The sequence below is a fragment of the Nocardia xishanensis NBRC 101358 genome (genome assembly GCF_001613365.1).
GTDB classification, from domain to species: domain Bacteria; phylum Actinomycetota; class Actinomycetes; order Mycobacteriales; family Mycobacteriaceae; genus Nocardia; species Nocardia xishanensis.
Map to the genome: position 1 here is coordinate 1 of NZ_BDCF01000053.1, position 55447 is coordinate 55447.

Here is a 55447-nt window from a genome sequence, read left to right on the forward strand (position 1 = left end):
CCCGCCGCGCCCCTCGGACCTGCCTGCGGACCTGTCGTCCCACGCTCGCTCGCGGCCCGCACCGCTCTTGCCGGTTTGCGCCGATCGGTCGGCGCGGCCGTAGCCGGTTCGCCCAGCCTCGGAACGCCCCGCGCCGTAACCGGTCTCGCGTCCCGCCCGGCCGCCCGCGGGCTTGCCGCCGCCCGGCTTCTCGGCCCCACGCGTCGATTTCCCCTCGAAACGCCGGTCGTCTCGATTCCGGTAGCTGTCCTTATCGGACCGGAGCGGCTTCCGTGGCGAATCCGACTTCCGTTGCGCGCCACGACTTCCCGCGTACGACTCCGACTCGCGAGCCGGCTTGCCCGACGCGGCGTCGCGGCGGGCCTCCTGCTTGCGGGCCGCGCGTTTGGCCCATCCGCCGTCGACGTCGTCGGACTTGCGGGGGCGATCCGCGGGGCTCATTCGACCACCGCGCCGGGCTGCAGGCGCGCGCCGCGCGCCCAGTCGAGCGCGGCCATCATCCGCTTGCCCTGCGGCTGTACCTGATCCAGGCGCACGGCGGTGGTCGCGGTGCCGACGAAGACGCCGGACTTGCGCACCTCGATGACGCGTTCGGGCAGCGCCTCCTCCACCATCTCGACCGGTCCGAGCTTGAGCCGGGTGCCGTTCACCTCCGTCCACGCACCGGGTGCCGGCGTGACGGCGCGAATGCGCCTGCTGATGGCGAGCGCGGGCAGATCCCAGCGAATGTGGCCGTCCTCCGCGGCCACCTTCGGCGCGTAGGAGACGCCGTCCGTCGGCTGCGGCACGGCGTGCAGGGTGCCGTCCTCGACGCCGTCCAGGGTGGTTTCGAGCAGATGCGCGCCGGTTTCCGCGAGCTTGCCCAGCAGGCTGCCCGCGGTGTCGGTCACCGCGATCTTCTCGGTGATCACGCCGAAGACGGGTCCGGTGTCCAAGCCCGCCTCGATCAGGAAGGTAGACGCGCCGGTGATCTCGTCACCGGCGTCGATGGCCGCCTGCACCGGCGCCGCGCCGCGCCACGCGGGCAGCAGCGAGAAGTGCAGGTTGATCCAGCCGAAGCGCGGAATGTCGAGCACCCGCTGCGGCAGCAGGGCGCCGTAGGCCACCACCGGGCAGCAGTCCGGGGCCAATTCGGTGAGCTGCTCGATGAATTCGGGCTCGCTGGGACGGCGCGGCGTGAGCACCGGGATGCCGTGCTCGTCGGCCAGCGCGCCGATCGGCGACCGCGTCACCTTGCGGCCGCGGCCCGCGACGGCGTCGGGCCGGGTCACCACGGCGACCACGTCGTGGCGCTCGGACTCGATGAGCCTGCGCAGCGAGGGGACGGCGGGTTCGGGGGTGCCCGCGAAGACGACGCGCATCAGCGGCTCCGTCCGAACGGTCCGGCCTGACCCGCACCGCGCGAGTCGCGCACCGTGATGCCCGAGACGAACCAATCGGATTCCCGGATGGTGCGCATCGCCTCCTTACGGGAGGCCGGATCGAGCCGGTCGATGAACAGCACGCCGTCGAGGTGGTCGGTCTCGTGCTGCACGCAGCGCGCCAGCAGTTTCTCCGCGGCGAACTCGACGGGCTTGCCGTGCATGTCGAAGCCGGATGCCCGCACTCGCAGCGCGCGGCGCGTGTCGTACCGCAGGCCGGGAATGGACAGGCAGCCCTCCGGTCCGACCTGCTCCTCCTCGCCGACCACCGTGTAGGTCGGATTCACCAGGTGTCCCGCGGCGTCGCCGGTGTCGTAGACGAACACCCGCAGCCCGACGCCGATCTGCGGCGCGGCCATCCCGACGCCGCCGTCGTCCGCCATGGTGTCGGTCAGGTCGGCGACCAGCTGGCGCAGCTCACGATCGAATTCGGTGACCTCCGCCGCACGGGCGCGCAGAATCGGATCGCCGAACAGGCGAACGGGCTGAATGGTCACGGCGGCTCCCGGAGGCGGACGAACACGGTCGTCTCATTCTAGAGAGCGACGGCGATCACCCGAATCTCCCCAACGCGAGCCCTTGACCTGGTAGAACTCGATTGCGGACCGGGCGGGGTGTCAAGGCCCCCGCCCGGCCGTCGGAAAAGCTCCGATCCGCGACCCGGTCTCGCGGCAGATCCGCTGCTCACCTGCCGTTTCGCGACGCGTCGTTGCTTTTCGCGAGATAGCGGTTTGCTGGTGACGACGTCGACATCGCAGGTCAGCGACGTCTCGGTCGCCCTTTCCGGTGACGCCGTCACCACTGACTGGTGACGGCGTCACCACCCGGCATCGCACTCGAGTGCGGATACGAATGGCACGAGCTACCTGTCGTTCGCATGTAGGGGTGTCGCCGAGGCGGCGAACTCACCAGGAAGGACGAACGTGATGGGCGTGGTCCAACTGCCGGAAGCGACGGGCTGACGAGATCTCCTGTGGCTCAGTCCGGTATGTGCAGGAGGGCGGGCCCGGCGGCAGCGGCGGTAGGAGCTATCGCGGTGGAGTTCTGGAGCGACATGGAGCCCTGACAAGACAGTAAAACAACGGTGTTTCTCATTAACGGGGTCCCGGATAGTGTCGGTCGACACATCTACCGGAGGTCATACTTATGAGCCGAATGCTCACCAAAGCCCTTGCCGCAGTCGCCCTCTCCGCTGGTCTCAGCGGGTTGGGTCTGTGCCCCGCACAGGCCGCCTTGGCCACCGCCGAGCCCGCCGCCGCGGACACCCAGACCGGATCGGCATCGGGATCGGCCCTGCTGGCCTGGCCGATCGGCTTCCTGGGCTTCGCCGCCTGCTTCGCCGATGGCGACAGCCAGACGCACAATCCCCTCTGCCAGACGTTCCTTGCCCTCTACTCCGGCAGCACCGGCTCTCCCACCTGATCAGCTCTCAGCGCTTCGCGCTACTCGGGCGAGCGAGCGCCGAGCAACTGCCCCGCCTGACCGCACGGCCCCGGACGCACCGCTCGCCGGGCGCGGCGGGCGCACCGGCCGTCACCTCTGATTGGGAAATCGAAAGCTGAGGCGTCCCGGCAGAAGCTCGGTCGTGGGCATCGGCGCGCCACAGTGCCCTTGTGCGAGCTCATCACTCTTGCCATGAATGCATCTCTGATGAAACTATCGAATACGATACGATCGTTTTTATGGCAACAAACTACGCCGGTCCGCCAAGTGGCGACAACCTCCCTTCCGCCCACCACCCGCGGCGGTGGGCCAGGCGGGCGCTCGTCGCCGTGGGCTGCGTGGTCGCGCTGGTCGCGGCAACGGGTGGCTGGGTCATGGTCGCCAACGACTTCGCGATCCGGAAGGAACGGTTGACCATCCCCGGCTCGGCGCAACCGCTGCAGGCGACTCTCGCGTTGCCGAAGGAAGGAAAGGGACCGTTCGGCCTGGTCGTCTTCGTGCACGGCGACGGTGCGGCGAACGCGACCCGGGACGGCTTCTACGAACCGATCTGGGAGTCGTTCGCGAAGGCGGGATATGCGTCGCTGTCGTGGGACAAGCCGGGAACCAGTGGGGCTCAGGGGAATTGGCTGGATCAGAGCATGCACGATCGGGCCGCCGAGGCGGAGGCGGCGATCGACTGGGCGCGACAGCGCGCCGACATCGATCCGCGACGGATCGGCATGTGGGGTATCAGCCAGGCGGGGTGGGTGGTACCGGAGGTCGCCGCGCACCGGCCGGAGCTACAGTTCGTGATTCTCGTCGGCGCGGCGGTGAACTGGCTGCGGCAAGGAGAGTACAACCTGCTCGCCGAGTTGCGGCACCGCGATGCCTCCGAATCGGAGATCACCGCGGCGCTGAACCGGCGCAACGCCAGACTGCGATCTCTGCGCGACAACGCGACCTACGAGCAGTACCTCGCCGCCCACGACGATTCGGATCCCATGTCCGCCGACCGGTGGAATTTCGTGCTGAAGAACTACCGATCCGATGTCACGGAGTTCCTGCCACAGATCACCGTGCCGGTTCTCCTCGTTCTGGGCGACGACGATCTGAACGTCGACGTCGACGAGACCGAGCAGGTCTACCGCCGCGTCCTGCCGCCACCGCGGTTGACGGTGCGGCGATACCCGAACGCCTCGCACAACATCGTGCGGGCGGGTCTCGACAACGATCAGAGCTGGCGGTCGATGGTCGTCGCGGTCTTCGCTCCTCGTTCGCTGTACGCACCCGGGTATCTGGACGATCTGCGGACGTACGTCGCACAACAGCCGGTGCGCTGAACGTGCGACAGGATCGATCCGATGACGCGATGCCCTCGGGTGCGCCGACCGAACAGCCTACGGCCCGCGGCGATTGGCCTGCTGCGACGCCGCGAGCGCGGTCGCATCGAATCGCTCGCGCCCCAGCAGGCGATCCTTCCGTTGCGCGGCAAGACCATCAATGTCGAGAAGGCGCGCATCGACCAGGTCTCCGGCTCCGTGCCCGCGGTCAGATGATCTCCTCGATCGCTTGGGAGTACCAGCGGAACAAGCGAATCGGCTGTTCGTGTTCGGTTCTCGACAGTTCCGACCAGCAGGCGGCAACGGCCGCGCGGGCGGCAGCGCCGACCCACGGCTGTGGGAGCAGTTGCGGTGGCAGTAGCGGGTCGGATTCCACCGCCCGGGTGAACTCGGCGGCCAGGGAGATGGAGAGAGTGAGGCGTTCGGTTCGTGACGCGGTGCGTAGCGCCGGAAGTACTTCCTCGGCCACGGCCAGCAGACGCCGGTGACCTTCGGCTACGCGATCGATCGGCCAGAGTCGCTCGGCCAGTTCCCGTGCACCGGTCACGGCACCGATCGAGAGGTCGGTCGTGGTGAGAGTCGTGACATGGTCGGTCACGCCGAGATCCGCCGCGGCTGCGCGTATCCGGTCTTCCCAGGCATTGGCGCTGACATAAAGGCCCCCTTGAATCGGGGCGCCGCCCAGTCGGAGGATGGCGTCCCGCATCGCGTCGCGGGCCTGCCGAGCCGATTCGGGCACCGCGAACGCCACGAGATGCCAGCAACCGTCGAAGGGGGCCAGGCCGCGATCCTGCTCGTACATGTAGCGCACGAAGTCCAGATCCGGTTCGAGCGCGCTTGTCGTCGTCGCCCGGGTGGCGCGCAGGATCGCCTTTCGGCCTCGCCCTTCTTGCGTGAAACGGCCCTCTGCGACAAGGCGTTTGATGCACAGCCGGACTTGCTGGTCACCCATGCCGAGTGCATTGGCGACGTCGTAGAGTTCGCCGGCGTCGATGGTCGCGTCCACACGGATCATGCTCTCGACGACGGTGCGGGTGGAGACATCGGAGTCCAGGTCGTGGCGGATTTCCAAACGTTCACCTCACGAGTCGGCCATGGGGCAGTGCGATCGACCATCCTACGTTCGGTTGGTCGCCGATAGAATCAGGCTGGCGATTCCTGCTCGACCAGATACAGCGGAGTGCCGTCGTCGCTGCCGAGTACCGCGCCGAGGTCGGCGAAGAACCGTCCGGGCTCGATGACGGCCTCGGGAGGGTGCACGCCGGGGCGGGACGCCGTGCCGTCGATCACCTGCGCCATGCCCAATGCCAGCGGTATCCCGGTGATACGGGCCATGTCGCGGAGCGCACTCCGCACCGGCTCCGATTTCGGACCGGCCAGATTCAGGTGCGCGAGCACCACGCGCGGATCGCCCTGCTTGTCGCCGGTGGCCACGGCGAAGAACGGCGGTAGCGTGCCGGGTCCGCGCGAGCGCAGCGCCGAGGGTATCGAGCGCAGGATCCGCCGCAGCCCGGGTCGGGCGAACGCCGTCGCGGCCTGCTGCTCGGTCAGCTTGTCGGCGTCGAGATCACGGCGCAACGTATCGAGATAGGCCACCGTCCCCGGCTTGACGACCATCAGATTCAGCGCGTCGCCGCTCGGTTTCAGGGTGCGCTGCAACGTGATCGGCTCCGGATGACCGATCGAGTAGGCGGTGCCGCGCCGTCCGCCGGGCAGCGACAGCGCGATCGGGCTCAACGGACGCTGCTCGGCGAGCCGGCCGGCCCGTACTGCGGTGATGGTGCCGCTGGCCTGTTGCATCCAATGGATCGCCGCGGCGGTCGGGCGATCGCCGGGGCCGAGCAACTGGGCTTGCTCCTTGGTATCGCCGTCGTCGCCGACATCCACCGGCCACGCCGTGTATACATCTCGGATCGAGTCGAGTTCCGCGGCGGCGACAGCGGCGAGCAGGTTGCTGATCCCGGGGCTCGCGCCCATACCGATCACCGCGCAGACGCCGTGCGCCCGTGCCATTTCGTCGAGGTCGAGCATCCGCAGGGTCGGTTCCCAGTCGTCGCAGATATCGAGGTAGTGGGTCTGCGTCTCGATCGCAGTGCGCAGCACGGCCACACCGAAGCGGTAATACGGCCCAACGATGTTGAGCACCAGATCCGCGGGTTCGAGCGCCGCACGTAGCCGGGCCTTGTCGGTGATATCGACCTCGAGCGCTCGAATCGGGACGCGAGCCGCGGCGAAGCGGCGCGCCACCGCGTCGGCCGCGCCGAGATCGCGATCGGCGACGACGATCTCCTCCACTCCGGACACATCGAGTGCAGTGCGGACGGCGACGGCACCCATGGCGCCCGCACCGCCCAAAGCCAAGACCTTCATCGATTCTCCTCGTTCCGATTTCTATCGAATCGCATACGTTCGTTGTATATATGATAGATGACGTCGACCTCTGAACGGAGAAGCCCATGGCGACAACAGCCGACAACCGGACGAACACCCGATTCCGCGCACTCCTCACAGCCGGACTGGCCATCGCTGCGATCACCCTCGGAACCACCGCCGCCCCCGCCTCGGCCCGGCCCGCCTTCACCATCAAAGGCGCCAGAGATCGCACGATCACCGCCCGCGCTACGGGGCTGGACCACCCATCGGTGTGCACTCTGAAGGACATCTCCACGGGGAGGTCGGTATCCGAGCCGGTCCGAGCCGACGGCACCGTCGAACTCGTCCTGACACAGGTCCGCCGCGGGCCGCACGCCGTCACCCTCCGCTGCGCACGCCACGACGGCAGCACACTCGTGCTGGCGGACCATTGGGCCGCGCCGGTCGCCGGATGATCCGACGCCGTAGCGCCCCGGCGGCGCCGGTCGGTGGGCTACCACCTTGGGCGCGCCTGGACGGACCGCTCATGTCCCGAAGTGAATGGGTTTCCGTCCCGTCAGGATAAGCAATCGAGAGTGATCCGGCTTACTGTGGGTTCCATCACAGCGACGGTGAACCGCGGTGAAACAACTCGCCCCCAACATCGTTCAATTTCTGATCGGAGCACTTTCATGCATTTCCACGATGATTCGCTGTTCCCGGAGAACCAGGAGAAGCTGGTCATCACGGCGGCCCCGTACGGTCCGGAGTGGGAGCTCGACGACTTCCGGGAGGACCTGCCGCTGACCATGGACGAACACGTCCAGGCCGCGGTGGACTGCTACAACGCGGGCGCCACTGTGCTGCACATCCACGTACGCGAACTCGACGGCAAGGGCTCCAAGCGGCTGTCGAAGTTCAACGAACTGCTCGGCCGCCTGCGCGAGGCGGTGCCCGATATGATCCTGCAGGTCGGCGGCTCCATCTCCTTCGCGCCCGAAGGCGAAGGGGCGGACGCGAAATGGCTGTCCGACGACACCCGGCACATGCTCGCCGAACTCGATCCGAAACCGGACCAGGTCACGATCGCCATCAACACCAATCAGATGAACATCGTCGAGCTGATGACCGACGACGACATCGCAGGCACCTCGTTCACCCGACCCGAGGTGTACGAGGCATACCGGGAGATGGTCGTTCCGGCCGGACCCGCGTGGGTGGAAGAGCATCTGAAGCGGTTGCAGGCGGCCGGCATTCAGCCGCACTTCCAGCTGGCGAACATCGCCCAGCTGGAGACGGTGGAGCGGCTGATCCGTCGCGGCGTCTACACCGGCCCGCTCATGGTCACCTGGGTCGGCATCGGCGGCGGCTTCGACGGCCCCAATCCCTACAACATGATGGAGTTCATCCGCCGCGTCCCCGACGGCGCCGTGTTGACCCTCGAGACGCTCATGCGGAGCTGTCTGCCGATCAACACCATGGCCATCGCCATGGGCTTGCACGCCCGCTGCGGCAACGAGGACACCCTGTGGGGCCGCGTCGGACACAAGATGACCTCGGTTCAGCAGGTGGAGCAGCTGGTTCGCATCGCGGGTGAGCTGGGACGCGAGGTCGCGACGGGCAAGGAGGCCCGTGAGATCTACCGGCTCGACGAGCGCTACGCCGATGCCGACGAGACGCTGGCCAAGATCGGTTTCGCGCCCAACCGCAAGCCCGGCCAGGTCGGATTCACCCACCACGCCTGAGTCTCCGGCATCGGGCGGGGACTGCGCTCCCCGCCCGGATCCGGCGCACGCCGCAACCGGCCCCACCCATATTTTTCTCAGCTCCGGTGCGTCGCACACCGTCTCGGTGCACCGGATTCGTAGGAGCACCAATGGAGTTGCACACTACCGCCGCCGGGGCGGACGACCATGTGGTCGCCGCCCCGGTCACGGCGGCCGCTAGCGCACCCCGACCTCGGCGACGCTATCCGTGGCTGGTCTTCGCGCTGGCGTTCGGCCTGCTGCTGGCGGACTACATGTCCCGGCAAGTCCTCAGCGCGGTCTTCCCATTCCTGAAATCCGAATGGGCGCTGTCGGATTCGCAGCTGGCGTCGCTGACCAGCGTCGTCGCGCTCATGGTCGGGATACTCACGCTGCCGCTGTCGGTGCTGGCCGATCGTTGGGGACGGGTACGCAGCCTGGTGCTGATGGCCGTGCTCTGGAGTGCCGCGACACTGCTGTGCGCGCTCGCCGCCGGCTACCACCAGATGCTGGCCGCCCGCTTCTTGGTCGGCGTCGGCGAGGCCGCCTACGGCAGCGTCGGCATCGCCGTGGTGGTCGGCGTGTTCGCCCCACGCGTGCACGCCGCGCTCAGTGGCGCGTTCATGGCCGGCGGGTCGTTCGGATCGGTGCTGGGGGTCGGACTCGGCGGCGTCATCGCCGTACACCTCGGATGGCGCTGGTCCTTTGCCACCATGGCGATCTTCGGCCTGCTCCTGGCGCTGCTGTTCCGCGCCGTCGTGAGCGAGGCGAAACTCGCACGACACGCCACCGCCGCCGACGCGTGGCATACGCAGCGCGGCAAAGATTTTCGCGCTCCCGTGTCGACGTTGTTCACCAACCCCGCTGTGCTGTGCGCATACGTCGGCAGCGCGCTCCAGATCTTCACGGCCGCGGTGCTGCTGTCGTGGATGCCGAGCTACTTCAACCGCGAGTACGACCTGGCCCCGGACAGGGCGGGCGCGGTCGCCTCGGTGTTCGTGCTGCTCATCGGCGCCGGGATGGTGTGCTGCGGCATGATCACCGACCGGGTCGGCCAGGCGGACATGTCCCGTAAATGGACCGCCGCCATCGTGTTCTGCACCATCTCACTGCTGTGCCTCGCGGTCGGTTTCCGGCTCGGGACCGGCCCGCTGCAACTGCTGCTCGTCGGCGTCGGCGCGTTCTTCTCCGGCGGCTCGTCCGGGCCCGCCGCGGCCATGGTCGCCAATCTGACTCATCCCTCGGTCCGGGCGTCGGCCTTCGGCACCCTCACGCTCGCCAACAGCCTGCTCGGGCTCGCCCTCGGACCGTTCGTCGTCGGCGTCCTCGCCGATCACGTCGGGTTGGCGACCGCGCTGGGACTGGCGCCGCTGGCCTACCTGGTCGCCATCGCCGCCCTGCTGCTCGGCAAGCGTGTCTACCCGGCGGGGCTGCGCAAACTCGGGGCCGTCGAGCCCGCGCCCTCGCTCTGATCTCGAAAGGACTTGTCGCCCACTATGAACGACACTGCCGAACCCACCGTCGTGATCGTGCCGGGACTGCGCGACCACGTGCCCGAACACTGGCAGACCCTGCTCGCCGCACGGCTCGACAACGTCCGGACGGTCCCGCCGCTCGAGCGTGACGGGCTCTCCCGTGCCGCCCGGGTCGCCGCACTCGACGCCGTCCTCACCGATATCGAGGGTCCGGTGGTGTTGGTGGCGCACAGCGCGGGCGTCATGATCACCGTGCACTGGGCGCAGCAGCCAACCCGGCCCGTGCGAGGGGCGCTGCTTGCCACGCCGCCGGACCTCGAAACTCCTCTGCCGCAGGGATATCCGACACCGGAGGAGTTGGCGGCGGGTGACTGGAACCCGATCCCATGGCGGCGGCTGCCGTTCCCGAGCATCGTGGCCGCCTCCAGCACCGATCCGCTCGCCTCGTATCGGCGCGTGGCCGGCATGGCCGAGGCCTGGGGCAGCCGCTTGGCCGACCTCGGCGACGTCGGCCACCTCAACCCGGCCTCCGGCTACGGCTACTGGCCGCGCGCGGAGGAACTGCTGCGCGAGCTGATCGATGCCACCGCCGCCACGGCGGCCGTCCGGTGAGCAAGATCGTCGCCTCGGCCGGGGAGGCGGTCGCCGACATCACCTCCGGATGTCGTTTGGCAGTAGGAGGATTCGGCCTGTGCGGCATCCCCGACACCCTCATCGCGGCGCTGGCCGCGAGTGATGTCACCGACCTCGAAGTCATTTCCAACAACTGCGGCACCGACCAGCACGGCCTCGGAATACTCTTGGCGAGCAGGAGAATTCGCCGTATCACCGCCTCGTACGTCGGCGAGAACAGCGAGTTCGCCCGCCAGTACCTTTCCGGTGAGCTCGAAGTCGAGCTGACCCCGCAGGGCACGCTCGCCGAGAAACTGCGCGCCGGTGGGGCGGGTATCCCGGCGTTCTTCACCCCCGCGGGCGTGGGCACCCCCGTCTCGGAGGGCGGTCTGCCCTGGCGATACGCGCCCGACGGCTCGGTCGCCGTGGCCTCGCCGCCCAAGGAGGTCCGCGCCTTCGGCGGCAGGCGGTACGTGCTCGAGGAAGCGCTGACCGCCGACTTCGCGCTGGTCCACGCCCTCGTCGGCGACACCGACGGCAACCTGGTGTTCGACAAGTCGGCGCGCAACTTCAACCCGCTCGCGGCCACGGCCGGACGAGTCTGCATCGCCCAGGTCGAAAACCTCGTTCCAGCAGGCGAACTCGACCCCGCGCACATCCACGTGCCCGGCATCTTCGTCGACCGCATCGTGCACACCGGACGACAAACCAAACGCATCGAGAAACGCACCATTGCCCAGGAGCGCTGACATGTCCACTGCTACAACGGTTCTCGGCTGGTCGCGCACCGCGATGGCGGCCCGCGCCGCGCGGGAATTGCGGGCCGAGGAATACGTCAACCTCGGCATCGGATTGCCGACGCTGATCCCCAACCACCTGCCCGACGATGTCCGCGTCACCCTCCACTCCGAGAACGGCATCCTCGGCACCGGACCGTACCCGGACGCGGCCGACGTCGACGCCGACCTGATCAACGCGGGCAAGGAAACCGTGACCGTGCTGGCGGGCGCCTCGTTCTTCGACTCCGCGACCAGCTTCGGCATGATCCGCGGCGGCCACATCGACACCGCCGTTCTCGGCGGCATGCAGGTATCGGCCACCGGAGATCTGGCGAACTGGATGGTGCCCGGCCACATGGTCAAGGGCATGGGCGGCGCGATGGACCTGGTACACGGCGCCCGGCGCGTCATCGTCCTCATGGAGCACACCGACAAGACCGGCGCACCCAAGATCGTCCCCCGCTGCACGCTTCCGCTCACCGGCGAACGGGTGGTGCACCGCATCATCACGAATCTCGCTGTCATCGACGTCACCCCCACCGGGTTGGCATTGCGCGAATGCGCGCCTGGCGTCACCGAATTCGACGTCGCCGCGGCTACCGGCGCACCGCTGGCGACCACCTCGCAGTAGTGCCGGATTTCATCAACGAAGATGAGGAAATTGTCATGAAGACGATGAACAAGGCCGTGACGGCGGCACTCGCCGCCGCGGCCATGCTCACCACCACCGCCACCGCCCACGCGGCGCCCGCGGCGGACGATCCCGCGGGCGCGGTGCGGTACGAAGTCGCCCGCTCCGGCGACTCGGCCGTCCTCACCATCACGAACGGCGCGCTGCGTCAGGTCGACCAGCAGCTCGTTCTCCTCGATCGCGACGATCGGCCCGTCGTCGCGATCCCGCTGACCTACCAGATCGACGACACCGCCTACCCGATCGCCACGCGCATCGACGGCGCCACCGCGACCCTGACTCCCTCGAAGGACAATCCCCAACACGTCACCCCGGTGGCCGCGAAAGACATCGTGACCGTCGACCAAGCCGCGACGCAGGTCGCGGAGTCCTTCACTCCACGCGATGCCCAAGCACTCGGCGTTTTCGCCCAACGCGCCGCCATCGGCGCCGCTGTCAGCGCCGTGCTCGGCGCGGTCCTCGGCGCCGGAGTGGGCTGCCTGGTCGGAGCGGCGGCCGGAGCAACCATCAGCAGCCCGCTGATCGCGCTGCTGGTGCCCGTCGTCGGCGCGACCATCGCCGGATGCGTCCTCGGCATGGCCACCGTCGGCGCGGTCGGCTCGATGGCCGGGATCGTGCTGGCGGGCGGACCCATCACCCTGTTCTCCGCCATCCAGTACTTCTCCACCATCCTCGGCCCGTGCCCGCCCGAACTCCCCTACTGCAAAGACCCGGCGCAGCAGCCAGCCAAATAGCTTGCGCCACAGCTACATCCGGCTTCGGCCGGGTGTAGCTGCCCGGTTCGTGGCCACCGCCGCGGACACCGCGACCGCCGCATCGACACCCCGATTGGAGGGCCATGGCTCACCACACGTCCGCGCCACCGCATCCCCACGTCCAGCCCGGCCCATCGGGCGTGCCAGCCGACCGCGGCCGCGCCGTCGGCTGGCTCCGCACGCACTGGGCCGGCATCGCGCTCGCCGCCTTGGCCGTCGTCGCGGTCGAGATGGTGGCGCGGTGGGTCAGCGGAGCGAGCCCGCTGCTGATCGCGATCATTGCCGGAGCCGTCACCGCCAACATCGTTTCCCTGCCGCAGCGCATTCAGCCCGGATTGCAGTTCTGCGCCAAACGACTGCTCCGTGTCGGCGTGGCGCTACTCGGTCTCCAGGTGACCTTCACCGAAATTCTCGGTCTCGGGCCCGCCACCCTCGCCGTCGTCGTCGCGGTCGTGGTCCTGGGAATCGGCCTGACCATGCTGCTCGGCCGCCTACTCGGCGTGAGCTGGACCCAACGGCTGCTGATCGCGTGCGGATTCTCCATCTGCGGCGCCGCCGCGGTGGCCGCCGTCGACGGCGTGGTCGAAGCGAAAGAAGAAGAACTCATCACGGCGCTGGCGCTGGTCGTCGTCTTCGGAACGCTTCTCATCGCGATCCTGCCGCCCGCGGCGCGGGCACTCGGGATGAACGAACACGCAGGCGGCGTCTGGGCGGGCGCCGCGATCCACGAAGTAGCGCAGGTCGTCGCAGCGGGCGGAGCCATCGGCGGCACCGCGCTCACCACCGCCGTCGTGGTCAAACTCGCCCGCGTCGCGCTGCTCGCACCCGTCCTGGCGGCCGTCGGCTGGCATCTGCGCCGCCGCAGCACCCCGCAAGAACCGGGCCGGTCCGTGCCGTTGGTTCCGCTGTTCGTGCTCGGTTTCCTCGCCTGCGCGGGACTCCGCACCACCGGCATGATTCCCGACGTCGTTCTGGACGCGGCGGGCTTCACGCAGACCACCCTGCTCACCGCCGCGATGTTCGCCCTCGGCACCGGAGTGCGGCTCGACACCCTCGCGCGAGTCGGCATCCGCCCCCTCGTACTCGCCACCGCCTCGACCGCCTGCATCACGTCGATCGCTCTCGTCGGCGCCCTGCTCGCGGCGTGAGCACCCGGCCCGAGCGGCAGCCGTTCGGGCCCGAGGCACTCGATCACGGGCGTTGGAAGTGCCACTCCTGGGTATGGCTGCCGGGCGCGTACTGTGTCAGCTCGATCTGCTCGGCGCCGACGCCACACTCCTGACCGGGTACGCCGAGGACCAGACCTCCCGCCGCCCAGACGCCGATGCGATAGCGGTCGGTGTGAGCTTCGGCGGTCGCGATCTGCCAGCCGAGCGGCGTCCCGCTGCACTCGACATGGGCTCCCTCGGTGACCAGACCATCGCCGAGGCCGAGTCTGCTGCCGGTGCGGCCGCTGGCGATGAACCAGATTCCTTCGCCGAATTCCGGCGCGGCCGACAACAGCCAGTGCTGCCAGCCGTTCTCGACGCCCGGCTCACCCACCACCCGAACTTGATCGGCACTGTCGAGCGCAAGCACACAACCGGTGCCGACATTGACGATTCGATACACACCTTCGGTCAATTCAGCCATGTTCGACGTCCTCACGGTCCGCAAACTCCGACGTCCAATGGTTGCACCGAAGTTGCCCGCTCTCGGAGATTTCGATATCGCCGAACTACCCGCCCGATCACCGATGAATCACGTCGCGCATGGTCCTCCGCCTGTCCCCGGCCGGGTCGATGAGCGCCGTCGGCAGTCGTCATCGCGGTACGCCGTTACTAGCGGCATCGGCGTAGCGGCGGGCCAGCAGCGCGCAGGCGTCTCGGAGTTCTCGCGGGCCGATGACGTCGATGTCCGCGTCGAATGCGCCGAGGGCTGCCGCCAGGCTCGGCCAGGACCACGAGCCGAGTATCAGCCGGCAACGGCCGGGCCCGAGCTCCTCGACGATTCCGTCCGAGGCGAAGGGCGCGACCGCCGCGGCGGGGAGGTCGAGGATCACCTCCCCGCGACACGGCCAGTCCCCTGAGCCGTCCGAGCCACGGAACCGGCCGATCACGAAGTGGGCGACATCCCGCCCCGGCAGTTCACGGGGCGAGAAGCGAGGGCCGGTCGGGATGCGCGGCGCGATCCGGTCGGCGCGGAATATTCGCCAGTCGTCGCGGTCGAGATCCCATGCGATGAGGTACCAGTGTCCGCCCCGGGCGACGAGGTGATGCGGTTGCGTCCGGCGCGCCGGACTGCTTGTGCCGGATTCCGTCGCTCGGCTTGTCGCGGCGTAATCGAAGCGCAGCACTTCGCGGGCGTGAATGGCGGCGCTGATCGCCGTGAGCACGTGGGTTTCGACGGGCGGTCCCGGCCTGCTCGTGCCGACGGCGGTGATCCGCAGGGCGTCGACGCGGCGGCGCAGCCGTGCGGGCATGACTTGCCGGACCGTGGTCAGCGCGCGCATCGCCGCTTCCTCGATTCCCGCACCGGAAGCGACGGCGCTCTGGAGCGCGACGGCGAGTGCGACAGCCTGCTCGTCGTCGAACAGCAAAGGCGGCAAGTCGGCACCCGGAGCGAGGCGGTATCCGCCTTCGGGACCTTTGATCGCGGCGATCGGGTATCCGAGTTCACGCAGGCGATCGATGTCGCGGCGCACGGTCCGCGCGCTGATGTCCAGTCGCTCGGCCAGCAACGCGCCCGGCCAGTCCCGGCGCGCCTGGAGTAGCGACAGCAGCGCCAGCAATCGCACTGAGGTTTTCGGCATGACTCCACTATCGCCGGAGAAGCGGACACAACCTGGCCTCTTCCCCTGCGACTGTGATCGGCGGGCCCACCCATCGCATCGACCGAGAGAGGAGACGGCCATGTCCGTCCACGCTGTTACCCACTTGAACTTCCGCGGCGACGCCCGCGCCGCATTGACCTTCTACCAGTCCGTGTTCGGCGGAGACGCCGCGCTCGTCACCTACCAGGACGCAGGCGCCGTGCACGATCCGTCCGCGGCGAACCAGGTCATGTGGGGCCAGGTGAACGCGGACAACGGGTTTCGTGTGATGGCCTACGACGTGCCCGCGCACCTGCCGTACCGGCGCGGCGAGAACTCCTTCTTCGTCTCGGTGCGCGGCGAAGCGGCCGACGAGGTCGCGGGGTACTGGGAGAAGCTGACCGAGGGCGCGACCATAGTGCAGCCGTTGGGTCCCGCCCAATGGGCGCCGCTCTACGGGATGCTGCGGGACCGGTTCGGCGTCATCTGGGTGCTGGACGTCGCGACCCCGTACGAGGCGTCCTGACCAGCGAAGCCCGGTAGGCAGAGGATAGCGGCAGGGCCGCGTGCGAGGTGTGTCACACCAGGGTTGCCAGATACCCCCAGGGGGTATTACCTTTCCGATCACAACGAAGCGACAAGATCGGAAAGGGCCGAGCGATGACCACGCAGACTCACACCAATCACGAGGGCGCGCACGGAGATCACACCGAGCACGCGGCCCACGCCGGACACGGCGGTCACACTGCGGCGCACGGTGATCGCACGCAGCACACCGATCACGCGGCACATGCCGGTCACGCCCAGCCCGCGGCTCGTGCAGCGCATGCGGGACACGGAGACCCGCGCACCGATCACGCGGCGCATGCCGGTCACGCCCAGCACACGGCTAGGGCGGCGCATGCGGGTGACGGCGACCGCGCCGGGCACACCGATCACGCGGCACACGCCGGCCACGGCGACCACGGCGGACTGCCGGGAGGTCTCCAGATCACCCAGGACGGCTACACCTTGGCGCTCGCGGAGCCGATCATCGGCACGGGCGAGGTCGACTTCCGCTTCCGAATTCTCGGCCCCGACGGCGCGCCCGTCACCCGCTACGACGCCATTCACGACCGCGATCTGCACTTGATCGTGGCACGGCGCGAGCTGACCGGGTTCTGGCACGTCCATCCCGAACTCGCCGCAGACGGCACCTGGACCGTGACGCTGAATCTCCCGGAAGCGGGCGCGTACCGCGTCTTCACCGATATCGCCCCGCACGCCCTTGGCAAGACGATCACCCTCGGCGCGGATCTCGCCGTGGCGGGCGCTTACGAACCGCGGTCGGCGCCTGCCGCCGCGCGCACCGCGGTCGTGGACGGTTACGAGGTGACGCTCGACGGCGACCTGGTGCCTGGCACGGGGCAGCTGCTCACGCTGACCGTTCGCAAGGACGGGCAGCCGGTCACCGACCTACAGCCCTACCTGGCCGCCTACGGACACCTCGTGATCCTGCGGGCGGGCGATCTGGCCTATGTCCACGTCCACCCGAACGGCGAGCCCGGTGACGGCGTGACCGCCCCCGGTCCTGACATCACCTTCCACACCGCCGTGCCCGGCCCGGGAACCTACCGGCTGTTCCTGGATTTCCAGCACGGGGACGTCGTCCGCACCGCCGCCTTCACCCTGTCCACCGTCACCCGCTGAGCGCCGAAAGCTGGTGGGCGAGCGCGAGTCCCGCCCCGCTCACCAGTCTTCGGAGAGGAGACCTAGATGTGCGAGTGCTGCTGTCGAAGCTCACGTGATCCACCCCGACTCGTTCCCAGGAAGTGTTTCCCATGCGTTCCACGCCCATGATCACCGCACTGTTCGGCAACCGCGATTACCTGCGGCTGTTCACCGCCCAGGTATCGGCGCTGTTCGGCACCGGACTGACCACCGTCGCGCTCGGACTGCTCGCCTACGAACTCGCCGGGGCCGACGCGGCCGCTGTCCTCGGCACCGCGCTGACGATCAAGATGGTGGTCTACGTGACGGTCGCGCCCCTCGTGGCCGCCTACACCGACCGAGTCCCACGCCGATCGTTCCTGGTCGGGCTCAACGTCATCCGCGCCGGGGTGGCGCTCGCGCTGCCGTTCATCGACCAGATCTGGCAGATCTACCTGCTGATCGCCATGCTGCAAACCGCGTCGGCCGCCTTCACCCCGACCTATCAGGCGGTCATCCCCGACATCCTGCCCGACGAACGCGAATACACCAGGGCGCTGTCGGCGGCACAGCTGGCCGCCACCATGGAAACGTTGCTCAGTCCGATGCTGGCCGCGGCGGCGCTGTCCGTGATCAGCTTCCACTGGCTGTTCGTCGGTACCGCAATCGGATTCGCCGTCTCGGCGGCCCTGGTGATCGCGACACGCATCCCGAGCGCGACCGCCGCCGCCCATGGCTCCCTCCGGGAGCGGATCACGGTGGGCATGCGGATCTTCGCCGCGACGCCACGGCTGCGCGGCCTGCTCGGAATGAATCTGGTGGTCGCCGCCGCCGGATCGGTGATCATGGTCAACACGGTCAACTACGTGCGCGACACGCTCGGCGGCACCCAATCGGGGGTGGCGATGTTGTTGGCGGCCAACGGGTTCGGCACCATGCTCGTCGCCTTGTCGCTGCCCCGCGTTCTCGATCGCGCCGGCGCGCGGCCGGTGATGCTGACGGGTGCGGCCACACTGATCACCGGACTCGGCGCGGCCATCGCCCTGTCGCTGGCGAACGCGGGCGACTGGCGCTGGGGCGCCGCGATCGCGGTGTGGGCCACCGTGGGCGCCGGCACCGCGGCCGTGCTCACCCCGACCGGTCAGGTGCTGCGGCGCTCGTCGCGGCCCGCCGATCGGCCCGCGCTCTTCGCGGCCCAGTTCTCGCTGTCGCACCTGGCCTGGTTGATCACCTACCCGATCGCCGGGTGGCTCACGACCGCCGCCGGCTTCACGACCACCTGGCTGACGCTGGCCGTCCTCGCCGCGGCGGGAATCACCGTGGCGGTGCGGATGTGGCCGCGCCACGACCCGGACGAGCTGACCCACCTGCACGAAGCAGGCACCATCGATCCGGCCCTGCTGACCGATGCCGTGCGCGTGGACGACCGGTTCTACCGGCACACCCACGCCTACGTCATCGACGCCGAACACCGCCGCTGGCCGAACGAGGCGGAGCGCGAGCTCGCCGCCGCCTAACGGTCGCGACTGCGAAATTACCAGGCGGGCACCCGGTTTCGGGTGCCCGCCGGTAGGCTGCCTCGAGTCAGACCGCGCGGCGGGCACGGACCAGACCCGCCCCGCCCAGTACCGCCCCGATCAGGCCCAACACCAGCGCCACGATGCCGCCGCCCAGACCGTTGCCGGTACCGATCCCACCGTCGGCCGTGACCACCACCAGCCCGCCGAGGCCCGCGCCGATCAGCCCCGCCGCCAAGGCCACGCCTGCCCCGCGTCTCCCGTCGTCCGCGCCGAGACGACCCGCCCGACGTGCCAAGACCAAGCCACCGACGACCACGCCGGTCAGCCCCGCCAGCGCGGCCACGAGAGCGCCGAGCCGCCCAGCGCTCAGATCGGCGACACCGGCGGCCAACTGAAACGAGACGTGCGAGTTCGCCGGTGTGGCGAGCGCGAAACCTTCGCGCACGGCGACCGCCGCTGCGGCGGGCAAGGGGTGGAGGGACACGAGGTTCTCCTTCGTCGTTCGGCTGGATGCCGTTCGATCATGTCCGCTCGAGCCGTTTCCGATCATCGTGCGGTGGTGGGCAATTCGCGGTGGGACAGTGGCGGTAGCCGCCTACCGCGTACGCCGTGGCCACCGCGAAACTACTGCGTACGCGGTAGGCCACCGATCATCCGCGCGCCGGACTCGCCCCCACGAATATCCGGCTAGGGTGCACGCATGAGCAGCCGACGGATCGGAGACTGGGCGATCGCCGTCGGAGTCGCGGCGATCCTGTTGATCACCGGGCTGTCCAAGCAGCACTCCCCCACGAATCTCGACCCGTTGGGCTACACGTTGTTGACGATCGGCGGACTGGCGCTGGCTGCGCGCCGTTGGGCTCCGATCGCCGTGCTCGTCGCGACCGGCGTGTGCGCGCTGGGTTACCAAGCCGCCGGTTTCGACGTGCCCGCCGTCGCGTTCCTGTTCGCGGTGTACGCCGCCGTGCGGGCGGGGCACCGCACGATCACGGTGGCGGCGTCGGTGACCCTGCTGGCCGCTCTCCCGCTCGCCGCGCTCGCCTCGCTGCACGACATGGGCGCGGCGTTCGCGCGCGCCCGAGACGCACTCGAGATCGCCTGGTTGATCGCGGCCGGCGCCGCGGGCGAAGCGCTGCGGCAAGCCGAGCGGCGAGCGGACGAGGCCGAGCGCACCAGGGAGGAGACCGCGCGGCGCCGCGCCGACGAGGAGCGGCTGCACATCGCCCGAGAGCTGCACGATTCGCTCACCCACCAGATCTCCGTCATCAAGGTCCAATCCGAGGCCGCCGTCCACGTGGCTCGCAAGCGTGGCGAAGAGGTGCCCGAAGCGCTGCTGGCGATCCGGGACGCAGGCCGGGAAGCGGCCAGGGAACTGCGAGCGACGCTCGAAGCGCTGCGGGACGACAGCAAGAGCCCGCCGCACGGGCTCGATCACGTTCCGGCCCTGGTGGAACGGGCTCGTACGACCGGACTGGACGCGACGCTGACGATAGAAGGGCAACGCCAGCACCTACCGGCCGCGGTGGATCGCACCGTCTACCGGATCGTTCAGGAGTCGCTGACCAACATCTCCCGGCACGCCGCCGCCTCGAACGCGTCGGTCCGAATCGATTACCGGCCCGACGCTTTGGTCGTGCGGGTAGACGACGACGGCAAAGCCACATCGACCATGGCACCGCCGCCCGGCGTAGGACTGCTCGGGATGCACGAACGAGTCACCGCACTCGGCGGACGCCTGCGGGCGGCTCCCCGCGACGAGGGCGGCTTCTCGGTACGCGCCGAACTTCCCGTGCAGCGGACGCCGTGATCCGCGTCCTGCTGGTCGACGACCAGCCGCTCATCCGCAGCGGATTCCGCGCGCTGCTCGACCTCGAGGACGACATCGAGGTGGTGGCCGAGGCCGCCGACGGCGCCGAGGGCTTGGCGCTGGCCAGGGAGCGCCTTCCCGATATCGCGCTCGTCGACATCCAGATGCCGGTCCTCGACGGCATCGAGACGACCCGGCGCATCGCCGCGGACCCGAGCCTCGCGGGCGTCCACGTCGTCATCCTGACCAATTACGGCTTGGACGAGTACGTCTTTCACGCGTTGCGCGCCGGAGCGGCCGGATTCCTGGTCAAGGACGTTCAGCCGGAAGACTTCCTGCACTCCGTCCGCGTCGCGGCGCGCGGCGACGCGCTGCTCGCACCGTCGATCACTCGCAGGCTGATCGACCGGTACGTCACCCAGCCGTTCGCCACCGCCGTGGGTAAGTCGCTCGAAGAACTGACCAACCGCGAACGCGAGGCCGTAGCGCTGGTCGCACAGGGCTTGTCCAACGACGAGATAGCCGACCGCATGGTGATCAGCCCGCTCACCGCGAAGACCCACGTCAATCGAGCGATGACCAAGCTGCACGCCCGCGACCGCGCTCAACTCGTCGTTCTCGCCTACGAATCCGGCCTGGTGGTCCCGGGCGGCTCCTGAAAATCGACGAGCCACACGATTCTGGCCGGACTCCGGTGGCTTTCCCACGCGTCAGCCGAAGAGGCGAGTGCGCATCGGGCGGAAAAGGCGCAGAATGGACGTCAGGAAGGTCGTCATGGGCGCGATAAAAGGTCTGCTCAATCTGGTGTTGGGACTGGTGACGGCCGTGCTCGGCACGGTCCTCGCGTTGGTCGCCGCCGTGGTGTGGATTCTGGGCGCGGTGCTGTGCGTGACGATCCTGCTGATTCCGCTCGGGCTCCCCGTCATCAGGCTCGGCAGCCGCCTGTTCGGCCTCGCCCGGCAACTCATGCACCTCCCCTGACGCAACTCCCGGTCGTCGGCGCCGCGGCTCGCGGGCACCCACTCATCCGGGTATTGGATGGCGATGTCGGCGGTCCCATGCGCTGCCAACCACTTTCGTTCGCGGTCGCATCTGCCGTCTGGCCCACATCCGATGATGCGGATCTCACCCAGGTCCTTGACTGACACTTCATTCGTACATGACGATATCGTCAGTCATTGCTTCTTGGGAGGTTTCGTCACATATGTCCGAACGACTTACGCTCGGCCGTCGCGAGGTGCTGGCCCTGATGGCGGCCGTTCCGGCGCTGCCGGTACTGGCCGCCGCCCCGAGCGCGGGCGCGGCGCCCGGCGCCCGGCGGCCGAACATCCTCGTCGTCATGACCGACCAGGAGCGCGCGGATGTAACTCTGCCATCGGGATTCACGCTGCCCGCCCGCGCCCGGATAGCGGCGGCCGGCGTGCGTTTCGCCATGCACCACACGTCGACCGCGCCGTGCTCGCCCGCGCGGTCGACGTTCTTCACGGGGCGGCAGGCGCCGGTCACCGGCATGCACGACAACGTGCGTGGCAGTGAGCCGATGGGGGCGCTGCTCGGCGCGATGCAGGCATTCAGCCCCGATCTCGACACCGCTATACCTACGCTCGGGACGGTCCTGCGCCAGGCCGGGTATCGCACCGCCTACATCGGCAAGTGGCATCTGTCCGACCCGGTCGGCCCGGAGCTCACGGCGCTGTCGCCGTACGGGTTCGACGAGGCGCTCGACATCCTGTCCGGCGGCGGACCGAACGAGGGTCTGCACGAGGACCCCGTGGTGGTCGACCAGGCGACGGACTGGTTGCGGCGCCATGCCGCCGGCTCCGGGCCTTGGCTGTGCGTGGTCAGCATGGTCAACCCGCACGACATGATGTTCTGCCCGCGCTTCTACCGGCTCGAAGACGTCCCCGACTACGGAGCCGACGTCCCGCCGAACTTCGAATCCGACTTGTCGACCAAACCGCGCGTGCAAACCGCCTGGCGCGCGGCCAATTCCGTGGTCGGCGGCGCGATGCCCGACACCGTGACCTCCCCGCTCGGCGAGCGACAATGGCGGCAGTGGGGCAACTGGTACCTCGAACTGCTGCGCCGCACCGACGAGCTCGTCGACCGGGTACTGACCGCTCTCGACGACAGCGGCGCCGCCGCGGACACGGTCGTCGTCCAGGTCTCCGATCACGGCGAACTCGGTGGCGCCCACGGACTCCGGCAGAAGGGCGCCATGATCTACCGGGAGAACAACCGCGTCCCGCTGGTGATCGCCGACCCGCGCAACCCCGGCACACACGGCACGACCGCCACCAGTTTGACCTCGCACATCGACCTGGTGCCCACCCTCGCCGCACTCGCCGGAGCGAACCCGGCGGCACTCGGCGCGATCGCGGGCCGCGACCTGACGCCGCTACTGGCCGATCCCACCCGGACGGTCCGCGAGGCGATCCTGCTGACCTCGGACGCCAAATCCAGCGGCGGCCTGCTGCCAGGAGTGAACTACTGCCTGCGCGGCGCGATCACCTCGCGGTACAGCTTCGCCCGATACTCCGCGCCGGGGAACATCGACGGTCCACGCTCGAACTTCGAATACGAACTCTACGACCGCCAAGAGGACCCGCTGGAACTGCGCAACCTCGCCCACGACGGCGGCGCGCGGAATCTGGTGGCGGAGCTGAACGATCTCGTGGATTCGCTTTCCGCGCGGGAGCTCTGACGCGAGCCGGTTGCAACGCCGCGAAACCCGCGGACCTGTCGACTCCCCACCACCTCACTCTTTGGCAAGGGTTATTGCCAAAAACTTTGTTCTGGTAGAGGATCTTGCCAGAAGGTGCGAAGCGGTGTGCGCCGCCCGACCGCACTTGTGCTGGCACCCACCTCGAAGGAGAGAGTGACCATGGATTCGACCATCCCGAGTCGGCACCCGGCCGCACCGAAAGCCGTCCCCGGCCCCGGCCTGAGGCTGGTCGCGGGGGCGCTCGGCCTGCGCAAACCGACCCCGGCCCAATTCCAGGAGCTCGGTGCGGCATTGAACGTCGGCGACCGGCCGATGGACGAGCTGGTGGACTGGATGTATCGCGAAGGGATGGCGACCACTCGGCCGCTGTTCGAGCGCGCGCTTCGCGAGGGAATCGCGACGGTGCCGCAGGCGCCAGGCCCGTTGCGCGAGTTCTTCGACTACGTCGAAGCGGCACCGGGCTGGGTGGACTGGGACAAGATCCGGCACGCCGAACGCGTATTCGGTGTCGTCGGCCGCGACGGGCTCTACGCCGCACGGGATATGTCGTTCCTGGGCGGATACCTGGCCTCCGGTTTCAACAAAACGCTGCTTCGCACAGGAGCTTTGGAGAAGGGACCCGCCAAGCGTTTCGCGGAAACCACGCAGTGGGCGATGGACGTCGCCTCCGACGGCGGCATGCTGCCGCAGGGCGCGGGTTATCGCGCCACGGTGCACGTGCGGATGATCCACTCGATGGTCCGCCGCCACGTCGCGGCATTGCCGGATTGGCGCGGCGAAGAATGGGGATTGCCGATCAACCAGACCGACATGGCGGCCACCCTGGTCGGCGCCCTGATCGCGCCCATGGTGGGAGCCATGGGGATGGGGCGGCTGGTCACACCGCGCGACGCCGACGCCGCGGCGCACCTCACCCGGTATGTCGGCTGGCTGATGGGCGTGGAAGAACGCTTCCTGCCCAACGACTTTCGCGACAGCGTCCGCATCCTCTACCACACGATGACGGCGATCACCCATCCCGACGAGACGTCGCCCCAGCTGGCGCTGCCGATGCGCGACGAACCGCTGGGCTGGCACTACCCCTACCTCGCCGGATTACGCCGGCGTATCGCGCGCTCCCAGCACCTGTCGATCGCCACCATGTTTCTGGGTCCGGCCGCGATGCGGAAGCTGGGCCTGCCCGCCTACACCTTGCCGTGGTATCCCCTGCTGCGCATACCGTTCAACCTCGCCCAGTCGATATGGACCCGCGCCGTGCCGGGACGATTCGAGCGCGCCGCCGTTCGAGGACGCGCGGCGCAGTTGGCGTTCATCCGCACCCTGACCGGCATGGACGCGGCGGTCATCGGCGACTCCGCGCAGCACATCGGACACGCCGCCTGAACCACACACGCACGTGGACGCTCCGGCGGCGCACGCGTCCACGTTCGGGTGATGTAGCGAAACCACAACAGCCGCAGGCAGAATCAGCGACTCGATCGTCCGCTCGCCGCATCGAGCAGAACAGCCCGACGACACCGGCCGAAGCGCGGCTGCCGATGATTCGGATTGCCAGGCAGCACCGCGCCGCGGCCGAGAGCGCAGCGGGGCGACGGGATTCGCACCCCGTCCGCCCCGCTTCACCCACTGCCGGGCGGCTCCCCCCGCCCGGCAGCTTCGATCAGGAATTGCCCGCGATGATCACCTGTGGGATGCCGGTACCGAGCGCGACCGGCTCACAGGTCGGCGTGGGGGCGTGCTCGGGATCGAGCGCCTGCAGCACCAACTCCTGCACGAACGGGTCGTAGACCATGTGGAAGTGGCCGGTGAGGTTGTCCGGGCACAAGTCCTGCACGACGAGGTTCTCCGCGCCCGGCCCGCGCAACGCGATATTGCTGAACGGCTGGATCATCTCGTCGACCCGGCTGCCGATGGTCACGTAGCGCACCCCGGGCACGGTGTCGCCGCCCGCGTTGAGTTCGAGCATGATCGGCGAACCTTGCGCCTGCTGCACCGCCGCGGTCGAGGTGACCTTCGCGAAGACGTCCAGCGCACCCGGAATCACCTGCGCCACCGGCACCAGCCCGTACATCACGCCGCCGTAGGTCGGCGAGGCCACGCCGACCCACTTGCCCACCTTGGCCGCCCCGCCCAGCTTGTTGGTGTAGTACCGCGTCACGTTGGCGCCCTGGGAGAACCCGACGAGATCCACCTCCGCCGCGCCGGTCGAGTCGAGCACGAGGTCGACGAACTGGCCGATCTGGTAGGCGCTGGCTCGCAGGTCCTCGGTGCCGTAGGTGTCCGCGCCGGGCGCGCCGCCGTAGTTCGGCGCGAAGACGCAGAATCCCGCCGCGACCAGCTGAGGTCCGATGGCCGACCAGTCGGAATAGGCGGTGGAGTCGGTGCCGTGCGCGAGCACCACCGGCCGGGGGTGGGCGGCCGTGGGACGGCAGCCGAAGTCGTTGGTGCCCATCGGCGTAGCGTTCTTGTGCTCCCTCAGATGCCGCGCGGCGGCGAGGTGGTCGGGCTGCGGCGGCGCGCCCTCGGTCGGCACGTCGGGCGGACGGACGACGGCCGGTTCGGCGATGTCGGCCGGATCGGCGGCGGCGGTCGTCAGACCACCAGCACCGATCAACGCCCCTGCCGCGAGCGCGCACGCCATAGCGACGCGACCCAACTGTGATCTACCCCAACCCCACGAACCATACGGCTGTTCCATATCACAATGATCTACCCCATCGGCTCGAAAATCGCACGCCCACGGGCCATTTCGTGATCATTACTATTCGGTAGCATTACTTTTCCGCATCGTCCTCGGCGAGGATGCGATAGAGCGAACGGCGGGTGTCGTTGAGAATCTCCGCCGCCTTCGCCGCCTGTTCCGGGGTGCCGACCGCGGCCACCTGAGCCACCGCGCCCATCACCTGACCGACCAGACCGCGTAGGTCGATGGCCTGTGCGCCGACGTCCGCCTTGACCTCGGCCCATGGATCGCCGAGCTCGTCGCGGTGCGCGGTGACGTACTCGGTACCCGCCTCGGTCAGCTTGGCGGTCTTGCGCCCGGCGACCTTCTCGATGAGCACCAGGCCCTCGTCCTCCAGTTGCGCCAGCGCGGGGTAGATCGATCCGGGGCTCGGCCGCCAGACGTCGTCGCTGCGTTCGCGGATCTGCTGGATCAGTTCGTAGCCGTGCATCGGCCGCTCGGTGAGCAGCAGCAGCACGGCGGCGCGCACATCGCCGCGCCTGCCGCGGCCGCCGCGACCGCGACCACGACCGAAGTGCGGGCCGTAGCCGGGCCCGAAACCAGGGCCGAAGCCCGGCCCGAACTCGGGACCGAAGCCGTGCCTCACGCCGCGCCGGTGATGCCGGCGATCGGGGCCGAACTCTCCGCGACCCGGCTTCCGCCAGCGGCCGCCGCGGCCGAAGTCCCCGCTCTGCATGTTCTCGATGTTCTCCATAGAAGCCTCCTCGGGCTCTCGTGTTCGCTTCACGCTATCGACGATATATCGGCAATGCATCGAACGCAAGAGTGTTTCGAAGCATTCCCACCCCCGCGAAACGACTCGGGCGCGCCCGGCACCACATGGCGCACGGGCGCGCCCGATGCGCGCGTCACTACAGCGAATCGATCCAGGCCTGGAGCCTCCTACCTTCCGCGGCCATCAGCTCGGGATCACGAAAGGTATTGGTCAGCACGGAAATTCCCTGATACGAGGCAATGAGCGCTACCGCGAGCTCGCGCGCGTCGGCGCGGCCGATTTCCGCGAACTGCCGCTCGGCCCAGTCCACCAGCGTCCGCATCACCTCGGCGGCCCGCCCCTCCAGCGGATCGGGACGCTTGTGCAGTTCGGCGGTGAGGGAGCCGAAGGGACAGCCGTACCGGACGGCCGCCTCCCGCTCGTCGACCCAGCCCTGAACCAGCGCCTTCAGCCGCCCCCGGGGCGCCGCGAGGCCGTCCAGAGCCGCGATCAGCTCGTCCAGCCCGCGCGCGTGCGCGCCGATGACAGCCTCGAGCAGCTGATCTTTGGTCTTGAAGTAGTAGTACACATTGCCAACGGGCACCTCGGCGGTGCGCGCGATATCGGCGATCGTGGTCTTCTCGATGCCCCGCTCGTAGAACTCGCGCACCGCCGCCTCGACCAACCGCTCGCGCTTGCCCGCCTTCTCGACTGAGTTAGTCACACAACTAACTATAGACAGCCGGGCGATCCTCGGCTAGGTTCGTTTTAGTCAGCCAACTAACTAGGAGTGCACATGATCGTGGTGACCGGGGCGACCGGCAATATCGGACGCTCGCTCGTACCGCTGCTCGCGGCGGCGGGCGCCCAGGTGACGGCCGTTTCGCGCGGTATCGGCGGCGTCGAGCTGCCCGAAGGAGTCCTCGGTGTCGCGGCCGATCTCGGGGATCCCGCGAGCCTCTCCCCCGCTCTCGCGGGCGCGAAGTCGCTGTTCCTGCTGCTCAGCGGCGAGCAATTGATGACGGGACCGGAACCGGAGGAAGTCCTCGGCGCGGTCGCGGGCGCGGGCGTGCGGCGCGTGGTCTTCGTGTCCTCGGTCGGTACGCAGACCCGGCCGGAAGCCGCGGGCTACGACCGACTCCGCGCCTACGAGAAGGCACTTCGCGCGTCGGACCTGGAATGGACCATCCTGCGGCCGGGCGGCTTCTTCAGCAATACCTACGCGTGGGCCGAGTCGGTGCGGACCGAGAGCGTCGTCGCCGCGCCCTTTGGATCGGTCGGCCTGCCGTCGGTGGACCCGGACGACATCGCGGCCGTCGCCGCCGCGGCGCTCCGCGAAGACGGGCACGCCGGACGGATCTACACCCTGACCGGACCCGTGCTCAGCACCCCGCGCGAGCAAGCCGCTGCGCTCGGCGCCGCACTCGGCACCGAGGTCCGCTTCGTCGAGCTCACGCCCGCGCAGGCGCGCGAGGGCATGCTGCGCTTCATGCCGGAAGCGGTCGCCGACCACACGCTGGAGATTCTGGGCGCACCCACGCCCGGCGAGCTGCTGGTCAGCCCGGACATCGAGGAGGTGCTGGGCCGACCGGCGGGCACGTATGCCGAATGGGCCGAACGGAATCGGGCCGTCTTCGCCTGAGGGTATAGGGATCGAAGGGAGTCGAGGGGCCGGATCGTGCGGGCCCCTTCGACACCGTCTGTCCGCAGGCGCGGACGTGGTCCGCGCGTCAGAACGATCAGCCGATGTCGATCGGGTCGATCTGGACGCGAAGAGGGGCGTCGGAGCGGTGGGTGCTGCGGACGGCTTGTGCGGCGGTGAGTGCGCGGGAGAGGGCGGCCCCCGAGCGGCGGGGGACGCGCAGCAGCATGCGTTCGACTTCGGCGGGGGAGTCACCGGCGAACGGTTTGCGGGCGGTGGCAGGCAACGGGACCGGACCGAGCACTTCCACGTCGGCGGGAAGGTCGGCGGCGGAGAGCAATTCGTCGATGGCATCAGTAGCGCCGTCCACCGCGGCCAGCCGGACCGCGGGCGGGAAACCGACCTCGGCGCGTGCGTCGACTTCGGCGCGTGCGTGCCCGAGCGGGTCCCAGCGCACCAGTGCCTGCACGGTCGGCAGGGACGGTTCGGCCATCACCACGACCTGACCGTGCGGGCGCACCAGCGCGGCGGCCGACATCCAGCGCCGCAGCGCGTCCTCGGCGGCCCGCAGATCCGCGCGACTCAGCAGCGCCCAGCCGTCGAGCAGGAGGGCGACACCGTATCCGCCGCGCACCACCGGTTCCGCGCCGACGGTGGAGACGATCACCTGCGGTCCCGGTTCGACGGTGTCCAGCACCGTGCCGCCGCCGGAACCGCGGATCGGCACGCTTGGGAAGGCGCGGCCCAGTTCCTCTGCGGTGCGCGCGGCGCCGATCACCACGGCGCGCAAGGCGCGGGAGGCGCAGGCCGGACAGCGGAAGGCGGTTTCGGTGATGCCGCACCAGCGACAGCTCGGGCTGTGGGCCTCGGCGCGGTCGCCGGTGCCTTCCGGGAGCGCCAGCGGCCCGTTGCAATGCCTGCACCGCGCGGGCGTGCGGCACTTCGCGCAGGCCAGCGCGGGGACGTAACCGCGGCGCGGCACCTGCACCAGCACCGCGGCGCCCTCCTTCAGTGCCGCCCGCGCGGCCGCGAACGCCACGGCGGGGATGCGGACGGCCCGCGCCACCGGATCGCGCTCCAGCGCGATATCGCTGTCGCCGGGAGCGCTGATCCGGGGCGCGGCCTTGCGCAGCACCGAGCGATCGGCGACGAGGTCGTGCGCCCAGCCGGAATCGACCACCGCCTGGATCTCCGCGGTGCGGGCGAAGCCCGCCGCGACGAACGCCGCCCCGGTCTCGTGCACCCGCAGCATCGACACCTCCCTGGCGTGCGGGTAGGGGGCGCGGGGTTCTGCGTAGGTGTCGTCGCCGTCGTCCCAGATCGCGATGAGACCCAGATTCGCGGCGGGCGCGAACACGGCGCTGCGCGTGCCGACCACGACCCGCGCACTGCCGCGCAACACCGCGAGCCACCGCCGGTATCGCGCGGCGGGTCCCAACCCGGCCGTCAACCCGACGGCCGAATCACCCACCAGCCGAACGCATTCCGCGAGCACGCGAGCCAGATCCCGCTGGTCGGGCACCATCAGTATCGCACTGCGCCCCGCGGCGACCACGGTCGCGGCCAGCTCGGCGAGCCGTCGCGCCCAGTCCTCCCCTGGCATCGCCTGCCACGCCGCGCGTACCCCTTTGCCTTGGCCCAGCGCCGCGAGGAACGCACCACCGTGGAGGTAACGCTCCCATGGCGCGGTGTCGAAGGACGGCTCGGCCAGCTCGGATGCCCTGTCGGACAAGGGGTTCGGGATGGAGTCGTCACTCGTGCCGTCGACGGCGATATCGACAGGCGCGTCGGCGCCGGATTCGTCGAGTGCGCGATGGTCGGCATCGATCCCTGGCGGGACGGCGAGGGATGCCCGAGAATCGTTCTCGTCGGCGGTACCTCGGAACTGCCCTATGGCGGAAGCGTGCGCGGCCACTCGCGCCGAATCGAACGTCTCCAGACGGCCGATCGAATCGTCTGATACAGAGCCGCTTTCGGTACCCCGCGTCGACGCGCCGTCGACGTCGGGACCCGGAACGTTCTGCCGCAGAGGCTTTGAATCGACGACACCGGTCACGGGGGCATCGGTCGCCTGTTCGACTGCGGACGAATCGTCTGGTACAGAGCTGTTTTCGGCGATTCGCATCGATGCGCTGTCCGTGTCGGGACGTAAAGCTTTCTGCCGCATGGGTTTCGAATCAAATATCGCAGTCACGGGGACATCGGTCGCCTGTTCGACTGCGGACGAATCGTCTGGCACAGAGCCGTTTTCGGCGATTCGTACCGGCGCACTGCCCGTATCGGGTCCGAGCGCATCCTGCTGCGCGAGTTCTGGATCGGAGACGGCCCGCGAGGGCGAATCGGTTGTTTCGCCCGCGGACGACTCCTCCGGCGCGGGATCGGCGGCAGCCGTCTTCTTGGTCCCCCCGTTCTCCGTCCGCGCGTGCCGTGGCGGGATGGCCAAGCGCAGGACATCGGCGCGGGTGCCCGCGTAACGGGCGGCGATGGCGGTCGCCAGGCGCAGGATCTCGGGCGTGAGGACTCGTTCCGACGAGACGACGCGCTCGAGCTTGACGAGTTTGCCGCCGTGCTCGCTGTGGGTGAGGCGGGCGAGCAGGTAGCCGTCGACGAGACGGCCGGCGAAGCGCACCCGCACCCGCACGCCCGGTTGGGCGATCTCGTCGAGTTCAGGGGGCACCAGGTAGTCGAAATCGCGGTCCAGGTGCGCGGGCGTCAACAGCGGAAGCACCCGCGCGATGGGTCGCGCGGGTGCTTCCGCTGTTGTCGTCGTTCCCACGGACACATCATCCGCGGGGGTGGCGGACAGGCCCGCCGTGGGTCGGTTCACTCGGACCCGGTCGGCCTACAGACCGGCGGCCGCGCGCAGCTTGTCGGCGCGGTCGGTGTGCTCCCAGGGCAGATCGACATCGGTGCGGCCGAAGTGGCCGTAGGCCGCGGTCGGCGCGTAGATCGGGCGCAGCAGGTCCAGGTCGCGGATGATGGCGCCCGGACGCAGGTCGAAGACTTCGGTGATGGCGCTCGAGATGCGCTGCGGGTCGACCTTCTCGGTGCCGAAGGTCTCGACGAACAGACCGACCGGCGCCGCCTTGCCGATGGCGTAGGCGACCTGCACCTCGACCCGGTCGGCCAGGCCCGCGGCGACCACGTTCTTGGCGACCCAGCGCATGGCGTACGCGGCCGAGCGGTCGACCTTCGACGGGTCCTTGCCGGAGAACGCGCCGCCGCCGTGCCGCGCCATGCCGCCGTAGGTGTCGACGATGATCTTGCGGCCGGTCAGGCCCGCGTCGCCCATCGGGCCGCCGAGCACGAACTTGCCGGTCGGGTTGACCAGCAGCCGGACGTCGGCGGTGTCGAGGGCGGGGAGGTTCAGGTCGGCGAGCACCGAGTCGAGAACCTTCTCCCTGATGTCAGGGGTGAGCAGGTTGTCCAGGTCGATGTCGGCCGCGTGCTGGGTCGAGATGACCACCGTGTCCAGGCGAACCGGCCGGTGACCGTCGTATTCGATGGTGACCTGGGTCTTGCCGTCGGGACGCAGGTAGGGCAGCACGCCGGACTTGCGGACCTCGGTCAGCCGCCGCGAGAGCCGGTGCGCGAGCGCGATCGGCAGCGGCATCAGCTCGGGGGTGTCGGTGTTGGCGTAGCCGAACATCAGGCCCTGGTCGCCCGCGCCCTGCTTGGCGATCTCGTCGTCGGTGCCGCCGACGCGCGCCTCGTGCGAGGTGTCGACGCCCTGCGCGATGTCCGGCGACTGGGCGCCGATGGCGATGTTGACGCCGCACGAGTTGCCGTCGAAACCCTTTGCGGACGAGTCGTATCCGATCTCGAGGACCTTCTCGCGGACGATGCGCGGGATGTCGGCGTAGGCGGAGGTGGTGACCTCGCCCGCGACGTGGACCTGACCGGTGGTGACGAGCGTCTCCACGGCGACCCGGCTGCGCGGGTCTTCCGCCAGCAACGCGTCGAGGATGGAATCGCTGATGGCGTCACAGATCTTGTCCGGATGACCCTCGGTCACGGACTCACTGGTGAATAGGCGGCTGCCAGACGTGCGCACAGTTGTTCCCTCTCCCTCAACGGGTTTCTCGTATCGGATGGCCACAGCGACAGTAATGCGATACCGCCGTCGCGCAACCCTTCATCTCAGACTATTCCAAACCCTGGACGCGGCGAATCCGCCGGTTATCGCCGTCTCAGACTATCCGGGACCGCGGCGGCCGCGGCGCACATTCGCGCACCACGCCGACAGCCGAGGCCCGATCCGATCGTTCGGCGCGGCAACGGAATTCGATCGCGTCCAACTTACTTGGCGCGCAACAGCGGACTCAGCGCGTCAAGCACCCTGCTGGCGAGCAGCGCCTTCGACCCGTGGTCGAGGGCCTGTTCGGTGCCGTCGGCGCCGAGCAGCCAGCCGTCGTTGGTGTCGACCTCGAAGGCCTTGCCCTCGCCGACCGCGTTGACCACGAGCAGGTCGCACCCCTTGCGGGCCAGCTTGGCGCGCGCGTGGGTGAGCACGTCGCCGTGCTCATCGCCGGTCTCGGCCGCGAAACCGACGATGGCTGTGCCGGGCAGCTGACCGTCGCGCCGCGACTGCACCAGCCCGGCGAGGATGTCGTCGGTCTTGGTCAACGGGATGACGTCCGGCTCGCCCGCGCCCTTCTTGATCTTGGCCGCGGCAACGTTGGTCGGCCGGAAATCGGCCACCGCCGCCGCCATGATCACCGCGTCGGCGCCGACCGCGTGCTTCTCCACCGCGGTCTTGAGCTGTTCGGCGGTGGTGATGTGCACCAGGTCGACGGCCGCGGGCGCGGCCATCTCGATCGTGTTGCCCGCGATGAGCGTGACATGCGCGCCGCGCTGCGCGGCGACCCTGGCCAGCGCGTAGCCCTGCTTGCCCGAGCTGCGGTTGCCGAGGAAACGCACCGGATCCAGCGGCTCCCGCGTACCGCCCGCGGTGATCACCACGCGGCGGCCGGCCAGATCCCGCGGAATGGCGTCGGCGCGCTCCAGGAGCAGGGCGGCCAGACCGAAGATCTCCTCGGGCTCGGGCAGCCTGCCGGGGCCGGTGTCGGTGCCGGTGAGGCGCCCAGAGGCGGGCTCCATGACCGTCGCGCCGTGCCTGCGCAGCGTCTCGACATTGGCCACGGTCGCCGGGTGCTCCCACATCTCGGTGTGCATCGCCGGCGCGAAGAGCACCGGACATCGCGCCGTCAGCAGTGTGGCGGTGAGCAGGTCGTCGGCGCGGCCGTGCGCGGCGCGCGCGATCAGATCGGCGGTGGCGGGGGCGATGACCACGAGGTCGGCCTCCTGCCCCAACCGAACGTGCGGGACCTCGGGCACGTCCGTGAACACGTCGGTGTGCACCGGGTTCCCGGACAGCGCCTCGAAGGTCGCCTTGCCGACGAACTGCAGCGCCGACTCGGTGGGAATCACCCTGACCTCGTGCCCGGTCTCGGTGAAACGCCGGACGAGCGCACAGGCCTTGTAGGCGGCGATCCCTCCGCTGACACCGACGACGATGCGTGTGGTCACTACGCCTCCGTGGGCTCTTCCCCGGCCACGCGGGGGGTTCGATACTGCGGCATCACGCGCGGACGCGAGACGGGTTACTCGCCCTCGGAGTGCTCGAGCAGGTCGGAGTGGATCTCGCGCATGGCCACCGACAGCGGCTTCTCCTGCAGACCCGGCTCGACCAGCGGACCGACGTACTCGAGGATGCCGTCGCCGAGCTGGTTGTAGTAGTCGTTGATCTGGCGGGCCCGCTTGGCGGCGTAGATGACCAGCGCGTACTTGGACGACGTGCGCTCGAGCAGTTCGTCGATCGGCGGGTTGGTCAGGCCGATCGGGGTGTCGTACGCGGGCGCGGTCTTGGTGTCGCTCACTGGTGAGGCTCCTGCGGGTTGTCGTTGGGAAAATCAGCGGGCAATCGAGCGCGCCACGTCAGCGCCCTTGTCCCGGCCTGGACCGGGACGCGGGTGTTCGGCGACTACCTCGAATTTGTGCTAACGAACAACGATACCAACTGCTCACAGGCGCTGGTCACCTCGTCGTTCACGATGACGATGTCGAACTCGTCACATGCCGCCAGTTCGGTTCTCGCGGTCTGCAGCCTGCGCTCGATCACTTCCGGCGATTCGGTGCCGCGCGAGGTGAGCCGGGAGACCAGTTCGTCCCAGCTCGGCGGGGCCAGAAAGACCAGAAGAGCGTCCGGCATCGCCCGGCGCACCGAGCGCGCGCCTTCGAGATCCACCTCGACGAGCACGGGCATGCCCGCGTCGATCGCCTCGCGCACCGGCCCGGCCGGGGTGCCCGACCGCTGCAGGCCGCCGTGGATGTCCGCCCATTCCAGGAGTTCGCCCGCCTCGATCATGGCGTCGAACTGCTCACGGGAGACGAACCGGTAGTCGAGTCCGTCGACCTCCCCGGGCCGCGGGGCCCGGGTCGTCGCCGACACACTGAAGACCAGTTCGGGCAGGCGTTCCCGCACGCACCGCACGACCGTGGATTTGCCTACGGCCGAGGGGCCGACCAGTACTACCAGCCGACCCTTCCGCGTGTGTTCGACCACCCTCGTCGTCAGGCGTCGAAGTCGAAGCGGGCGAGCAGCGCCTTGCGCTGCCGATCGCCGAGTCCGCGCAGACGGCGGGTGGGGGCGATCTCCAGCTCGGTCATGATCTCGGCCGCCTTGACCTTGCCGACCTTGGGCAGGGCCTCCAGCAGCGCCGACACCTTCATCTTGCCGAGGATCTCGTCGGTCTCGGCATCCTTGAGGACGCTCTTCAGGTCGGTGCCGCCACGCTTCAAGCGCTCCTTGAGCTCCGCCCGAGCGCGGCGAGCGGCAGCCGCCTTCTCCAAAGCAGCGGCGCGCTGCTCGTCAGTCAGCTGGGGAAGGGCCACGGTTCCTCCGTCTCATCGTTCATTGCTTGATCTACCGCCGGTAACCCGCGCGGTCTCAGCGACCGTACCCACGACGTCCGCCGATTGCGAACTCACCCCCCAGGTCAGCGCATGATTCTGCATGCCCTAGGGGCGAGCCGGACCGGATGCGCGTCGCGCTCCGGGCGCTGCGGTGATCGTACCGCCGAATCTCGGAAACGCCCTGCTACCAGCGTTTTTTCGAAGCATTCCAGAGTTAGCGGAGCAGTTGCGGTGACGCATCTCGACGTGTCAGCAATCGGGCAGGCTTCCGACCAGGAAGTTTCTGGAAATTTCCCGCGTGTCGCGCAATTCGTCCGCGTGTCGGATCGAACATGTGTCTCATCGAATGGGATCGAACACCCTCGCGAACGACGAAAAGCCCCGGCGCACCACGTCCGGGGCAGGCGATCGAGTTGTCAGGCACAGCGTGCCGCTGAATCGCCGTCTGCGCGATTCACCACACGTCACCCGGGTTTCCCCGCGCGGAATGCTTGTAAACCCCGCAGAATCGCCCCCAGACACCGCGAAGCGGCCCGCGGGTTCGGTCGGTACCGAGCCCGCGGGCCGCAACATGACTCGAGCGAAGAATCCGGCGTCGCGGAATTCAGCGTCGCAGGAAGGCGAAATCTTCCTGCAGTGCGCCGACCCTGGCACGCAGTGCCGAGACCGAGGGCCCTTCGCGCAGCACTTCGCGCGAGACGTTCGGCACCACCGCATCGAGCATCGACTCGGGCACCAGCTCGCGCACCGACTCGGGTCCGCCGCCCTGCGCCCCGACGCCCGGCATCAGGATCGGGCCGTTCAGGGCGGACAGGTCGGGAGCCTCGGCGAGGGTGGCGCCGACGACGACGCCGACCGATCCGAAGCCGTCGCCCGCGTTGCGCGCGGCCGCCTCGTCCACCATCGTCTGCGCGATGCTTCGCCCGTCCCCGCCGCGCGCCAGCTGCACCTGCGCCCCTTCGGGATTGGAGGTGGCGGCCAGCACGAAGACGCCGCGATGGTTGGCCTCGGCCAGCGACAAGGCGGGCGCGAGCGAACCGAATCCCAGGTACGGCGAGACCGTCACCGCGTCCGAACCGAGCGGCCCGTCACCGAGCCAGGTGCGCGCGTAGGCGTCCATGGTGGAGCCGATGTCGCCGCGTTTGGCGTCGGCCAGCACCAGCGTCCCCGACGCGCGCAGCACCTCGACGGTGCGTTCCAGCACCGCGATGCCCGCCGAACCGTAGGCCTCGAAGAACGCCACCTGCGGTTTGACGAGCGCGACGGTGCCGTCGAACGCCTCGACGCAGATCTCGGCGAACTTCTCCACACCCTCGGCGCTCTCGGGCAGGCCCCAGGCCGACAGCAGCTGCGGGTGCGGATCGATGCCGACGCACAGCGGCCCGAAGTGGTGCATCGCGTGCCGCAGCCTGGCACCGAACGTTTTCATCGAATCTCCTGTGTTGTCGGCGCGCCGGGGCGCGCTGGTTCGCGGCCCTTCATGTCTCGCGGCCCGGCGATCGAGACTCGCGCTGCGCGCATGCGCTTCGATCGCCGGGCCGCGAGACGGCCGCGAACGGTCGCTCGTAAGACTCGCTCCGTGCGGGGCCGGTCGAGATGCTCCGTCACGTCGGGTTCGGTGCTTCCGATCCACCTATCCGACGTCGCCGGAACTTGCATGCCGACCAGCCCACACCCTCAGCCGCGCAGCGACGAGTGCAGCTCCTGCAGGGACCGCACGCCGATACCGCCGTTGATGCTGGCCTCGATGCCCTGCACGGCCGCGGCCGCGCCCTGCACCGTGGTGATGCACGGGATGTTCACGCCCACCGCGGCGGTGCGGATCTCGTAGCCGTCCACGCGCGGGCCCGAGTTGCCGTAAGGGGTGTTGAACACCATGTCGACTTCGCCGTCGCGGATCTGCTCCACGATGGTCGGCTCGTCGGCCTTGCCGTCCTCGGAGTGCTTGCGCACCTGCTCACACGGAATACCGTTGCGGCGCAACATTTCCGCGGTGCCCTCGGTGGCCAGGATGCGGAAGCCCAGATCGTGCAACCGCTTCACCGGGAACACCATGGCCCGCTTGTCGCGGTTGGCGATCGAGACGAAGACCGTGCCCTCGGTGGGCAGCGAGCCGTAGGCCGCGGACTGGCTCTTGGCGAAGGCGGTGCCGAAATCGGCGTCGATGCCCATCACCTCGCCCGTCGACTTCATCTCCGGGGAGAGCAGCGAATCCACGCCGCTGCCGTCGGCGCGACGGAACCGATGGAACGGCAGCACCGCTTCCTTCACCGCGACCGGAGCGTCGAGCGCGACGTGTCCGCCGTCGCCCTCGCTCGGCAGCATGCCCTCCTTGCGGAGTTCGGCGATGGTGGCGCCCAACATGATTCGCGCGCAGGCCTTGGCCAGCGGCACCGCGGTGGCCTTGGAGACGAACGGAACCGTGCGGCTGGCCCTCGGGTTGGCCTCGAGCACGTAGAGCACGTCGTCCTTGAGCGCGTACTGCACGTTGAGCAGGCCCTTGACGCCGATGCCCTTGGCCAGCGCGATCGTCGAGCGGCGCACCGCCTCGATGTCGCTGCGGCCCAGGGTGATCGGGGGCAGCGCGCAGGCCGAGTCGCCGGAGTGGATGCCCGCTTCCTCGATGTGCTCCATCACGCCGCCGAGGTAGACCTCCTCGCCGTCGCAGAGCGCGTCGACGTCGATCTCGATGGCGTCCTCGAGGAAACGGTCGACCAGCACCGGGTGCTCGGGGTTCAGCTCGGTGGCGCGGGAGATGTAGCCCTCGAGGGATTTCTCGTCGTAGACGATCTCCATGCCGCGCCCGCCGAGCACGTAGGACGGGCGAACCAGCACCGGGTAACCGATGCCCGCGGCGATCTTCTTGGCCTGCTCGACCGTGGTCGCGGTGCCGTACTTCGGCGCGGGCAGCCCAGCCGCGACGAGCACGTCACCGAACTCGCCGCGGTCCTCGGCCAGGTCGATGGCCGCCGCGCTGGTGCCGACGACCGGGACACCGGCGTCGGTGAGCCGCTGCGCCAGGCTCAGCGGGGTCTGTCCGCCCAGCTGCACGATGACGCCCGCGACGGTGCCGGACTCGCTTTCCGCGTGGTAGACCTCGAGCACGTCTTCGAAGGTGAGCGGCTCGAAGTAGAGCCGGTCGGCCGTGTCGTAGTCGGTGGAGACGGTCTCCGGGTTGCAGTTGACCATCACCGTCTCGTACCCGGCCTGCGACAGCGTCTGCGCCGCGTGCACGCACGAGTAGTCGAACTCGATGCCCTGGCCGATGCGGTTCGGGCCGGAGCCGAGGATGATCACCTTCTCGCGCTCGCGCTGCGGCGCCACCTCGGACTCCGCGGCGGGATCGAGCTCGTAGGCCGAGTAGTGGTACGGGGTCTTGGCCTCGAACTCGGCGGCACAGGTGTCGACCGTCTTGAAGACCGGACGCACGCCGAGCCGGTGGCGCAGCGCGCGCACGCCGGTCTCCCCCGCCAGCTCCGGCCGCAGCGCGGCGAGCTGACGATCGGACAGACCGTAGTGCTTGGCGCGGCGCAGCAGGGGCTCGTCCAGCACGGGCGCGTCGAGGATCTCCTGACGCAGCTCGACCAGCCCGGCGACCTCGGCGACGAACCACGGGTCGATGCCGGAGGCAGCGGCCACGTCCTCGATGCTCGCGCCGTAGCGCAGCGCGCGCTCGACCTGGTAGATGCGGCCCTCGATGGGCGTGCGCAGATCCGCCAGGATCTTGTCGATCGCGCCCTGCGCGTCACCGTCGGCCGGGGCCCACTTGCCGTCGTCCATGGTCCAGAAGCCGGTCGCCTTGGTCTCCAGCGAGCGCAGCACCTTGCCGAGCGCCTCGGAGAAGTTGCGGCCGAGCGACATGGCCTCGCCCACCGACTTCATGGTGGTGGTCAGCGTCGGGTCGGCGCCGGGGAACTTCTCGAAGGCGAAGCGCGGCGCCTTGACCACGACGTAGTCCAGGGTCGGCTCGAAGCAGGCCGGGGTTTCCTTGGTGATGTCGTTGACGATCTCGTCCAGCGTGTAGCCGATGGCCAGCTTGGCCGCGATCTTGGCGATCGGGAAGCCGGTGGCCTTGGAGGCCAGCGCCGAGGACCGCGAGACGCGCGGGTTCATCTCGATGACGATCAGGCGGCCGTCGCTCGGGTTCACCGCGAACTGGATGTTGCAGCCGCCGGTGTCGACGCCGACCTCGCGCAGGATGGCGATGCCGAGATCGCGCAGCTTCTGGTACTCGCGGTCGGTGAGCGTCATCGCCGGGGCGACGGTCATCGAGTCGCCGGTGTGCACGCCCATCGGGTCGACGTTCTCGATCGAGCAGACCACCACGACGTTGTCGCGGCCGTCGCGCATGAGCTCGAGCTCGTATTCCTTCCAGCCGAGGATGGACTCCTCGATCAGGACGTTGGCGGTCGGCGAGGCGGCCAGACCGCCGCCCGCGATGCGGTCGAGGTCCTCGTCGTTGTACGCCATGCCGGAGCCGAGGCCGCCCATGGTGAAGGAGGGCCGCACGACGACGGGGAAGCCCAGCTCGGCGACCGTCTCGCGCACCTCGTCCATGGTGAAGCAGACCCGCGAGCGGGCGCTCTCGCCGCCGACCTTGGCGACGATGTCCTTGAACTTCTGCCGGTCCTCGCCGCGCTGGATGGCGTCGAAGTCGGCGCCGATCAGCTCGACGTCGTACTTCTCCAGCACGCCGCGCTCGTGCAGCGCGACGGCGGTGTTCAGCGCGGTCTGCCCGCCGAGGGTGGCCAGGATGGCGTCGGGACGCTCCTTCGCGATGACCTTCTCGACGAACTCCGGCGTGATCGGCTCGACGTAGGTGGAGTCGGCGAACTCGGGGTCGGTCATGATCGTCGCCGGGTTGGAGTTGACCAGCGATACGCGCAGGCCCTCCGACCTGAGCACCCGGCACGCCTGCGTGCCGGAATAGTCGAATTCACAGGCCTGGCCGATGACGATCGGGCCCGAGCCGATCACCAGGATGTGGTGTAGATCCTCGCGGCGAGGCATCAGGCTCCTTCCATGAGACCGGCGAAACGGTCGAACAGATATGCGGCGTCGTGGGGACCGGCGGCGGCCTCCGGGTGGTACTGCACGGAGAACGCGCGGCCGTCGAGCAGGCGCACGCCCTCGACGGTGCCGTCGTTCGCGCAGACGTGGCTGACCTCGGCCTTACCGAACGGGGTGTCGAACTGCTCACCCTGCTCGCCCTCGAGGGCGAAGCCGTGGTTCTGCGCGGTGATCGAGATCCGCCCGGTCTCGTGCTCGACGACCGGGACGTTGATGCCGCGGTGGCCGAACTTCATCTTGTAGGTCTTGCGGCCGAGCGCCCGGCCCAGGATCTGGTTGCCGAAGCAGATGCCGAACAGCGGCAGTCCCTGCTCCAGCACGCCCTGGGTGATCGCGACCGCGCCGTCCTGGGTGGCCGGGTCGCCGGGACCGTTGGACAGGAAGACGCCGTCGGGCTTCAGCTCGCGGATCTGGTCCAGGGTGACGGTCGAGGGCACCACGTGCACGCGCATGCCGCGCTGGGCGAACATGCGCGGGGTGTTGGTCTTGATGCCGAGGTCGACGGCGACGACGGTGAAGCGGCGCTCGCCGGTCGGTTCGATGGTGTAGACCGAGTCGGTGCTCACCTCCTCGGCCAGGTCGGCGCCGAGCATGGACGGCTGACCGTTGACCCTGGCCAGCAGCGTGTCGGCGTCGGCGAGGGCGGGTCCGGAGAAGATGCCCGCCTTCATCGAGCCGCGGGTGCGCAGGTGGCGCACCAGCGCACGGGTGTCGACGCCCGCGATGCCGACGATGTCTTGGCGCCGCATCGCGTCGGGCAGCGTGGTGGTCGCGCGCCAGTTCGACGCCCGCCGCGCGGGGTCACGCACCACGTAGCCCGCGACCCAGATCTTCGCGGACTCGTCGTCCTCGTCGTTCCATCCGGTGTTGCCGATCTGAGGCGCCGCCGCCACCACGATCTGGCGGTGGTAGCTGGGATCGGTCAGAGTCTCCTGATACCCGGTCATCGCGGTGCAGAACACCGCCTCGCCGAGCGTCTCGCCCACGGCGCCGTAGGCGGTGCCGCGGAACACCCGGCCGTCCTCCAGCACCAGCGCAGCCGCTTCGTTCACGTTCTGTCATCTCCCGTCATCGTCCTGGCCCACGCCGGGTACACCGTCTTGTCGTCACCTCGGAAACCGGTGTCTATCTCGGTTCCGGTCGGCAGCTTCCAGCGAATTACCAGCACACCATCTTCCGTCATCACTTTGCCCGCGTGCCCGCGTTCGGTGCGCACCGCCGTGATGGATTCGTGCGGAATCCAGATCACCGTGGCCCCGTCGCGCTCGAGCAGAATTCCCCGCTCGAACCGGGTGAGTTCCGCCGTGGCGCGGAAACCCAGGTCGCCCACCGCGATCCGGTCCTGCCAGCTGGGCGCGATGGTGCTGCCGAGATACATCCCGGTGGTCGGTTCCAGCACCTGAGCGCCGAGCTCGGCGGGCACCGGCGGCAGTTCACCGATTCGCGCCTGCTGACGCGCCGCGCGGTTGCGCCAGCCCAGGTACATCAGCCAGAGGCCCAGCGCGAACAGCGCGAGGCACCCGACCACCCACAGCGTTCTCTCCATCAAGAACCTCCTGTACCCAAGCCGACCGCCTTGCCGTCGCGGGCGGTCACCCGGCCGCGCAGCAACGTCGTCGTCACCTTGGCCGGGAAGGTCATCGCCTCGAACGGCGTGTTGTTCGAGATACTGGCCAGCTCGGCGGCGCGCACCGTCCAGGCGGCGTCGGGGTCGACCAGGGTGAGGTTCGCCGGCTCGCCCACCTCGAGGGGGCGGCCGTGGTCGTCGAGTCCGACGATCTGCGCGGGACGCTCGCTCATCACGCGGGCGACGCCGCGCCAATCCAGCAGTCCCGGACGCACCATCGTCTGCACGATGATCGACAGCGCGGTCTCCAGCCCGAGCATACCGGGACGGGCCACCGCGAATTCGCAGCATTTGTCCTGTTCGGCGTGCGGGGCATGGTCGGTCGCCACGCAGTCGATGACGCCATCGGCCAGCGCCTGCCGCAGCGCCGCGGCGTCGGAGGACTCGCGCAGCGGCGGGTTGACCTTGTTGACCGCGTCGTAGGTCTCCAGCCGCGAGTCGTCGAGCAGCAGGTGATGCGGCGTCACCTCGGCGGTGATCGAAATGCCTTGGGATTTCGCCCATTTCACCAATTCCACGGTGCCTGCCGTGGACGCGTGGCAGATGTGCACGCGCGCGCCCGCGTCCCTGGCGAGCAGCGCGTCGCGGGCGACGATCGATTCCTCGGCGGCGCGCGGCCAGCCCGCCAGACCGAGCCGGGCCGCGGTCGGGCCCTCGTGCGCGACCGCGCCCTTGGTCAGCCGCGGCTCCTCCGCGTGCTGGGCGATGAGCACGCCGAGGGAGTTCGAGTACTCCAGCGCGCGGCGCATGATCAGCGGGTCGTAGACGCAGTGGCCGTCGTCGGAGAACATGCGCACCGCGCCGACCCCGGCGGCCATGGTGCCCATCTCCGCGAGCTGCTTACCCTCCAGGCCGACCGTCACCGCGCCCACCGGGAACACGTCGACGAGGCCGACCTCCTGACCGCGGCGCCAGACGTGGTCGGTGACGACCACCGAGTCGGCGACCGGGTTGGTGTTGGCCATGGCGAACACGGCGGTGTAGCCGCCGAGCGCGGCCGCGGCCGAGCCGGTCTCGATGGTCTCGGTGTCCTCGCGGCCCGGTTCGCGCAGGTGGGTGTGCAGGTCGACGAAACCGGGCAGCAGGATCTGGCCCTTCGCGTCGATGATCTCGGCGTCGACGATGCCCAGATCGGTGCCGATCTGCCGGATCTCGCCGTCGGCGACGAACACGTCGACCGGCCCGCCCTCGCCGTAGATCAAGGCCCCCTTGATCAACAGCCCACTCATGCTGTACTCCTTTCGGCCTGAGCGGGGGCTCTCCGTGGTTACGCGAGCTGCCTCCTCCGAGCCCTGACCGCTCACGCCGGGCGTCACCTTCCGCTCGTCGTTCCCGTTCATGCCACCGCCTCCTGCGCACCGACCAGCAGCCGGAACAGCACCGCCATGCGCAGGTGCACGCCGTTGGTGACCTGCTGCAGGATCGCGGCCTTCGGCGAGTCCGCGACCGCGGAGGCGATTTCCATACCGCGCAGCATCGGGCCGGGGTGCATGACCACCGCGTGGTCAGGGAGCAGTGCGAGCCTGCGCTCGGACAGCCCGTAGCGCACCGAGTACTCGCGCGCCGAAGGGAAGAAGCCGCCGTTCATGCGCTCGGCCTGCACGCGCAGCATGAGCACCGCGTCGGCGCCTGGCAGTTCGGCGTCCAGGTGGTGCGAGATCCGGGCGGGCCATGCTTCGACGCCGATCGGCAGCAGCGTGCGCGGCGCGACGAGCACAACCTCGGCGCCGAGGGTGTTCAGCAGGAAGACGTTCGAACGCGCGACCCGGCTGTGCAGGATGTCGCCGACGATCACCACCCGCTTGCCCTCGATGTCGCCGAGGCGCTGGCGCAGTGTCAGCGCGTCGAGCAGCGCCTGGGTCGGATGTTCGTGCATGCCGTCGCCCGCGTTGACGATCGCGGGACCGGAGGCCCGGCCCTCGGCGCGGGCCCACCCGTCCATCCAGTGCGCGATCTGGTGCGCGGCGCCGGAGGCCGGGTGACGCACGATGAGCGCGTCGGCGCCCGCGGCGTGCAGAGTCAGCGCGGTGTCGCGCAGCGATTCGCCCTTCGACACCGAAGAACTGCTCGCGCTGACGTTGATCACGTCGGCGCTCATCCACTTCCCGGCGACCTCGAAGGACACCCTGGTGCGGGTGGAGTTCTCGTAGAACACCGTCATGACGGTGCGGCCGCGCAGGGTCGGCAGCTTGTGTACCTCGCGACCGAGCAGCGCCTGCTCGAAGCGCTCGGCCTCGTCGAGCAGTTCGGTCGCGGCGGCGCGGTCCAGATCGGTCACGCTCAGCAGATGTCTCACGCCTCGGCCTCCTGGTGCAGATAGACCCCGTCGCGGCCGTCGTGTTCGGTGAGCAGCACCGAGATGTCCTCCGCCCTCGAAGTGGGCACGTTCTTGCCGACGAAGTCGGCGCGGATGGGCAGTTCGCGGTGGCCACGGTCGATGAGCACGGCCAGCTGCACCGATCGCGGGCGGCCGAGATCGCGCAAACCGTCCAGCGCCGAGCGCACGGTGCGGCCGGAGAACAGCACGTCGTCGACGAGCACCACGAGCGCGTCCTCGATGCCGCCGTCGGGCACCGACGTCCGCTCCAGCGGGCGGTGCGGGCGACTGCGCAGATCGTCGCGGTAGAGGGTGATGTCGAGCGAGCCGAGAGCCGGGCGGACGCCGGAGAATTCCTCGATCTTGTCGGTCAGCCGGGCGGCCAGGGTGGTGCCGCGAGTCGGGATACCGATCAGCACCACACGCGGCGAACCGGCCTCGTCGGAGTCCAGCGCGGTCTTCTCGATGATCTGGTGCGCGATACGCGCGATGGTCCGGCCGACGTCGGAAGCCGACAACAGCTCCCGCCCCGTCGCCACCCATTCGGGTGTGTGCCGCTGAGATTGCGTCGTCTCGGCAGCGCCGGACTTGGCGGCCCGATCTCCGGGCACGGCCATGCCGACCTCCTTCCCCGCCTCACCGGACGGTCCGTTAAAGGATGTCTTTACGGCTAGCAGCGTAACAGCGCCTCCGACCCCGCTTTCACCAGACATATCGGCCTGTGAGCTGCCCCACGAACCAGCTGTGAGCGGCGCCACGCGTCCTGCGTTGTGACGAGACGTCACTTCTGTCCGGTCGGCGGCTCGGGCCAGCACTGGGCGGCCGACTCGTGCGCGACATCCTCGGCCGCACGCATGTGCACATATGTTCGAATGGGGGTATGGTCGGGCGGGTGACCGCATGGCTGCAGGGCTCACTGTTCGACGGGTTCGGGGATATGCGACTCGGCTCGCTCGAGGGCACGCAGCGCACGTCGCTGTCCGACGGCGCGTGGGTGGACGTGCGACCCGGATGGCTCACCGGAGCCGACGCACTGTTCGACCGGTTGGCGCGCGAGGTCCCGTGGCAGGCCGAGCGCAGGCCGATGTACGACCGCGTGGTCGACGTCCCGAGGCTGCTGCATTTCTACGACGAACAGGCGGAGCTGCCGGATCCGATCCTGGCCGAGGCGCGCGACGCGCTGAGCCGCTACTACGCTGCCGAGCTCGGCGAACCGTTCCGCACCGCGGGCCTGTGCTATTACCGCGACGGGCGCGACAGCGTGGCCTGGCACGGCGACACCTTCGGACGCGGAGGGACGCACGACACCATGGTCGCGATTTTGTCCCTCGGCGCACCGCGCGCCCTGCTGCTGCGGCCGCGCCGGGGCGGCGCGAGCATCCGCTACCAGGTGGGCCACGGTGACCTGCTTGTGATGGGCGGATCCTGTCAGCGGACGTGGGAGCACGCGGTACCGAAGACGCGCAAGCCGGTCGGCCCTCGGATCAGCGTCCAGTTCCGCCCCCGCAACGTGCGCTGAGCCGAGCCCGGACCGCACGACGTCGCGTTCGATTTCGAAAGCGATTGGCGGCGAAGATCATTCGCCGTTCGATGAACGATTCACGCGCGGGAATCACTCCGGTCCATCAGATGAACAAGTGGCCCAGGGCACTGCGCGCGGCCGATCGGACCGATAGATTGGCGGTATGAGCAATCCTGGGGCGGGAGTCTTGGCCGTGATGCCGCTGCACACGATCAGCGAGGTCTATGGCGAAGCGGGACTGCGCGATCGGCTACTGCTCGAGATCGCGGAACTGCCGGACTGCGATCGCCTGACCGAGGCGCTGGATCTGGCCTCCGAATTGCACCGCGACGACCGCTACGGACGCGAGCCGTATCTGAATCATCTTCTGCGCGTGGCTATCCGGATCGTCAGCCACTACGAAGTGCGCGACGCCGACGTGGTGGCGGCCGGCTTGCTACACGATTCCGTGGAAGACCACCCGGCCGAGTTGGCGGGCACCCGCGGCGGCTCCCCCACCGACGCCGCGCTCACCGAACTGTCCGAACGCTTCGGCGGCCGGGTCGCCGAGCTCGTCGCCGCCGTCACCGTTCCCGAGCCCGACCCCGCGCGCGACAGCCACGAGCAGTACCGCGATCACGTCGCGTCGAACCTGGATCGCGCGCCGTGGGCCCGGGTCGTCAAACTCTCCGATTTCACCGACAACGGCGTTGGCATCCTCTACGCCGACGGGCCGATCATGCGCAAGCTCGCCGTGAAGTACAGCCCGCTCACCGACGTCTACCGAGACCTGGTGAGCAGGCCGGACACCCCTTTGGCCGATCACGTGAAGCAGCACATCCTAGGCCAGCTCGATCGCGCCGACGAACGCTTCGAAGCCATCCTCGCGCGCGACTGAACCGCCGCCTTACGCGGGTCCCCCTGCTCGCAGCACCGACGCCACGAGATCGCGCATCGCGGCGCGCAAGCGATCCGCCTCCCCCGCGCGCACCATCCTGGACGCGAGCTCACCGCCCAACGACGCGAGCAGCAGCGCGCCGACCGCTTCGGCGTCCAGGTCGGGACGCGCCTCAGCGAGCATCGCGGTGATGTGCGCGGCCCAGAACGCGTGGAATTCTTCGCGTCTCGGGTGCGGCGGCACCGCGTTGTAGGCCACGACCAGTTCGACATTGTCGATCACGAGATCCGTCATCGCCGCGAAGTAGGCCGACAGGCGTTCGGCGGCGGGCGCCCCTGGCCCCAGCGGCGGCGGGCCGCTGGAGACGGCCTCCATCAGCGCGACCGCGGGTTCGGCGACCAACTCGTGCAGCAGCCCGGCCCGGCTGCCGAAGCGATGGAAGATGGTCCCCTTGCCCACCCCCGCCACTGCCGCGACCCGGTCCATGGTGACGCCCTCGGCACCGTGCTCGGCCAGCAGCTTCCTGGTCGCGTCCAGGATCGCGCGCCGGTTGCGAGCGGCGTCGGCCCGTTCTCGCGTGCGCCCCTCGGACATGTCACCCGCCTTCGATCATTGACAAAGTTGACCGACGGTCCATATCGTCTAGGCGACATATCTGGACCATCAGTCAACTTAGGAGTTCTCCAATGCGAGCAATCGTAATGACAGGTGTGGGCGGACCGGAGGTGCTGGTCGCGCGGGAGGTGGCACAGCCGCGCGCGGGAGCGGGCGAACTGGTCGTCCGAGCGGAGGCGATCCCGGTGCTCTACCCGGAAGTCGCGATTCGCGCGGGCAGTTTCCCGACCCCCGCCGAGCCGCCGCTGGTGTTCGGTTTTCAGGCCGCAGGCGTCGTCGCCGAGACCGGGGCAGGCGTCGATCCCGGCTTGGTCGGACGTCGAGTCGTGGCGGCCACCAACGGTTTGGGCGCCTACGCCGACTTCGTCGTCGCGGATGTCGCGCAGGCGACGCCTATTCCGGACGGTGTCGACACCGCCGTCGCCGCCGCGGTCCTGATGGGCGGTTCGGTCGCGGCCGCCCTGATCGACACTGCCGCGCCCGCCTCGGACGAGACAGTGCTGATCGAAGCGGCGGCGACGGGCGTCGGCGCTTACCTCACCCAGTACGCGACGCGACGCGGTGCGCGCGTCATCGCGACGGCGGGCGGTCCCGCCAAGGCCGCGCGAGCTCGCGAGCTCGGGGCCACCGAGGTTATCGACCACAACGATCCCGAGTGGACCGACCGCCTCCGCACCGTGCTCGACGGCGCCACGCTGGACGTCGTGTTCGACTCGATCGGCGGGCCCGCGACACCGGAACTGCTCGACCTCATGACCCCGCTGCGCGGGCGCATGCTCGGTTACGGCTTCCTCTCCGGCGCGCCCGCGCCGATCACCGCGATCGACCTCATCACCCGCGGACTCACCTTGATCGGCTGCGCGGGCCCCGTGTGGCTCGGCAAGGTGGCGGGTTATCGCGCGACAGTCCTCGCCGAAGTCGCAGCCGGAACGCTCGAGCCTCTCCTCGACGCGACATTGCCCCTCGACCAGGCGGCGCGCGCCCACGAATTGCTCGAGCAGCGCGCCGCGTTCGGCACGATCATCCTGCGCCCGGACCTCGCCTGAATCGGCCGCATCTCGACCGACCGTGCCCAGCGCCGAGCTCGCGTGGGCACTGGCCGGAATCGCTTCTGCCCGTGGTCCGTTCGACGCGGATCCTGCGGCTCATCGGGCTAGAGGTGGCCGATCCCGAGGTCTCAGCGGCGCTACCGCGCTTCTCGAGCCGGAGCCTCAGCTGTCGGCCAGGGCGCGGTCGAGGAGAGGCAACAGGTCGTCCCAATGACGCCGGAGTCCGGAGGGGTCGAAGGCGTCGGTGTCGGACATGGTGAAGCCGTGGACGGTGCCGGGGTAGACCTCGCAGGTGTGGCCGGCGTCTGCGGCGTCCAGGGTCCGGAGGAGCTCGCCGACGGCCTCGGACGGCATGTCGTCTTCGGCGAGCCCGAGATGGATTCGGGCGGTGAGCTCGGTGATGAGACGGTGCGGGCTGTCGGGTGCGTCGCTGACCAAGTGGCCGGGGTGGAAACCGGCGACGGCGGCTACCCGGTCGGGGTGCGCCGCCGCGGTGCGCATAGCGAGGACCGCGCCCATGCAGTAGCCGATCGCGGCGACCGGTCCGCCGCCGACCTCGGGCTGGGCGGTCAGGAACTCGAGGTAGGCGTCGGCGTCCCGCAGTGCGCGTTCGGTGGTGTGCGCCTGGACCAATGGCCTCAGCTGGGCGGCGATCGCGGGCCGGATCTCGTGCCCGATGCGCTCGGGAAGTTCGACCACCGGCGCGGGTCCGTGCCGATAGAAGATGTTGGGAACGAGCACGTAATAGCCGTGCTCGGCCAGTTCGCAGGCCATCCGCTCCAGCACGGGCCGCACGCCGAAGACGTCCATGTACATCAGCACTCCCGGCCGCGGCTCGCCGTCGTCGGGGAAAGCGGCGAATGCGTCGGCCTTGCCGTCGGCGGTGGGAATCCACAGGGTCTTGGTGGGCACGATTCCTCCTGTAGTGGTCGATGTTCGAGCCTCTGATCGACACGACAGCGGCGGAGCCCGCGCGGCGGCACCAGATCCGCGATCGAATAGCGGGCCGCCACCGGCCCGCACGGTGCTCAGAAGTGCACCGGGTCACCAATCCGCATGTGGCGCAAGGCCGTTTCGGTAATCATCGGCGTCGAGCATAGCCAGACGACGACAACCGATCCCAAGGGTGGGCCGCTTTCGGTACCGGGATACTGCCGACAGGCTCGCCGCCGAGTGCTCGGCGCATCGGCTCGGCCTGTCGTCGAACAGCCGGGGCCTGGCAGCCGGGGCTGACGGGGTACCACGCGGGTGGTACCCGGCGCGTAGGATCGGGGTGGTGGCCTACGAATGGTGGTACGGCATCTCGACGGTCCTCGCCTTGGCCGGGATCGAGCGTCACGAAGTGATCGAGGTGCTCTACGCCGACCGTCGCTGGCCGCGCCGTGGCGTCGATCCGGTCACCGGGGTATCGGCGCTGACGATCTGGAGCCGCACCGATGACGGGCGACCGCTGATCGTCACCCTGCGAGCGCTGGACGGCTCCGATCATCAGATCGTCGCGGCCCAGCCGATGACACCGGATCAACTCCAGGAATTCCGCAAGTGGGAGATGACGCGATGAGCAGCACCGAATGGCCCGAGACCCCCGAAGAAATGGCCGCTCTCGCCGCGCGTATGGAATACAGCGACGCGGCGGTCGAGCTGCCGCCGACCCCGGGCCCCGAGGGCATCATGGTCTCGCGGTCGCTGAAGATGCCGACCGAACTGGACGCGCGGATCAAGGCCGCGGCCACCGATCGCGGCATCACCCAGTCCATGTTGATGCGCCAGTTGCTCGAGACGGGGCTCGCCGCGATCGAACACGATCACCCGATCTCGCTGACCGACGCCATCCGCGCTCTGTCCGGTCTGGCCAAGCCTGCCTGACCGCTTGTCGTTCACGAACTATCGTGGCGGCGTGGGGAGCACAGTCGACACGCGAACAGCCGCCGTCAACGACCTGACCGCGCGCTGGGTGGCCGCGGCGGGCGAGGACGATTTCGTCGTCTCGGGCGCCGGGCTGTGGCCGCTGCTCGCCTTGCTCACCGGGGCCGCGTCGGGACCCGCCCGAGACGAACTGGAAGCCGCCATCGGGCTGCCCGCCGAGGCGGCGCACGATGCCGCGCTGGAGCTGACGCGGATCATGGCCGAGTCCGACGACGTGTCCGCGGCGCTCGGCGCGTGGTTCGCCGAGACGCTTCCGCTGCGCCGCGAATGGACCGACACCGTCCCGCCGGAGACGATCGGGCGGCTGACGGGGCAGGACGCGCTCGACGCATGGGCCGCTCGCGGGACCGGCGGGCTGATCGAACGATTCCCCGTGCGCCTCACGCCCGGCACGCTGGTGGTTCTCGCGACCGCGCTGGTCGCCGAGACCCGGTGGCGCGAACCATTCGACGACACCGTGCTGCGGCCGGAATCCGGACCGTGGCATGGCATCAGCGGGCGCGGCCTCACGCGATCCACCGGCGACCTCACCGCGGTCGCCCTCTTGGATGGCCCTGACCCCGTGACGCGCGTGGTGGTCACCGGGACCGCCGACGTGGACGTGCACCTTCTGCTCGGATCCGCCGAGCCGGGCGCGGTGCTCGCCACCGGCCTCGCGGCCCTCACCGGGAAGACGCCTGTCCGCGGCGAGCTGGGCCCGCAAACCAGCGGACCGGGGCTGCGCGTCTCGCAATACCGCTCGCCGCGACCCGGCGACCGGCTCGACATCCGTGTGCCGCCCTTCGAGATTCGCTCGTCGCACGACCTGTGCGCCACGCCCGAGCTGTTCGGCCTGACCACGGCCATGACCACGGACCGCGGCCACTTCCCTGCGATCTCACCGGAGGAGCTGGCGATCGCCCAGGGCGCGCAGGACGTGCTGGCGCGGTTCACCAGAGAAGGTTTCGAAGCCGCGGCCGTCACCGCCATCGCCGCAAGGGCGGTGAGCATGCCGCTACCGGGCGACTACCTGGTCACCGAGGTCGATGTCGTCTTCGATCGGCCGTTCGGCTTCCTGGCCGTGCATCGCGCGACCGGACTCGCCGTGGTCGCGGGCTGGGTCGCGCGGCTACCTGTCCACCACGATGGCGAGCCGGATTCGTTGTCCGTCTAGGGCGCGCTCCATCGGTCCCGCCGACGGGTCCTCAGTTCGCCCGCCGCGCGAAATCCGGTGCATGCTCGGGCAATACGCCGCGAGCGATCAGGTACGCCGGAACACCGCGCAATACCGGCACCCGCCGCAGCACCCGCAGCGGCCACGGCGCGTTCCCCGCGTGCGAGAGGTCCACCCGACCCGACAGCGCGGGCCCGATGGCCCAGGCGTGCAGCGACCGCTGCATGCCCTGCGTGACGACGGTCGGCAGCCAGCGGCGGCGCTGCACCCTGGCCAGGTCCTCGACCCGCACCCGCCCGGAAATCAGCGGTGCGGCAAGGATTCTCGCGGCCGCCACGGCATCCTGTACGGCCAGGTTGATGCCGACGCCGCCCGCCGGGGACATGGCGTGCGCGGCGTCGCCGAGACACAGCAGCCCGTCGACGTACCAGCGTTCCAGGCGGTCCAGCTGCACGTCGAGGAGCTTGACCTCGTCCCAGCCGCGCAATGCGTCGACGCGGTCGGCCAGCCACGGCACGGCCTCGGCCATCTCGCGCAGAATCGCCCCGACCGGCCCGCGCCTGGCCTCGGCGTCGCTGCCCTTGGCGATGAGGGTGGCGCACTGCCAGTAGTCGCCGCGATCGAGCATGACGGCGGCGCGGCGCGGGGTGACGAGCGGAATCGCGCCCGCGGGATCGATCCCGGTGCGCGGCAGGCGAAACCACCACACGTCCATCGGCGTCGGCCAGCGGCGCGTGCGCAACCCGGCGGCGGCCCTGAGCACCGAATCGCGTCCATCGCAGGCGACGGTCAGCGCGGCCTCGATCGCGCCGACCCCGCCCTCGCTGGTCCGATACCGCACACCCGTCACCTGGCCGTCGGCATGAATCAGGTCGGTGGCCTCGGTGTTCCTCCGCAGCCGGAAGCCCGGTTCGCGGTCGGCGGCGCGGGCGAGCAGGTCGAGCAGATCCCATTGCGGCACCATCGCGATGTATTTGTGTTTGCCGGGAAGGGTGTTCAGCGTCGCCAGGGTCTGCAACGAGCCGCCGACCGGCAACTGCACCGATTCCAGCCGCCGCGCGGGCAGTTTCGCGAACTCCTCGCCGAGGCCGAGTTCGTCGAGCAGGTCCAGCGTGGTGGGGTGCACGGTGTCACCGCGGAAGTCACGCAGGAAGTCGCCGTGTTTCTCCAGCACGGTGACCTCGACGCCGGCGCGGGCGAGCAGCAGGCCGAGCACCATGCCCGCGGGGCCACCACCGACCACCAGACAGGTCGTTCGTTCCATCGACGGTCTCCCCTCGCACGGCGATCAACCTCTCGGGCGACGAGTCCGATGGTATGCCGTGCGCGTGACCTATCGGCGCAGGACGAAGAAGTACGGCTCGGCCATGCCGCGCAGATCCATCACCCCGAACAAGGTGTGCGCGTCGACGCGGCGGAAGTGGTCGATGATCGGCAGGTGGTCGTAGACCATCGCGGCGCTCACCACGCCCCGGAATTCGACGTCGCGCAGCCGTGCGGTGTGGTTGCGGGTGCGCAGCACGGGACCGAGCACTGGCAGCATCGAGCGCAGCATCCGCACGCCGGACAGCGGCACCTTCCCCGCCAAGCTCAGCGGCACCCGGCGCGGGTCGACGGGAAACACCGTTCCCGCGGCGTCCGCGAACAGCAGCGGATGCACGCTGTCGGGCCCGTCGAATTGCTTGCCGTACCAGCCCGACGCGACGAGCACGCCGTCGAGCGGGTGCCCGGTGTCCAGTTCCTCGCCGCGCCAGCGTCCTGTCGTCACCTCGGCGACTCGAATGCCCGGCAGGCGGTCGAACAGCGCCCATGCCTGCTCGGTGGTGCACCCTCCGGTCTGCAGCGCGGCCAGTTCGGCGGTTCCTGTCACGGACGTTTCGGCGGCCATCCCACACTCCTTGTTGCGACGTTGCGAGAGGAACTCTAATGGTCTCTCATTCCGCGCCTCGGCGCCCCCCTACAGCGGCGCGTCCACCGGGATCTGCTCGACCTCGGGCAGATAAGGATCCAGCTCGCCGGACTCGAAGCGGGTCATGCCGATGACGTGCCAGAACTGCCCGGCGATATTGCCCTCGAACTTGTAGCGCCCGTCCGGGGTGAGCGCGGCCCAGCCCTCCGGCAGGCCGAGCAGTACGGCGCGAACGGCGGGCGCGGCGTCGTGTCCGCCGGGCAGGGTCCACAGGATCGCGTTGCCGTCGTCGCCGCCGCTGGCCAGTCGCCTGCCCGCCGGGTCGAAGGCCAGCGACCACACTCGGCGCTTGTGCCCCTCCATGGTGTGCAGGTGTCGTCCGGTGGCCATGTCCCACAGGCGAATCACCAGGTCGTCGCCCGCGGTGGCCAGCGTGCCGGTGTGCGGGTCGATGGCCGAGGTCCACAGCCTGCCGGTGTGCCTGGTCAGCTCGTGCAGGCAGTCCCCTGATTCGACGTCCCAGATGCGCGCCGTGGCGTCCCAGGACGCGCTGGCCAGCCGGTCGCCGTGAAAGGCCACCGAGTAGACCCGGTCGCCGTGGCCGCGCAGCGCCCGCAGGAACCGCCCGGACGACACCTCCCACAGCCGCACCACCGAGTCGTCGCAGCCCGTGGCCATCAGGGTGCCGTCGGCGTCGAACGCGATGGAGCGCACCCGCCCGCGATGTTCGGCGCAGACCGCGTGCAGCGCGCCGGTGGAACGAACCCAGACGATCACCGTGTCGTCGTCGTTGGCGGTGGCCAGGAAATCGCCGGTCGGATCGAAGGCGATCGCCCAGATCGGCGCGGATTCCACAGTGATGTGCCGTTCGAAGCCGTCGGTCTCGAGATCGAACAGGCTCAGCCGCCCGTCGTTGCCGACCGTGGCGAGCTGGCGCGGCTGCGCCGAGCTGAACACGGCGGACTCGAAGGTGAGCAACCGGTCGTCGCTGCCGACCAGACGGCGAACCATCTTGCCGGACAACGGATCCCACAGCCGGACCACACCGTCGTTGCCGCAGGCCGCGAGCAGGTCGCCGCCGCAGTTGAAGCTCACCGAGGTGACCTGGCGGCCGTGCCCGGTGAGGGTGTGGCGGCACACGCCGGTCGCCGGATCCCACAGCCGGGTGGTGAACTGGTCGTCGGTGATGGCCAGTTGCGCACCGTCGGGCCGGAACGCGAACGGCCAGATCGAGCCGGTGTGCGCCGTGAGGCGGTGCCGCAGCTGCGCCGACTCGCTCTCGCGCAGGCAGACCAGACCCGCGCTGTCCCCCGAGGCGAGCACCGCGCCGCTCGGATCGAAGGCGAGCCAGTAGATCGCGGCGGTGTGCTCGGCGGGCGCGTGCCGCGCCTCTCCGGTCTCGACGTCCCAGGTGCGCAGTCCACCGTCGGTGTCCCCGCTGGCCAGCAGCGGCAGGGTGGGATGGAAGGCCAGGGTGTAGACGCGCCCGGTGTGGCCTGTCAGCGTGCGAACCGGGCGGCAGGTGGCCACGTCCCACAGCGTCAGCGCGCCGTCGACGCCGCCGACCGCGAGCAACGTCCCGGACGGATCGAACGCGATGCGGAACACCGAGCCGCCCGCGCCCTCGAATTCGCCCCGCTGCCTACCGGTTTCGATATCCCAGAGCCGGACGACGCCGTCACGGTAGGCCGCGGCCAGCGTCGTCCCGTACATGGCCAGGCTGTAGATCAGCTCCCGCCCACCCGACGCGGGCACGCATTCGTGACGCAGCTCGCCGCCTGGCAGCGACCACAAGCGCAGCACGCCCTCGGCGTCGCCGGTCACCAGCAGATCCCCCGCCGGGCTCAGCAGCACCGGCCACGGCCAGTTCCGATGGCCGGGCAGAATGCGGCGCAGCTCGCCGGTCATCGCGTCCCAGATGCCGACGGTGCGATCGTGCGAGCCGGTGATGAGCACCGAGTCGGTGAACGCCACCGCGAAGGTGCGAGCGCGGTGAGTCTGCAGCGTGCGCAGCGGCCGTCCGGTCTCGGTATCGCAGATCAAGACGCCGCCGTCGTCGCTGCCGATCGCCAGGGTGCCGCCGTCCGGGCTGTAGGCGACCGGCTGCGGCAACCTGCCGTGCCTGGCGTGGAAACCGTGCCGTACGCCGATGGCCGCCGGGGCGAATTCGGTCTGGGCGGCGGCCCCTGGCACCCACGCGGCCCCGCGCAGGTCGGTACCGCTCGGCGCGCCGATCACCTCCAGCAGCGCGGCCCGCGCCC

The 55447-nt window shown here is 69.4% G+C and carries 54 protein-coding genes and 1 pseudogene; 26 read left to right on the plus strand and 29 right to left on the minus strand.

Features of this window, described 5'->3' with window-relative positions; all coding sequences use genetic code 11:
- From NX1_RS29255 to def, 3 genes and pseudogenes are all read right to left on the minus strand, one after another.
- Positions 1 to 441 (minus strand): annotated as a pseudogene (locus NX1_RS29255) (hypothetical protein); the annotation flags it as partial.
- Entirely contained in the window at positions 438 to 1361 is a 924-nt protein-coding gene (fmt, locus tag NX1_RS29260) for a methionyl-tRNA formyltransferase (protein WP_068066390.1), read from the minus strand. The gene fmt and the pseudogene NX1_RS29255, both read right to left, overlap by 4 nt.
- On the minus strand, positions 1361 to 1918 hold the full coding sequence (gene def / locus NX1_RS29265; protein WP_068066393.1) for a peptide deformylase: 558 nt from the start codon (positions 1916 to 1918) through the stop codon (positions 1361 to 1363). The genes fmt and def overlap by 1 nt, the downstream gene beginning before the upstream one ends.
- Before the next feature lie 649 nt (positions 1919 to 2567).
- Here def and NX1_RS29270 point away from each other — a divergent pair.
- The 3 genes from NX1_RS29270 (at position 2568) to NX1_RS36615 (ending at position 4402) form a co-directional block, all read left to right on the plus strand.
- Positions 2568 to 2843: a hypothetical protein gene (locus tag NX1_RS29270; protein ID WP_157120180.1), complete on the plus strand. Its 276-nt coding sequence runs from the start codon at positions 2568 to 2570 to the stop codon at positions 2841 to 2843.
- A gap of 395 nt (positions 2844 to 3238) precedes the next feature.
- Complete coding sequence (locus NX1_RS29275; protein ID WP_068066513.1) at positions 3239 to 4186, plus strand: alpha/beta hydrolase family protein; 948 nt, start codon at positions 3239 to 3241, stop codon at positions 4184 to 4186.
- 21 nt (positions 4187 to 4207) lie between these two features.
- Positions 4208 to 4402: a hypothetical protein gene (locus NX1_RS36615; RefSeq protein ID WP_157120182.1), complete on the plus strand. Its 195-nt coding sequence runs from the start codon at positions 4208 to 4210 to the stop codon at positions 4400 to 4402.
- On the opposite strand, the gene NX1_RS29280 is transcribed toward NX1_RS36615, so the two are convergent.
- Positions 4395 to 5258: a PaaX family transcriptional regulator C-terminal domain-containing protein gene (locus tag NX1_RS29280; protein WP_068066399.1), complete on the minus strand. Its 864-nt coding sequence runs from the start codon at positions 5256 to 5258 to the stop codon at positions 4395 to 4397. The two genes, NX1_RS36615 and NX1_RS29280, sit on opposite strands and share 8 nt — an antisense overlap.
- Before the next feature lie 71 nt (positions 5259 to 5329).
- Positions 5330 to 6556, minus strand: a complete 1227-nt coding sequence (locus NX1_RS29285; protein ID WP_068066402.1) for a saccharopine dehydrogenase family protein — start codon at positions 6554 to 6556, stop codon at positions 5330 to 5332.
- Between the two features lie 86 nt (positions 6557 to 6642).
- Here NX1_RS29285 and NX1_RS29290 point away from each other — a divergent pair, with 86 nt between their 5' ends.
- From NX1_RS29290 to NX1_RS29325, 8 genes are all read left to right on the plus strand, one after another.
- Positions 6643 to 7014, plus strand: coding sequence for a hypothetical protein (locus NX1_RS29290; RefSeq protein ID WP_068066405.1), 372 nt, complete (start codon positions 6643 to 6645; stop codon positions 7012 to 7014).
- A 216-nt stretch (positions 7015 to 7230) separates the two neighbouring features.
- Complete coding sequence (locus NX1_RS29295; RefSeq protein WP_068066409.1) at positions 7231 to 8283, plus strand: beta-keto acid cleavage family enzyme; 1053 nt, start codon at positions 7231 to 7233, stop codon at positions 8281 to 8283.
- Positions 8284 to 8414: 131 nt separating this feature from the next.
- Entirely contained in the window at positions 8415 to 9755 is a 1341-nt protein-coding gene (locus NX1_RS29300; protein WP_068066413.1) for an MFS transporter, read from the plus strand.
- A gap of 24 nt (positions 9756 to 9779) precedes the next feature.
- A complete protein-coding gene (locus NX1_RS29305) occupies positions 9780 to 10370 on the plus strand; it encodes an RBBP9/YdeN family alpha/beta hydrolase (protein WP_068066416.1) in 591 nt (196 codons plus the stop codon).
- Complete coding sequence (locus NX1_RS29310; RefSeq protein ID WP_068066419.1) at positions 10367 to 11119, plus strand: CoA transferase subunit A; 753 nt, start codon at positions 10367 to 10369, stop codon at positions 11117 to 11119. The genes NX1_RS29305 and NX1_RS29310 overlap by 4 nt, the downstream gene beginning before the upstream one ends.
- 1 nt (position 11120) lies before the next feature.
- A complete protein-coding gene (locus NX1_RS29315; protein WP_068066422.1) occupies positions 11121 to 11780 on the plus strand; it encodes a 3-oxoacid CoA-transferase subunit B in 660 nt (219 codons plus the stop codon).
- A gap of 35 nt (positions 11781 to 11815) precedes the next feature.
- Positions 11816 to 12574: a DUF8020 domain-containing protein gene (locus NX1_RS29320; RefSeq protein WP_157120184.1), complete on the plus strand. Its 759-nt coding sequence runs from the start codon at positions 11816 to 11818 to the stop codon at positions 12572 to 12574.
- 104 nt (positions 12575 to 12678) lie between these two features.
- Complete coding sequence (locus NX1_RS29325; protein ID WP_084501839.1) at positions 12679 to 13743, plus strand: putative sulfate exporter family transporter; 1065 nt, start codon at positions 12679 to 12681, stop codon at positions 13741 to 13743.
- A 43-nt stretch (positions 13744 to 13786) separates the two neighbouring features.
- Here the strand turns inward: NX1_RS29325 and NX1_RS29330 are convergent, their stop codons facing one another.
- Positions 13787 to 14227, minus strand: a complete 441-nt coding sequence (locus NX1_RS29330; protein WP_068066428.1) for a ricin-type beta-trefoil lectin domain protein — start codon at positions 14225 to 14227, stop codon at positions 13787 to 13789.
- A 169-nt stretch (positions 14228 to 14396) separates the two neighbouring features.
- Complete coding sequence (locus tag NX1_RS29335; RefSeq protein WP_068066431.1) at positions 14397 to 15386, minus strand: helix-turn-helix transcriptional regulator; 990 nt, start codon at positions 15384 to 15386, stop codon at positions 14397 to 14399.
- A gap of 100 nt (positions 15387 to 15486) precedes the next feature.
- On the opposite strand from NX1_RS29335, the gene NX1_RS29340 reads away from it, so the two are divergent.
- From NX1_RS29340 to NX1_RS29350, 3 genes are all read left to right on the plus strand, one after another.
- On the plus strand, positions 15487 to 15912 hold the full coding sequence (locus NX1_RS29340; protein WP_068066434.1) for a VOC family protein: 426 nt from the start codon (positions 15487 to 15489) through the stop codon (positions 15910 to 15912).
- A 134-nt stretch (positions 15913 to 16046) separates the two neighbouring features.
- Positions 16047 to 17075, plus strand: a complete 1029-nt coding sequence (locus tag NX1_RS29345; RefSeq protein WP_068066437.1) for a DUF8832 domain-containing protein — start codon at positions 16047 to 16049, stop codon at positions 17073 to 17075.
- A 146-nt stretch (positions 17076 to 17221) separates the two neighbouring features.
- On the plus strand, positions 17222 to 18592 hold the full coding sequence (locus tag NX1_RS29350) for an MFS transporter (protein WP_068066519.1): 1371 nt from the start codon (positions 17222 to 17224) through the stop codon (positions 18590 to 18592).
- 67 nt (positions 18593 to 18659) lie between these two features.
- On the opposite strand, the gene NX1_RS29355 is transcribed toward NX1_RS29350, so the two are convergent.
- Entirely contained in the window at positions 18660 to 19079 is a 420-nt protein-coding gene (locus NX1_RS29355) for a DUF6223 family protein (RefSeq protein WP_068066440.1), read from the minus strand.
- A gap of 216 nt (positions 19080 to 19295) precedes the next feature.
- Here NX1_RS29355 and NX1_RS29360 point away from each other — a divergent pair, with 216 nt between their 5' ends.
- From NX1_RS29360 to NX1_RS29380, 5 genes are all read left to right on the plus strand, one after another.
- Positions 19296 to 20402, plus strand: a complete 1107-nt coding sequence (locus NX1_RS29360; RefSeq protein ID WP_068066443.1) for a sensor histidine kinase — start codon at positions 19296 to 19298, stop codon at positions 20400 to 20402.
- Complete coding sequence (locus NX1_RS29365) at positions 20399 to 21061, plus strand: response regulator (protein ID WP_068066446.1); 663 nt, start codon at positions 20399 to 20401, stop codon at positions 21059 to 21061. The genes NX1_RS29360 and NX1_RS29365 overlap by 4 nt, the downstream gene beginning before the upstream one ends.
- A 115-nt stretch (positions 21062 to 21176) precedes the next feature.
- Entirely contained in the window at positions 21177 to 21383 is a 207-nt protein-coding gene (locus NX1_RS29370) for a hypothetical protein (protein ID WP_068066522.1), read from the plus strand.
- A 223-nt stretch (positions 21384 to 21606) separates the two neighbouring features.
- Positions 21607 to 23106: a sulfatase family protein gene (locus tag NX1_RS29375; protein ID WP_068066449.1), complete on the plus strand. Its 1500-nt coding sequence runs from the start codon at positions 21607 to 21609 to the stop codon at positions 23104 to 23106.
- Positions 23107 to 23286: 180 nt separating this feature from the next.
- Complete coding sequence (locus tag NX1_RS29380; protein WP_068066452.1) at positions 23287 to 24510, plus strand: oxygenase MpaB family protein; 1224 nt, start codon at positions 23287 to 23289, stop codon at positions 24508 to 24510.
- Positions 24511 to 24787: 277 nt separating this feature from the next.
- On the opposite strand, the gene NX1_RS29385 is transcribed toward NX1_RS29380, so the two are convergent.
- The 3 genes from NX1_RS29385 to NX1_RS29395 all read right to left on the minus strand — a co-directional run bounded on the left by NX1_RS29385 (position 24788) and on the right by NX1_RS29395 (position 27288).
- Positions 24788 to 25825 carry an esterase/lipase family protein gene (locus NX1_RS29385; protein ID WP_245668722.1) on the minus strand — a complete coding sequence of 346 codons (1038 nt, stop codon included), beginning with the start codon at positions 25823 to 25825 and terminating at the stop codon, positions 24788 to 24790.
- Positions 25826 to 25901: 76 nt separating this feature from the next.
- Entirely contained in the window at positions 25902 to 26564 is a 663-nt protein-coding gene (locus NX1_RS29390; protein WP_068066458.1) for a PadR family transcriptional regulator, read from the minus strand.
- Between the two features lie 157 nt (positions 26565 to 26721).
- A complete protein-coding gene (locus NX1_RS29395) occupies positions 26722 to 27288 on the minus strand; it encodes a TetR/AcrR family transcriptional regulator (protein WP_068066461.1) in 567 nt (188 codons plus the stop codon).
- Positions 27289 to 27360: 72 nt separating this feature from the next.
- On the opposite strand from NX1_RS29395, the gene NX1_RS29400 reads away from it, so the two are divergent.
- Positions 27361 to 28206 carry an NAD(P)H-binding protein gene (locus NX1_RS29400; RefSeq protein ID WP_068066464.1) on the plus strand — a complete coding sequence of 282 codons (846 nt, stop codon included), beginning with the start codon at positions 27361 to 27363 and terminating at the stop codon, positions 28204 to 28206.
- Between the two features lie 97 nt (positions 28207 to 28303).
- Here the strand turns inward: NX1_RS29400 and NX1_RS38195 are convergent, their stop codons facing one another.
- The 13 genes from NX1_RS38195 to pyrR form a co-directional block, all read right to left on the minus strand.
- Positions 28304 to 30982 carry a primosomal protein N' gene (locus NX1_RS38195; RefSeq protein WP_245668723.1) on the minus strand — a complete coding sequence of 893 codons (2679 nt, stop codon included), beginning with the start codon at positions 30980 to 30982 and terminating at the stop codon, positions 28304 to 28306.
- Between the two features lie 66 nt (positions 30983 to 31048).
- On the minus strand, positions 31049 to 32260 hold the full coding sequence (gene metK, locus NX1_RS29410; protein ID WP_068066467.1) for a methionine adenosyltransferase: 1212 nt from the start codon (positions 32258 to 32260) through the stop codon (positions 31049 to 31051).
- Between the two features lie 245 nt (positions 32261 to 32505).
- Positions 32506 to 33735, minus strand: a complete 1230-nt coding sequence (gene coaBC, locus NX1_RS29415; protein WP_068066470.1) for a bifunctional phosphopantothenoylcysteine decarboxylase/phosphopantothenate--cysteine ligase CoaBC — start codon at positions 33733 to 33735, stop codon at positions 32506 to 32508.
- Between the two features lie 74 nt (positions 33736 to 33809).
- Positions 33810 to 34085, minus strand: a complete 276-nt coding sequence (gene rpoZ, locus NX1_RS29420; RefSeq protein WP_068066473.1) for a DNA-directed RNA polymerase subunit omega — start codon at positions 34083 to 34085, stop codon at positions 33810 to 33812.
- A 104-nt stretch (positions 34086 to 34189) separates the two neighbouring features.
- Positions 34190 to 34771 (minus strand): guanylate kinase, encoded by a 582-nt coding sequence (gmk, locus tag NX1_RS29425; RefSeq protein ID WP_068066476.1) that lies wholly within the window; start codon positions 34769 to 34771, stop codon positions 34190 to 34192.
- 8 nt (positions 34772 to 34779) lie between these two features.
- Positions 34780 to 35100, minus strand: coding sequence for an integration host factor, actinobacterial type (mihF, locus tag NX1_RS29430; protein WP_040708330.1), 321 nt, complete (start codon positions 35098 to 35100; stop codon positions 34780 to 34782).
- Between the two features lie 625 nt (positions 35101 to 35725).
- Positions 35726 to 36550 (minus strand): orotidine-5'-phosphate decarboxylase, encoded by an 825-nt coding sequence (gene pyrF, locus NX1_RS29435; RefSeq protein ID WP_068066479.1) that lies wholly within the window; start codon positions 36548 to 36550, stop codon positions 35726 to 35728.
- Positions 36551 to 36798: 248 nt separating this feature from the next.
- Positions 36799 to 40131, minus strand: coding sequence for a carbamoyl-phosphate synthase large subunit (gene carB, locus NX1_RS29440; protein ID WP_068066482.1), 3333 nt, complete (start codon positions 40129 to 40131; stop codon positions 36799 to 36801).
- Positions 40131 to 41243, minus strand: coding sequence for a glutamine-hydrolyzing carbamoyl-phosphate synthase small subunit (carA, locus tag NX1_RS29445; protein WP_068066485.1), 1113 nt, complete (start codon positions 41241 to 41243; stop codon positions 40131 to 40133). The genes carB and carA overlap by 1 nt, the downstream gene beginning before the upstream one ends.
- A complete protein-coding gene (locus NX1_RS29450) occupies positions 41240 to 41737 on the minus strand; it encodes a PH-like domain-containing protein (RefSeq protein WP_068066488.1) in 498 nt (165 codons plus the stop codon). The genes carA and NX1_RS29450 overlap by 4 nt, the downstream gene beginning before the upstream one ends.
- Positions 41737 to 43047 (minus strand): dihydroorotase, encoded by a 1311-nt coding sequence (locus NX1_RS29455; RefSeq protein WP_068066491.1) that lies wholly within the window; start codon positions 43045 to 43047, stop codon positions 41737 to 41739. Before NX1_RS29455 ends, NX1_RS29450 begins: the two co-directional genes overlap by 1 nt.
- Before the next feature lie 107 nt (positions 43048 to 43154).
- Positions 43155 to 44114: an aspartate carbamoyltransferase catalytic subunit gene (locus NX1_RS29460; RefSeq protein WP_068066494.1), complete on the minus strand. Its 960-nt coding sequence runs from the start codon at positions 44112 to 44114 to the stop codon at positions 43155 to 43157.
- Complete coding sequence (gene pyrR / locus NX1_RS29465) at positions 44111 to 44752, minus strand: bifunctional pyr operon transcriptional regulator/uracil phosphoribosyltransferase PyrR (protein ID WP_068066497.1); 642 nt, start codon at positions 44750 to 44752, stop codon at positions 44111 to 44113. The genes NX1_RS29460 and pyrR overlap by 4 nt, the downstream gene beginning before the upstream one ends.
- Before the next feature lie 263 nt (positions 44753 to 45015).
- On the opposite strand from pyrR, the gene NX1_RS29470 reads away from it, so the two are divergent.
- Both NX1_RS29470 and NX1_RS29475 read left to right on the plus strand, forming a co-directional pair.
- Positions 45016 to 45654, plus strand: a complete 639-nt coding sequence (locus NX1_RS29470; RefSeq protein WP_218024198.1) for an alpha-ketoglutarate-dependent dioxygenase AlkB — start codon at positions 45016 to 45018, stop codon at positions 45652 to 45654.
- A 166-nt stretch (positions 45655 to 45820) separates the two neighbouring features.
- Positions 45821 to 46534, plus strand: coding sequence for an HD domain-containing protein (locus tag NX1_RS29475; protein WP_068066500.1), 714 nt, complete (start codon positions 45821 to 45823; stop codon positions 46532 to 46534).
- 9 nt (positions 46535 to 46543) lie between these two features.
- Here the strand turns inward: NX1_RS29475 and NX1_RS29480 are convergent, their stop codons facing one another.
- The gene (locus tag NX1_RS29480; protein WP_068066503.1) at positions 46544 to 47128 is read right to left on the minus strand and encodes a TetR/AcrR family transcriptional regulator; all 585 of its coding nucleotides are present in this window, start codon (positions 47126 to 47128) and stop codon (positions 46544 to 46546) included.
- A 92-nt stretch (positions 47129 to 47220) separates the two neighbouring features.
- Here NX1_RS29480 and NX1_RS29485 point away from each other — a divergent pair, with 92 nt between their 5' ends.
- Positions 47221 to 48195: a quinone oxidoreductase family protein gene (locus NX1_RS29485; RefSeq protein WP_068066505.1), complete on the plus strand. Its 975-nt coding sequence runs from the start codon at positions 47221 to 47223 to the stop codon at positions 48193 to 48195.
- Between the two features lie 165 nt (positions 48196 to 48360).
- Here the strand turns inward: NX1_RS29485 and NX1_RS29490 are convergent, their stop codons facing one another.
- Positions 48361 to 49110 (minus strand): dienelactone hydrolase family protein, encoded by a 750-nt coding sequence (locus tag NX1_RS29490; RefSeq protein WP_068066508.1) that lies wholly within the window; start codon positions 49108 to 49110, stop codon positions 48361 to 48363.
- A 364-nt stretch (positions 49111 to 49474) separates the two neighbouring features.
- Here NX1_RS29490 and NX1_RS29495 point away from each other — a divergent pair, with 364 nt between their 5' ends.
- From NX1_RS29495 to NX1_RS29505, 3 genes are read left to right on the plus strand one after another with little or no spacing between them, the layout of a single operon-like run.
- Positions 49475 to 49759 (plus strand): hypothetical protein, encoded by a 285-nt coding sequence (locus tag NX1_RS29495; protein ID WP_068066531.1) that lies wholly within the window; start codon positions 49475 to 49477, stop codon positions 49757 to 49759.
- The gene (locus NX1_RS29500) at positions 49756 to 50064 is read left to right on the plus strand and encodes a ribbon-helix-helix domain-containing protein (protein WP_084501842.1); all 309 of its coding nucleotides are present in this window, start codon (positions 49756 to 49758) and stop codon (positions 50062 to 50064) included. The genes NX1_RS29495 and NX1_RS29500 overlap by 4 nt, the downstream gene beginning before the upstream one ends.
- A gap of 31 nt (positions 50065 to 50095) precedes the next feature.
- Positions 50096 to 51277, plus strand: coding sequence for a serpin family protein (locus NX1_RS29505; protein ID WP_068066537.1), 1182 nt, complete (start codon positions 50096 to 50098; stop codon positions 51275 to 51277).
- 31 nt (positions 51278 to 51308) lie between these two features.
- On the opposite strand, the gene NX1_RS29510 is transcribed toward NX1_RS29505, so the two are convergent.
- The 3 genes from NX1_RS29510 to NX1_RS29520 form a co-directional block, all read right to left on the minus strand.
- Complete coding sequence (locus NX1_RS29510) at positions 51309 to 52541, minus strand: FAD-dependent oxidoreductase (RefSeq protein ID WP_068066511.1); 1233 nt, start codon at positions 52539 to 52541, stop codon at positions 51309 to 51311.
- A gap of 69 nt (positions 52542 to 52610) precedes the next feature.
- Positions 52611 to 53165: a DUF4334 domain-containing protein gene (locus NX1_RS29515; RefSeq protein WP_157120186.1), complete on the minus strand. Its 555-nt coding sequence runs from the start codon at positions 53163 to 53165 to the stop codon at positions 52611 to 52613.
- A gap of 69 nt (positions 53166 to 53234) precedes the next feature.
- On the minus strand, positions 53235 to 55447 hold a 2213-nt coding region (locus NX1_RS29520; protein WP_373864928.1), incomplete at its 5' end, for a WD40 repeat domain-containing protein.

Excerpts from the sequence above, each read along its gene's own strand:
- NX1_RS29340 (WP_068066434.1), top strand. The coding sequence starts at position 15,487 with ATGTCCGTCCACGCTGTTACCCACTTGAACTTCCGCGGCGACGCCCGC.
- NX1_RS29470 (WP_218024198.1), top strand. The coding sequence starts at position 45,016 with ATGGTCGGGCGGGTGACCGCATGGCTGCAGGGCTCACTGTTCGACGGG.
- NX1_RS29330 (WP_068066428.1), bottom strand. The coding sequence starts at position 14,227 with ATGGCTGAATTGACCGAAGGTGTGTATCGAATCGTCAATGTCGGCACC.
- NX1_RS29290 (WP_068066405.1), top strand. The coding sequence starts at position 6,643 with ATGGCGACAACAGCCGACAACCGGACGAACACCCGATTCCGCGCACTC.
- NX1_RS29455 (WP_068066491.1), bottom strand. The coding sequence starts at position 43,047 with ATGAGTGGGCTGTTGATCAAGGGGGCCTTGATCTACGGCGAGGGCGGG.
- NX1_RS29375 (WP_068066449.1), top strand. The coding sequence starts at position 21,607 with ATGTCCGAACGACTTACGCTCGGCCGTCGCGAGGTGCTGGCCCTGATG.
- NX1_RS29515 (WP_157120186.1), bottom strand. The coding sequence starts at position 53,165 with ATGGCCGCCGAAACGTCCGTGACAGGAACCGCCGAACTGGCCGCGCTG.
- fmt (WP_068066390.1), bottom strand. The coding sequence starts at position 1,361 with ATGCGCGTCGTCTTCGCGGGCACCCCCGAACCCGCCGTCCCCTCGCTG.
- NX1_RS29320 (WP_157120184.1), top strand. The coding sequence starts at position 11,816 with ATGAAGACGATGAACAAGGCCGTGACGGCGGCACTCGCCGCCGCGGCC.
- NX1_RS29285 (WP_068066402.1), bottom strand. The coding sequence starts at position 6,556 with ATGAAGGTCTTGGCTTTGGGCGGTGCGGGCGCCATGGGTGCCGTCGCC.
- pyrF (WP_068066479.1), bottom strand. The coding sequence starts at position 36,550 with ATGAAAACGTTCGGTGCCAGGCTGCGGCACGCGATGCACCACTTCGGG.
- NX1_RS29450 (WP_068066488.1), bottom strand. The coding sequence starts at position 41,737 with ATGGAGAGAACGCTGTGGGTGGTCGGGTGCCTCGCGCTGTTCGCGCTG.
- NX1_RS29275 (WP_068066513.1), top strand. The coding sequence starts at position 3,239 with ATGGTCGCCAACGACTTCGCGATCCGGAAGGAACGGTTGACCATCCCC.
- NX1_RS29360 (WP_068066443.1), top strand. The coding sequence starts at position 19,296 with ATGAGCAGCCGACGGATCGGAGACTGGGCGATCGCCGTCGGAGTCGCG.
- NX1_RS29295 (WP_068066409.1), top strand. The coding sequence starts at position 7,231 with ATGCATTTCCACGATGATTCGCTGTTCCCGGAGAACCAGGAGAAGCTG.
- NX1_RS29300 (WP_068066413.1), top strand. The coding sequence starts at position 8,415 with ATGGAGTTGCACACTACCGCCGCCGGGGCGGACGACCATGTGGTCGCC.
- NX1_RS29475 (WP_068066500.1), top strand. The coding sequence starts at position 45,821 with ATGAGCAATCCTGGGGCGGGAGTCTTGGCCGTGATGCCGCTGCACACG.
- NX1_RS29345 (WP_068066437.1), top strand. The coding sequence starts at position 16,047 with ATGACCACGCAGACTCACACCAATCACGAGGGCGCGCACGGAGATCAC.
- NX1_RS29390 (WP_068066458.1), bottom strand. The coding sequence starts at position 26,564 with ATGGAGAACATCGAGAACATGCAGAGCGGGGACTTCGGCCGCGGCGGC.
- NX1_RS29485 (WP_068066505.1), top strand. The coding sequence starts at position 47,221 with ATGCGAGCAATCGTAATGACAGGTGTGGGCGGACCGGAGGTGCTGGTC.
- NX1_RS29325 (WP_084501839.1), top strand. The coding sequence starts at position 12,679 with ATGGCTCACCACACGTCCGCGCCACCGCATCCCCACGTCCAGCCCGGC.
- NX1_RS29270 (WP_157120180.1), top strand. The coding sequence starts at position 2,568 with ATGAGCCGAATGCTCACCAAAGCCCTTGCCGCAGTCGCCCTCTCCGCT.
- carB (WP_068066482.1), bottom strand. The coding sequence starts at position 40,131 with ATGCCTCGCCGCGAGGATCTACACCACATCCTGGTGATCGGCTCGGGC.
- NX1_RS29315 (WP_068066422.1), top strand. The coding sequence starts at position 11,121 with ATGTCCACTGCTACAACGGTTCTCGGCTGGTCGCGCACCGCGATGGCG.
- NX1_RS29385 (WP_245668722.1), bottom strand. The coding sequence starts at position 25,825 with ATGGAACAGCCGTATGGTTCGTGGGGTTGGGGTAGATCACAGTTGGGT.
- NX1_RS29380 (WP_068066452.1), top strand. The coding sequence starts at position 23,287 with ATGGATTCGACCATCCCGAGTCGGCACCCGGCCGCACCGAAAGCCGTC.
- NX1_RS29370 (WP_068066522.1), top strand. The coding sequence starts at position 21,177 with ATGGGCGCGATAAAAGGTCTGCTCAATCTGGTGTTGGGACTGGTGACG.
- NX1_RS29305 (WP_068066416.1), top strand. The coding sequence starts at position 9,780 with ATGAACGACACTGCCGAACCCACCGTCGTGATCGTGCCGGGACTGCGC.
- NX1_RS29510 (WP_068066511.1), bottom strand. The coding sequence starts at position 52,541 with ATGGAACGAACGACCTGTCTGGTGGTCGGTGGTGGCCCCGCGGGCATG.
- NX1_RS29500 (WP_084501842.1), top strand. The coding sequence starts at position 49,756 with ATGAGCAGCACCGAATGGCCCGAGACCCCCGAAGAAATGGCCGCTCTC.
- NX1_RS29400 (WP_068066464.1), top strand. The coding sequence starts at position 27,361 with ATGATCGTGGTGACCGGGGCGACCGGCAATATCGGACGCTCGCTCGTA.
- pyrR (WP_068066497.1), bottom strand. The coding sequence starts at position 44,752 with ATGGCCGTGCCCGGAGATCGGGCCGCCAAGTCCGGCGCTGCCGAGACG.
- NX1_RS29480 (WP_068066503.1), bottom strand. The coding sequence starts at position 47,128 with ATGTCCGAGGGGCGCACGCGAGAACGGGCCGACGCCGCTCGCAACCGG.
- NX1_RS36615 (WP_157120182.1), top strand. The coding sequence starts at position 4,208 with ATGACGCGATGCCCTCGGGTGCGCCGACCGAACAGCCTACGGCCCGCG.
- NX1_RS29335 (WP_068066431.1), bottom strand. The coding sequence starts at position 15,386 with ATGCCGAAAACCTCAGTGCGATTGCTGGCGCTGCTGTCGCTACTCCAG.
- NX1_RS29350 (WP_068066519.1), top strand. The coding sequence starts at position 17,222 with ATGATCACCGCACTGTTCGGCAACCGCGATTACCTGCGGCTGTTCACC.